Below are 41,647 nucleotides of genomic sequence, written 5' to 3'. Positions count from 1 at the left end.
TTCTCTCATTATACAAGAAAGACCCTATAGAATAGACTTTTTTTTAAGTGTCTATTCTATAGGGTACATTTTATCAGCCTCCTTCCTTTTATTTACCCATCTTATATGTAACTAATCGCCTGACTCCCCATTTGCACCCATGCCTTTTCAAAACTTTCTCTCGGTACTTTTACATCTAAACTATCACTTAGAGGATCTCGAATATATACAAATTCCTTATCATATCCAATAAGTACTACACAATGTTCATTATACGTAATAGAAACATCTCCACTATTTGTTTCCCATGTAGTAAATTCATCTTTATCTAATGGCGCAAATGTTGCATTCGTAATCATGACTACCGGTTGTCCTGATTTTACACTCTTATAAAGCTCTTCTATACTCTTCCCTGTTAAGTCCACAGCTTTGTTAGGTAAATACTTTTTCGCTAATTGAAAAAGTGGTCCATGATATACACCATATCCTGATTCAGAAAAGGTATAAATATTTCCTACAAATCCTTCATTCGGATTCCCACGTACACCATCGTTCATAAAATCAACTTTCTTTATTTCGTTTGCTAATTTCATCTTATCCACTGTAATACCTGCGTATTGTAACATCATCGCTAAGCTCGTCACTTCACAGCCTCTATCTAACTCTGGTAACTGCTGAATGAAAGGTACATTTGATAAGATGACCTTTTCACCATTATTACTAAACTCCGCTTCTTTTTCACTTTGTATATTGAAGAATGTTAACTTTTCCATATACTTTGTAATTCCATTTGTATATACATTCCATACTGCTATAGCTAGTAATGCTATACATATATACCACTTAAACCTTCGTATCACTCTCACGCCTTTCTTAGTTTGTTAAATAAGAATAAAACGCGTCAGCATCCGTGCGAATCACCGGTACAAAATTTAGTTCTTTTCCTTTTTCAGGCTGATCTTTTTTTATTTTTTCTGCTAGTTCTTGAGCATTCATATTCGTTTTATCGATATTAAGCTCATCTGCCATTTGTAACACCTTTTGTTCATTAATTTCACTTAATACTTGATATATATCTTTACCATATAAATCAATATGATATTTTTTTGCCTCTTCTTGCACTTTTTGTTCGTATACTTCTTGTGCTAACTCTTCTATCTCTTTTCCTTTTTGTGAAATACCTAACTTCCCTGCTTCCTCTCTTACTTTCGTTCCATAGATTTCTTCCGCAATGTCCTCTATTTCTTTTCCATTTGTTGAAATACCTAATTTATCCGCTTCATCGCTAATTTTAATCGTATTAATTTGAGTAATCAAATTTACAATTGATGTGTTTTCTATTGATAGGCCTAGCTTTAACGCTTCTTGCTTCACTTTTGTTTCATAGATTTCTTCTGAAAGAGTTCCAACATCTTTTCCTTCACTTGAAATTCCTAGCTGCTTCGCTTCTCTTCCTACTTCCGTCTCATGGATTTCTTTTTCTAACGTAATTTGTTCTTTCCCTGCCGTTTCAATCCCTAAATTCTCCGCCTTTTCTTCTGTATGCACAGCATGTATCTTTCCGTTGTTTAATTGTTCTTTGCTGCGCTGCTTGTAATCTGTCTTTCCCTTTGATGTTTCAGAAGGAGAGGCACCCCCTAATATACTTAAACTCATTACTCCAATAGTGAATACCATCATCATTTTCTTTTTCAAAATTACTTCCTCCCTCTTACACTTTCTTTTCCATCATTCCCTATTCATAATCGAAATAACATTATGATCGATGTAATCTACTCAAATACCTTTTTATAATCGCTTCTTTATAGGGCGAACTTTCCGTATAGAATACATGTTAAAAATAGTTTCTTAACTTTCCCTTAAAAAAAGACGACCTTGTAAAAACAAGATCGTCTTCTCACTTATATTCTTTGGTGTTTAGGGAAAATCACTTCAAAACAAGTGCCCTCTTCCCATTTGCTCTCTACTGATATTTTTCCGTAATGTTTCTCTACAATCCAATTTGCGATTGAAAGACCTAATCCAGCTCCTTCTGACGTACTTCTTGCTTTATCCCCTTGATAAAAACGATCAAATAATTTCGGAATATCTTCTTCTTTCACTCCTATCCCGTCATCTTTCACCTGTATACGAATTGAACTACTCGTTTGCGTGCAATTGATTTGAATATGACCGCCTTCGTTCGTATACTTCATCGCATTATCTAACAGTATGACCATCATTTGATGAATCCGCTCTCTATCACCCATAAAAGATACGCCACGTTCTACTTTTAATATCATTTCTTTTTCTTGATAAGAAGCAATCTCCTTATATGGAGCTACTATTTCTTCTAACAATTTATCGAGTTCAAATGTTTTCTTATCCATCTCAATTTGATTAGAATCAGAGCGTGCTAGCAATAATAAATTACTAACGAGTTTTGATAACCGCCTACATTCTTTTGAAATTGTAGAAATATCCATCGCTTTTTCTTCTATCGTAGCGGATGGTGACTGGAATAAAACATCCGTTTTTGATTGAATAACTGCAAGCGGTGTCCTTAGTTCATGTGACGCATCAGAAACGAATTGCTGCTGTTTTTCCCATGAATTTTGAATAGGTACAAGTGCCCTACCAGCTAGGAAAAAGCCGATACCGATTGCACAGAGGCTTCCTATGCTACAACCTATAGTAAGAATTAGAAATAAAGTATTTAACATTTCTTCTTCAGCTGTTATATCGCGTACGATTTGAACTATTTTTCCATCTTGTTGAAATACAAACGTCCTAAAATATAGTCCTTGCACTTCTATATCTTGCAAAATCCCTAATTTCTTTGGCGAAAACTTTTCCAAATTGCCTTCAAAGATAATACGACGTTTACCGTTTTCAACACCTATCTCCACTGTGTTTCCTATCCAAGTTAACTCCATTATCCTTGGATCCCCAATTGGAGGATATCCCCTAATTTTTTTAGGTAGTTTTTTATCATCTGCATTCTTTCTATGTTGAACGGCTTTTTCTATCGATTCATTTACTCCACTATAAATACGCTTATATGTGTAAGAATAAATGATACTACCTAATACGCCTATCAAAATGATAAATACTAATGAATTCAATATAGTCAATCGAATGCGCGTCTTCTGAAACATACTTCCCTTTTTCATTGTTCTTTTAATATATATCCAATACCTCGAACGGTTTGAATATCTTTCTGATAACCGAATGGCTCTAATTTTTTACGTAAATGATGTACATACACTTCTACAATTGCCACTGTCGTATCTGAATCAAATCCCCAAACACGATCAAAAATTTGTTCCCTCATTAAAATCTTTCCGCTATTTTGAACAAGGTACTCTAGAAGCTCATATTGTTTTAATGTTAGCTTCATACTTTGTCCATCTACTTGAACATCTTTATCTTTTCCGAACAGTTCAATCCCTTTATATCGAATAGTCTGCTTTGTTGTTAAATTACCACTTCTGCGTAGTAAAGCACGAATTCTCGCTTTTAACTCTGGAGCCTGAAATGGCTTAACGATATAGTCATCTCCACCAAAGTCCAATCCCTTCACCCGATCTTCTAAAGAATCTCTCGCTGTTAAAAACAGGATTGGTGTTTCAATCTTTTCATCACGTATTCTTTGAATTACTTCAAAACCATCCATCTCTGGCATCATCACATCAAGCAAAATTGCATCATATATATTTTGTAACGCTAGAAATAACCCCTCTTCTCCATTCAATGCTGTATCTACTTCAAATTCGTCGCGTAATATTTGGACAATAGACTCTAATAAGGAAGCATTATCTTCTACTACGAGTAAGCGCATATTCTCACCTTCCACCATATCATTCAATTCTATTTATAATCACATTCCTGCTTTTCCTAACAAAAGAATATAATCATATTTTGTAACTTCATTTTTAATTCGTTCTTTCTACACTTTTTCTTGATATAGAATTTTAAAGATTAATTATAAAAACTCTTCCTTAAATTTTGCTTAATAAAAAGTTGAAAGAAATAAGATTCTCCTTATCTCTTTCAACTTTTTATTACGTACACCTTTTTACTCGGCAATTCTAAACAATTTAGCTGGCCGCCATATACAGCACCGCCATCAATTCCAATAATTCGATTACTACCAAAATACACGCCGCAATTCTCACTACCGTGAAGCGTTTTTGTTTCCGTATGACCAAATACAACAACCTTTTCACCGCTATATCCATTATGAAACTCATTACGGATCCACATTAACGTATATGGTTCACATTCAGAAACCCGTTTCAATGGCTCAACACCAGCATGTACAAATATATACTTTTCTGTTTCAATGTAATGATCTAATTCTTGAATAAACTTTACATGTTCTTCTAAAACATGCGATTGTAAAATCGGTTTTTGGAAGTCTTCCTCATTAACTACAATATCTTCTTCTACAAATCCATAGCTGTATAAAGTCTTATCTCCACCGTTTCTTTTTACCCAATGGTTCCATGAACGTTCCTCATCAGTCGTTAACGCCTTAATCATCATATCTTCATGATTTCCCTTTAGAACGAGGGCTCCATCTTCTTTTAACTCTTTTACCCTTTCAATTACTGCACGTGCATTTGGACCACGATCTACATAATCCCCTAATAAAATTAGTTGATCCTTTTTTGCATCGTATTGAGCTTCTTCTAATAACTGTTCGAACTTTTCTATTTCGCCATGAATATCACTAATAACAAGAATTCTTTTCATATTATCACCCCTCTTTCTAATTATAATTCAAAACGACAGAAACTTCAGAATTGTATTTTAAAACCGTATTTATTACAGATACAACGATTATCCTTACAACAATGTAAGTCTCTTGTCATTCAATTCGATAGTTGCAATTGCTATATTTCCTTATACTAAAAGTAAGAAATGAAACAAAAAACAAGGAGAGATGAGAAATGAAAAAAGTGATGGAAGTTTTAGTAGCAGTGGCAGAGGTTTTCGTAAATGGTAAACAAGTTGCAATGGAGTTAAACAAATAATGAAAAGGACAAGATTCATTCTAGACCCTTTACTCATATAAAAGAGATAAGACTTCTTCATTTTTTTGATCCCTTATCTCCTAAAGAAAGCCGTATCCTTTTTCGGATACGGCTTTCTCTTATTTTTGACTCGTACGAGCTGAAATGCTAATTGCTCTATCTGTCGCTTTGGCAGCTTCATCTAACGCTTCTTTACTATTCTTTCCGTCATACATTGCTTCTAATGCTTTTACAACTGCATCTCGTGATTCTGGGAATACACTAATTAAAGCACCTTGTGTTGCTGGAGATTGTTTCGTCGCTTGCAATTGATCTACTGTTACTTTTAACTGTGGATATTTTTCATATTGCTCTTTTACTAATGGTTCATTATATGCATCTGGATTAATAGAGAAATAACCTGTTGCAGTATGCCATTTTGCTTGTACGTCTGACTTCGTTAAATATTTCATAAAGTCCCAAGCACCTTGTTGTGTTTCTTCTGAAACCATATTCGTCATCCATAATGATGCTCCTCCAATAACAACACCATTTTGTTTCGAATCCTCTGGATATGGAATATATGACACGCCTACATTAAACTTAGATGCATCAATTAAGTCGCGAACACCAGCTGAAGAATCTAAATACATAGCAACTTGTCCAGACTGGAACGCGGCACGAATATCATCCCAACTTGCTCCATACTTTCCTAGTGCACCAGCTTTATTTAACTCATCTAGCATCCCAAATACTTTCTGTCCTTCTTTACCGTTAAATACAGCTTTCTTTGCAGCATCTTTACGACCATTTTCATTATCTACATATAAAGCGCCTTGTGTCGCTAACAATTCTTCAAAGAACCAACCATAATTCAGCATTGAAAATCCATATTGTTTTACATTTCCGCCTTCTTTAATCGTTAACTTTTTCGCTGCTTCTTGCAATTCCGCATATGTTTTTGGAGCTTTCTCTGGATCTAAGCCCGCCTTTGCGAAAGCATCTTTATTATAAATTAATACTGGTGTAGATGAATTAAATGGCATAGAATACATTTTTCCATCAACTGAATAATAATTTGTAATTGCTTTTTCCAGCTTTGAAGTATCGTACTTATCTTTTTTTATCCAACTATCAATTGGCGTAATCTTTTTACTATCAATCATATATTTTGTTGTAATTTCACTCGACTGAACAAGAGCTGGCGCTTCTTTCGTAGCAGACATCGTTCTAAATTTCGTTAAAGACTCTTCATATGTCCCTTGGAACTCTGGCTTTATCTCGTATTTATTTTGTGACTTATTATAGTCCGCAACAAGTCCCTCTAATACCCCTTGTGTTTTTCCACCCATCGCGTGCCAAAAACGAATTACCGTTTTATCACCATTCTTTTCAACTGGCGCTACTTTTGCCTGTGCTTCAGGTTTCTCCTCCGTTTTACTAGTTGAACAAGCGGCACTAGATAATGCCATTGTTGCTGCCATTAATAGAGCAGCACCTTTTTTAACTAAATTCATTTTACATTCACCTTCTTTTCGTTATTTAATTGCACCTTTTGTTAACCCTTGTTGTAATTGCTTTTGCCCTACAAATAGTAAAATTAATGTTGGAATTACAATAACCGTAACACCTGCCATTACGCTTCCCCAATCAGTTGCAACTTCTTGAGACTGAAGCTGCTTCACACCAATTTGGACTGTTCTTACCTTTTCATCAGTGGTCACTAAAAGTGGCCATAAGTACATATTCCATGTTGTTAAAAAACTATATACGCCAAGCGTAATAAAACTCGTTTTACAATACGGAATTACAACGCTGAACAAAAATCTTACATTTCCAATCCCTTCAATAAAAGCAGCTTCTTTCAGTTCATTCGGAAGTGTCATAAAATGTTGGCGTAACAAGAAAATACCGAAAGCTGTTGCAAAAAACGGCACTGTCATCCCAGCGAAACTATTGATCCAGCCAAAGTTTTGAATCGTTAAAAAGTTAGGTACCATCGTCGCTTCCCACGGAATAAGCATCGTTGAAATAAACAGGAAAAAAATAAGATTTCTTCCCTTAAACTGAAGAAAGACGAAAGCATACGCCGCTAAGCTTGACACGATAAGTTGTCCAATCATAACAACTGTCGATACAACTAAGCTGTTATATAAATATGTAAAAAGTGGTACTTTCTGAAAAATATTAATGAAATTATCAAAAGTAAATTGAGTTGGAAATATCCTTCTCATTTGAATATCGTCTGGTGTCATAAAGCTTATTAAAAACGCATACAGCACAGGAAAAAATACCATTACTGCACTAATTATGAGCAGCATGTATAGCAGGAAATTTTGTTTCCACTGTTTAACGATCATTTATAATGCACCTTTCTCTCAGCAAACTTAAATTGAAGTAATGTAGCAATGAAAATGAAAACAAATAGTACCATCGCTTGTGCACTTGCTGTCCCAAATTGATGATTCACAAATGCCTCTTTATAAATCGAATATACAATTAAATTTGTTGCATCATTCGGTCCACCGTGCGTTAAAATATCAATCTGTCCAAAGCTTTGGAACGCACTAATTAACGTTACTGTCACGATAAAGAATAAAGTTGGTGATAACATCGGTAATGTAACACGACGAAGCTTATATAAATAGCTAGCACCATCTATAGATGCACTCTCATATAAAGACGTATCAATGTTTTGTAAACCACCTAATATAACTAAAAATGCAAATCCTGTATTCACCCAAACCGTTGTAACTGATACAGAGAATAGTGCCCAGTCCGGACTCGTTAACCATGCAATTGCAGGAAGATTCATAGAAGCTAATATATTATTGAATAACCCGACACTTGGATGAAATAAAAATAACCAAATCACTGCACTAGCAGCTACTGATATTCCCATTGTGGAAGAAAATAACACACGGAATACCCCAATACCTCTTACTTTTCCATTTGCAATCAATGCAAGAAATAAAGCGAGTATAATACTCGTAGGCACTGTATATACAACAAATAATAAAGTTGACTTTATGCTTTTGTAGAAAGCAGGATCAGAAAATAAGTATTGATAATTTTCTAAGCCAACGAAAAGATTAGCTTCTCCGTGTATATCTGTTAAATAAAAGCTATAGTAAATCGTCCTAAATAATGGATAAAAAAGAAAAATCGAGAACAATAAAATAGATGGCGCTAAAAATAATAATCCTATTCTTAAATCTTTCGTTCTACTCCATAAATTCTTCTTTTTTGCCACCTTTGCTTGGGCTGGTAACTTGCCTACTTCAATCATTATTTCGCCACCATTTTCAACTCTTCTTCAGCTACCACTTTTAATCGTTCATTCGTATTTTGATGAAAGAAGCATAACTTATCTTGTGAGAATAATAATTTTACTTTGTCACCTTTGTTCAGGATTAGCTGTCCAATGACTTTTGCACTCCAAGTTGTTCCATTTATTGCGAAGTTTAATATAGATTCGTTGCCTAATACTTCTACAGATTGCAATGTAACTTCTTGTCCTTCCTCAGACAGGGCAATATGCTCAGGACGCATGCCTATGCGAATTATTCCTTCTGGTAATTGCTTTAACTGTCCAATAGATAACGGAATTTGCAATTGCCCTATATGTAATACACCTTTTTCTTTGTTTACTTCTCCATCATTTATATTCATCGAAGGAGACCCTATAAAACTTGCAACAAATTCATTTGCTGGTTCGTTATAGATGTCAAGCGGTGTTCCAACTTGCTGTATGCTTCCTTTATTTAAAACCATGATGCGATCTCCCATAGTCATCGCCTCTATTTGATCATGAGTAACGTAAATCATTGTAATTCCTAAACGCTGCTGAATTTCTCTAATTTCAATTCTCATTTGCGCACGTAATTTCGCGTCTAAATTCGAAAGTGGTTCATCCATTAAACAAATCGGTGCTTGGCTCACAATCGCTCTAGCAAGCGCAACACGCTGTCTTTGTCCACCTGATAATTGACCTGGTTTCATTTTCACATACTCTTTCAGCCCTACCATTTCAATAGCTTCCATTAATCTCTTTTGCCGCTCTTCTTTTTGTACTTTCCTTACCTTAAGTCCAAATAAAATATTTTCTTCTACAGATAAGTGTGGGTATAGTGCATAATTTTGAAATACCATTGATAGATTACGATCTTTCGGCTCTAAATCATTTGCAACACGTTCATTAATAATTAAATCCCCTGAAGAAATTTCTTCTAGGCCAGCGATCATTCGTAATAATGTGCTTTTCCCACATCCTGAAGGCCCAACTAAAACAAAAAACTCACCCTTTTTAATGTGAACCGATACCCCCTTAACCGCTGTCTCTTCTGCATTTTTATATACCTTTGAAACATTTTTCAATTCAATCACAAAGTTGCACTCCTTTTTTCTTCTTGTATCCATACTTCATAATGACTCGTTGAAATTGCACTTGCGCCTGCACGAATAGCAATTTCCGCATCTTCTCGTGTTTGAATCAGTCCGCCTGCAATGATAGGAAATTCTATTTCCTCCGCTAACTGCTTAATAATGGAAGGCATAATACCAGGCATAATCTCTACTGCATTCGGTTTAGTCGTTTTACAATTTTCAATTGATTTTGTAAGAGATAAAGTATCGACAATAAAAATACGTTGGATCGTTTTTAATCCAATTTTATTGGCATTTCGAATTGTCGATCCTTTTGTTGAAATAATACCTTGTGCTCCGATAACGTCTTGAATATACAAAAGTGCTTCCTCTGTATTCGTATTTAAACCTTGTATAAAATCACAATGAAGAAAGACATCATGTCCATGTTTCTGTAATTCATATACACGCTCTGGTAACTCCAGCATTGAACCCGTCATAAGAAAAACTGTTTTCGGTAATTTTTTGTATGTGTTGTATCCTTTCCAATCCTTTATCATCGCAATATAAGGTTCTTTAAACATTCATTCCACCTAGCTTTTCTGTTTTTATCCAAACTAAAAACACCTACTTACATAGAACACCTTTCTCCTTATTTGAACTCTAGGGAATAGAGCACACCTAAGAAAGTGGCACGTTATATGTAAGCGGGTGTTCTCAAATGTTCTCTACCCTAGTTATTTTGTTACCTTTACTATAGTATGCATTTATTAAGTCAGTTTTGATAGATTGTTAATTAGCTGTTAATCGAATGTTAATATTCACCATATTTTCTTAACATTAATCTAGATATACGAATAACCCCCAACAGCAAACAACTATCTTTAAAATTTAAGTAATATGCAAATTCATTCCATAGTTAATCAATTTTAGTTTTCTCGCAACTTCTTGTGAGGCATAATTATCCCAAGAAGTACTATAAAGTGAAATGCAGTTTTCTTCTTGTATTGATATCGCCCAGGCTGTAACAACATCAGTACCATACCCATTCCCTTGAAACTCCGCTAAAGTTTCCACACTCGCCTCAGCAGCTACAGGTGTACTCCTAGCACTGCAACATATAGAAACTACCTTTTCATTTTTTACAATTGCAAAGTAAGGTTGCCTCCACTCCATCTGTTCTATTAGATTAGGAAAATTTTCTCGCAAAAGCTCTTTATTCTTCTCTGTTATCTGTATTGTTCTAGTTGGCTTATGTAAATTATTAGAGAACATGAAAGCAGGGCCCATCCAAATATTTTTTACTGTTCTTTCTTCATTTAATACATGGATAATCTTTGCTATCTCTATATGATTTGAAGGTTCTCGAATTAATTTCTCAATCTTACCTACCGTTTCATCATCCAGATCACAATGATATCTCGTTATACTCCCTTCACGAGTTCTGCCAAGAAAACAGCGTGGTGCTTTCGGATTTCCTTGTTCATTTACATATTTCATTTTTCCTACTTAATTATGAACAAATAAAACCTCTACCTGAATTGCTATTAAATCAAGTTCTGAGAGCCTCATTTATATTCTCTTTAGTTACTCCATATACCATTCATAATCTATTTTTCATGCCCAAAACAAAAATCCCATTTACATACACATTACTGAATCCATCATACTCAATGACTTCTTCATTCTGTCTATCTAAATGGGATTATTTCATACTTGTTATTCTACCGGTTGCGGTTGTGGCTGTACTACTTCATTCGCTCCAGCTACCCTCAACATATTTGCAATATCTTTAAAACCTCTTTTTTCAGCATATTGCAGTGGCGTAATATTTTCCTTATTGGCCATATTTACATCTGCCCCGTGGTCAATAAGCATTTGAATTACTTTCTTATGATTTTCACTACCATTTCCTAATACAATTGCTTCTACTAAAGCTGTTCCACCACGAGCATTTTTATAATTGACATCAATATCTGTATGCTCTAACAATTCTTTTACGACCTCTACATGGCCACGCTCAGATGCAGAAATAAGTGCTGTTCCACCTGACTTAGTCGTTTCTTTCGTATTAACTCCTGCATTAATTAATACTTTTACAATATCCGTATAGCCTTCTCTACTCGCATAAAGAAGTGGATTACTTTGTTTCTCATCTTTAATTTCAATATTAGCACCTGCACCAATTAATGCTTTCACTGTCTCTACATGATTTTGGTACGTTGCTGCAAGGACAGGTGTTTCTCCGTTGTCACCTTCTACATTTATATTCGCTCCATCTTGGATCAACTTCATAGCTGTTTCTGTATCTCCAAGAGTGGCAGAAAGTAGCAACTGTTTGTCCATTAAATTTATACTTTTTTCTTCTTTAGATTCTTCCTGTTCTTTATGCTTCTCTTTTTTCTTTTCATTTTTCACATGAACCGGTTTCGATTCTGGCTCTTCTTGCTTATCGCAAGCTACTACCGTCATTAAAAGTCCTAATAACATACATAATAAAATTTTTTGTTTTCTCACAACTACAGCTCCTATGAAAGATAATGTTTTCTTAACCATTCCTCCATCACATACAATAACTCTTCTTGAGTACATTTATCCATAAGCCCTTTATATTCCTTCTTTAATCGGATTATCTTAAACTTATACTATGTTTCTCAACCTATTGGCATGATACGCCTGCTGGCCTCATCATTAACATTATGAAGCAATTAGTTTAGCACGATTTTACCGCATTTGTATACATTTCTAAAAAGTACATAGATGATTGCTTTAGGTCACTACATTCCATTGTAACCGTTCTTCTAAAAATTTTACACCTTTTCTATATTTGCACCTGAATAATACTAGAAAAAGACAACTATGCAGTTGTCTTTTTCTAGTATTAATGATGCCCACCGTGATTTCCCTTTTTCGTGTTCCCCATCATTTCTTTATTCATTTCCCATTTATGCTCTGCTAGCTCTTTATACGAGAGAACTTTCCCCTTATAGTTAGATACAAAGCTCTCTGCATCTTTTTTGTTTTTAAATGAAATGACATTATAAGCCATTGGTGTTGTAATTGTTTTATCATATACATAAGTAGCGTCTTCTAACGAAACCCAATCTTTCGAATCATAATCTCGAACAAATTTTTCTTTCGTCTTTTCACCTGGATTAATCTCCATCCATTTATACATACAACCGATATCATCAAACTTTAATGCTTTTCCATTTTCTAAAATGATTTCTGTTGCAAATTGATTATCCATTACCCCAATTTGGCAAATATCACACTTATCATGCTTCTCATCAATTGCCACAGCCTCCGCTTGTTTCTTACCACATCCTACAATTGTAAAGACAAAGAATAAGCATATAGCAAGCATCACATACTTTGTTCTCATTGTATTTCCTCCCTAACCGTATCTTCTACAAGGAGCATATCAAAAACTTGTGTGCGATTTGTGAAAAAATGATGTGTCTTTTGTAATATATGGAACAAAAAAGATGTGTAGTCCTCTCTACACACCTCTCATCATTCACAACCTGTAATTACTAAATCATCTTCTATTTTAATTAATAATGTATCTGTATGAATTTGCTGCCCAACAACTACATTTACTAATCTTATATTTCCACTGATGCCGACTGCAACCTTTTCAAGTTCACCGTTATTTTTTCGGATCATCATTAATTTTTCCCACTCATATACGTAAGAAGATTCATTAACAAAAATCTCTTCTACTTTTCCTTCATAAGAACTACAAATCTCTTCCATTCTTGTTTTCATATAAAATCTACTCCCTATTTCACACTTCAATATTGTCATCTTATTCTACCATTCTTATGGAGAGCAGCTTACTTTTTAAAAATTCAAATTAACTCCCGTGAACAAAATGACCAAAATAAAAATTATGCTTCTAATGATGTTATTTTTCAAATTATTTACCATTCAGATAGATGCTTTTATGATAAACAAAAAACCTTTTTCTGAATTTTTATTTTATTTTGAAAGCGCAATCATTTTTGAGGGGGAGATTACATGTTAGCACTACTTGGATTTGCAATGGTATTTGTCTTTATGTTTTTAATTATGACAAAACGTATGTCAGCACTAGTAGCATTAATATTAATTCCAATTACGTTCGCATTAATTGGAGGCTTTTATGCAAACATGGGACCTATGATGTTAGAGGGCATTCAAAAACTAGCACCTACTGGTATTATGCTTATGTTTGCTATTTTATATTTTGGAATTATGATTGATAGCGGTTTATTTGATCCTGTCATTAGTAGGATTTTGAAATTTGTAAAAGGAGATCCTTTAAAAATTGTTGTTGGTACAGCGATTCTTACAATTATCGTTTCATTAGATGGGGATGGAACGACAACGTATATGATTACTGTTTCCGCAATGTACCCACTATATAAACGCCTTGGAATGAATCCACTTATATTAGCTGGGGTTGTTATGTTAGGTGCAGGCGTGACAAATCTTACACCGTGGGGTGGACCGACAGCTCGTGTTATGAGTGCACTTGGACTAGACGCATCAGAGCTCTTTACACCACTTATACCAGGAATGATTGCTGGTGCACTTTGGGTAGTTTTCGTTGCTTACTATCTTGGAAAAAAAGAAAGAAAACGTTTAGGAATTATGGATATACAATATTTAAAACAAATGCAAACAACAGATGAGCAAGCTGCAACAGTAGAAGCTGCTGTTCATAAGCGCCCTAAACTTCTATGGATTAACTTTTTATTAACTGCTACCTTACTTGTCTGTCTTATACTAGAAGTTATGCCATTACCTGTTTTATTTACAATCGCTTTCGCTATTGCTGTTATGATTAACTATCCGAACTTAGAGCAACAGAAAGAGCGTATTGCTTCTCACGCAGGAAACGTATTAGCAGTTGTTTCTCTCGTATTTGCCGCTGGGATTTTCACCGGGATTTTATCAGGAACAAAAATGGTAGATGCAATGGCTAAAAGTGTAGTAACTCTTATACCAGACGCTCTTGGACCACAACTACCAATTATTACAGCCCTTCTTAGCATGCCATTCACATTTTTCATGTCCAATGATGCATTTTATTTCGGTGTACTACCTATTTTAACGAAAGCTGCTGCTACTTATGGAATTAGTGCGGCTGAAATGGGACGTGCTTCCTTACTCGGGCAACCTGTTCACTTATTAAGTCCTCTTGTCGCATCCACTTATTTATTAGTCGGCATGGCCAAAGTTGATTTTGGTGAACATCAACGCTTCACTTTATTGTGGGCAGTTGGAACGACAATGGTAATGTTGATTACTGGAATTTTAATTGGGGTTATTCCAATATAAAATAAAAAAACAGTAGCGGACATATATCCTCTACTGTTTTTTATTATGAAGGAATAAGAAAATATCTTCTTTCTGGTCTCCCAACACTCCCATATATAAGCTCCGCATGAACTTTCTTTCCTGATATTAAATATTCTAAATAACGCCTCGCTGTCGATCTGCTTACTCCGACCATTGAGCTTAGCACTTCCGCAGTAATACCTTCTTCATTCACTGTTAACATATGCTTTTTTATTTTTGCTAAAGTTAAGGGGTCTATACCTTTCGGGGCATATTCTATTTCATTTCCCTTTACGCCTCTTTGAGACCATAAATGTTCTATTTGTTCGATAGATAATTGGTTATTTTTCTTTAACTGCACAAGCTTTTTTTGGTAATTTTCCAAACTTGTTTTAAATCGATCAAACATAAGTGGCTTTACGATATAATCTGTTACTCCACCTCGCAGGGCGTGCCTCACTACATCTGTTTCCGATGCAGCTGTAATCATAATAATATCTGTATCATGTAAATTATGTCTAATATATGTGACAAGTTCCGTTCCTTGCATATCAGGTAAGTACACGTCTAATAAAACGAGCTGTGGCTTCACAAGATCTAGCCATTCTTTCGCTTGTTCCCCAGTCGTCGCTGTTCCAATTACTTTAAATCCCTCAATCTTTTCAGTAAAACGACGATGAATGTCTGCAATTCGAATATCATCTTCTACAATCAATACTTCAATCTCCTCACCCATTACAATTCGCCTCTCTCTTTTGGTAATGCAATAATAAACAATGCACCACCTAAATCCCCTTTTTCGATTGCGATACTTCCATTTAAATCTTCTACTAACTCTTTCACCTTTGCTAATCCATATCCTCGCTTCTCGCCTTCTTTCGTCGAGAAGCCTTTATAGAATATGCTAGTAATGACCTCATCATGAATCCCTTGTCCTGAGTCTTCCACTTCAATGACTATTTCTTCTCCGATATCAGTTACAAACATTCTTACTTTCTTATCATGTTCTTCATTTCTTTCAATCGCTTCAAATGCATTCGTAATTAAATTTCCTAAAATAGAAACGACATAATTACTCTCAATATGCGGGCTTAATTTGTCTAAGCTACTCTCTCTATCTAGCATAAAATCAATCTTCAACTCTCTTGCTCTATTATAAAATCCAATTAAAATCCCACCTAACCATGGATTTTGAATTCGTTTCATAATAAATTGAACAAAATCTTGATATACCGCTGTTTCCTTATGAATAAGCTCCAAAGCATCTTCATATAATTCTAGCTGGATAAGACCTGAAAGCGTATACAACAAATTGTTATATTCATGCGTTTGCGCTCGTAATGCCTCTGTATATTGCTTCGTCTGAGATAATTCTGCTGTTAACTGATCCATTTCAGATTTCAAACGTAAGCTCGATACAACGCCAGTTACTTTATTCTTTACTTTAATGGGTAGACGGTTCGCAATAACAGCCTGCCCTTTTATATTTAATTGGCGGTCAAACTGTTCTTCACCAGTTTGAAGTACATCTAATATCGTTGAATTAGGAATTATATCTAAAATAAATTCTCCAATAATATTTCGTTGTTCATCTAGCGAAAGAATATCATAGGCTGCTTGATTAACTAAACTAATTATGCCATGTTGATCAATGACAATAATCCCCTCACGTACAGATTGAATCACTGTACTATGCTCTTCATATAAAGATGAAATTTCTTCTGGCTCCATCCCAAACATCATTCTTTTTATACTGCCAGCTAAATATATAGAGCCGATTACTCCAATTAATAGACCTATTATTGTAATCCAAAACACACGCTTTCCATACACTTCTACCGCTCCATGAATATCATCCATTGAAAATCCAACAGATACCACACCAATGATTTCATTTTCCTGATTACGGATTGGAACTTTTCCGCGTAATGAAGGGCCTAATGATCCAGTTGCTTTCGAAACGTAAGATTTCCCTTCTAATAAAACTCCTTTGTTATCTCCGCCAACCATTGCTTCTCCTATTTTATCTTTCCTAGGATGTGCATAACGAATCCCTTCTTTATTTCCAACTACAATAAAATCAGCATCTGTATCAATTCGAATTTTTTCCGCAATCGGTTGAATAATAGAAGCTGGATTTTCTGTTTGAAAAGCTTCCTTGATTTCTGGTATAGCAGCAACTGTTTTCGCAACATGCAAAGCTCTTTTGCCAATTTGCTCTTCTACCGTTTCAGATAATATGTAATAAAATAAATAACTCGTTAGCATAAGTACAACAAGAATAAGTGTACTAATAGTTAATGTGATTCTCGGTTGGAGTTTTAATTTTTTAAATTTCAAAACCATTCCCCTAACATGATTAAAGATAGAATTTAAAGAATATACAGTCTCTTTAATTATACTTAATCATAACACGGTTACTCTATATTTCTTTCTTTTTCTCTTCATAAAAAAGAAACGAAGTAAAATTATTACCTCGTTTCTTAACAATCATTATTACACTTTAAACTTACCAATCATCTCCTGTAATTCTTCTGCCATTTGTGATAAATGAACTGCTGCTGCATTGATTTCATCTACTGAAGCTAATTGTTCTTCTGAAGAACCAGCAATATTTTGAACGCTTGCTGCATTTTCTTCAATCGTAGCTGCAATTTCATTAATTGATGCACTAACTTGTTTTGCATCTACTGTCATTTGCTTCGCTACTTCTACCATGTTATCAATTTGTACAACTGTATCATCTGTAGATTTCAATATTTCAGCAAAGCTTTGCTTCGTTTCATTTGCAACTACAAGCCCTGATTGTACTTCTGTCCCAACTAGCTTCATAGAACTTACCGTTTCCTTGATATCAAATTGGATTTCTTTCACTAGTTTTCCAATTTCCGTAGAAGACTGTCCTGATTGCTCAGCTAATTTTCGTACTTCATCTGCTACAATTGCAAATCCTCTTCCTTGCTCTCCAGCTCTCGCAGCCTCAATTGCCGCATTTAACGCTAATAAATTTGTCTGCTCTGCAATATGTTGAATCACCTCAAGGATTGCTCCAATTTGTTTTGATTTATCATCTAACAAAACAATAACTTTATCTGATTGTGAAACAGACTCATGGATTAATTGCATTTGATTCACAGTTTGTTCAACTAACTTTCCACCATCTTCAGCCTTTTTCTTCGTATACATAGATGCTGTGGATACTAATGAAGAACTATCTGCAACACGCTGAATTCCTTCTGTAACTTCTTCTAATAATGTTGCACCTTCTTCAACTTCTTTCGTTTGTATTTCAGCCCCGCTCGACACTTGCTCTATTGCTTGTGTAATTTGTTCCGTCGCTTCACTTGTCTGCTTCATACTAGCTGTTAATTCTTCTGAAGATGCCGCCACGTGACTTGCTGAAGTATTTATATTAGAAATGACCTGATGTAATGATGTCGCCATCTCGTTAAAACTTTCTCCTAGCTGTCCAATTTCATCTTTAGAATGAACTGTAATTGTTTCTGTTAAATCGCCTTCACTAATCTTTTTCGATGATATAACAAGTTGTTTTAACGGACTAATGATAGAAGCAATTATGAAGTAAATTAAAATCCCACCAATTATTAATGAAATACCAATAACAGTTAGCGTTTTATAGAAAATAGGATTAGCTGCTTCAATAATTTCTTTTGAAGGCATAATTCCTGCTATTTTCCATCCAGTCTGCTTATTTGTTATAAAGGTAATATTGCGATCATCACCATCGAGTTTGAATTTAAAATCACCTGTTTCCTGTTTGTACAATTCCTTCTCCAGTTTTTCTTCTATTTTGTCACCCGGTTTCATCGTCGGATGTGCTATTACATGTTTAGATTGGTCGAAGATTGCTACATATCCTTTTTTGCCGATATTGACCATTTTTGAAGTATTTACAATATCATTAATAATTAAATCAATACCGAGAACACCGCTCTTATCCTCATTTTGTTTTGCTATTGTAATAACAATATTCCCTGTTGTACTTGACTTATATGGGGCTGTGATAACCACTTCTCCGCTTTTTTTCGCTGCTTCTTTATACCAATCTCTTTCGGTAGGATTATACCCATCTGGCATTTGAATAGACGGTGATTGAATAAATTGTCCCGTACTAGCCCCCGTATAAATTGCTTCTATTTCTGGATGTAATTTATTATATTCTTCTAATTTATTTTGCACATTTTGAAGCTGATCAGTTCCGTAACTTACTCCGTTAAATAACTTTGTAAAATATACTGCGTCTACCTTTTTACTGTCTATCTCTTTATTAATAACATTATTTAAAATCTTTACGTTATCTTCCGCTGATTGTAAAATTGTTTCGTTAAAATTTGTCTTCGCTTGTTGATAAGGCGTCCAACCAATTACAATACTTGGAAGAACTAAAATGATAACAAATGACACAAGTAACTTTGCTTTTAAACTACTTCTCCTTAATTTCCCTTGAAGCATATTTCTACCCCTCCATACCGTTTTAAATGTAATTACCTTACATTTAATTTCTTTATATAAATTATACGATTAAAATGTATCAACTCTTTATCTCTTTTTCTATTAAAGAATTAATACATACCTTTTTCATTCTATATAAATTAAATAATTAAAACAATATATTAAAATGTAAATTATTCGAACAATTCACAGAAGAACCTCTAGTATCTCACTTACTAGAGGTTCCACCCACTATACTATTCTTTATCTTTTGCTACTTCTTTTTTCTCATTTTCTGCTACTGATACAACAGGTTTATCGTTTGATAATTGTTGTACTGCTCCTTTTCCAGCAAATCCTTCTAATAACTCTTTTAAATCAATGCCAGAAGAAGCTTTTAATGTTTCTTGCATCGTTGCCATTAAATCAGTCGCATAACCTGCAACTTTTCCGGCGCCGCTATTTTTACCACCGCCGCCTGTATCGACAACTGTAATTTTATCAATGTTGCTAAGTGGACTGGCAACTTCCTTCGCATAACTTGGAAGCATTTTAAGTACCATATCCATAATTGCCGCTTGGCCATATAACTCAAATGCCTCTGCAATTTTTTGTTTCGCTTCTGCTTCTGCTAAACCTTTTAACCTAATAACATCTGCTTCCGCCGTACCTTGTGCTTTTTGTACTTCCGCTTTTGCTTGACCTTGCGCTTTTTCGATTTCCGCCTTCGCTAAACCTTCCACGCGTACTTCTTCCGCACGTGCTCTCGCTTCAGCTTCAATCTTATATTGATCCGCATCTGCCTTTTTCATTTGTTTTACTTTTTCTGCTTCCGCTGATTGCTCAACAGCATAGCGATCTGCATCTGCTTTTTTCTTTACTTCTGCATCGTATTGCTTTTCACGACGCGCAATCTCTTTTTCTTCTAATTCAATTTGTTTCTCACGCTCAATGATTTTAACGCGCATTTGCTCTTCTGTAACACCTTGTTGTGCTTTCGCCTGTTGTAATTCGTAAGAAAGATCTGCATCTGCACGAGCTTGTTCTTGCTCTCTCTTATAAGATTGTACTTTTAATTCTTTATGTTTTTCAGCTTCAGCGATTTGGGCATCACGTTGGTATTCAGCCTCTTTCGCTTCTTTCTCAGCACGAGCTTTTTCAATACGCGCTTCCTTTTCACGCTCTGCATTTGCAATTGTTGCATCACGCTTAACCGTCGCAATTTGCGGCTGACCAAGTGCATCTAAGTAACCGTTCTTATCCATAATTTCTTTAATTGTAAAGGAAACGATACGAAGACCCATTTTCTTTAAATCTGTAGAAGCTACTTCATGCACCTTTTGAGCAAATTGCTCTCTATTACTATACGCATCTTCTACTGTCATAGAAGATAAAATCGCACGTAAATGGCCTTCTAAAACTTCTTTCGCTTCTACTTTTAACTCTTCTGTTTCTTTTCCTAAATATTGCTCAGCTGCTGTCGATACTTCTTCAATTGTAGAACCTACTTTAATAATAGAAACACCATTTACTGTAACTGGAACACCTTGCTTCGTATACGTATCGCGTGTGCCCACTTCTAACTTGTAATTTAGTAAGCTTAAAGGTTCTGCTCTTTGCATGATTGGCACTACGAATGTACCGCCACCGCGAATAATCTTAATCTTCTTTCCATCATCAGTGGTAACTACATTTTTCCCACCACCAAGCCAGTTCCCTGTAACAATTAACGCTTCATCTGGTCCAACTGTTCGATACTTCGTAATGAATACTAAAATGAGTAGAATTAAAATTGCGAGTAAAACTCCACCAATAATTAATGGAATCGTCATGTGAATTCCCCCTTATAATTTTGGTTTTTTTAAAGAATAAGCGATGTTTTGTACAAGCAAAACACCATCTTGGACTCCCTCAATAATAACTTCAGTTCCTTGTGAAATATCTTTTTTCCCAATTGTTTTAGCTGGAATTGCATTACTTCCAAATTGAGAGGATATTAATACTTCACCAAATCCTTCTGTAGGAATTGTCGTAATGACTTCTCCCTTGCAACCAATGAATTCATCCATACGTTGCACAGTATTTTGTTCTGCTTCTGCAATCGGTTTTAAAATTAATATTTTCATTATGAATACACCAATAAAGGATATAGCAAATGCAGCCACGAAAATAAGAATACTATTAAAGGAAAATAAATATTCTCCTATATAACTAAGTCCACATAACATAGCGAAAAAACTAAGTAATAAAGTAACAACGGATACAGATCCGCCTCCAAAACTAAATATGGATTCAAATATATCCCCAAAAAAGATATAAATCACAGTGAGTATAGTAGCAATAATAAATCCGTATAAATAAATTGTCTCAAGTGGATAACCAAACAAAACCATTTCTTATCCCCCTCTCTTAAACAATCCCTTTTTTGTTATGTGTATGCCCCACCTCTTTCAAAGATTATTGTTCTTAATTTTCAGTTATTTAAATTTTAAAGAAAAGCCTGTAAGACAGGCCCCCTAAAAAAGAACAGGAGGAGCCTATTGTGACAGGCTCCTCCTAGTAAATAACCGATATATTATATATCTATATAATATACTATTTTCCACAAAAAGTAAAGTTAAACATACATTGGAAAAGCACTTATTTTACTGATAATTTGTAAGTTCCATCGCCATTATCATATTTATATACATACAAGTAATATTCACCTGGTTTTGCATTAAAGTTTGCCTCTATATGATTGCCATTTGCTTGACCGTAAGCAGCATAATTTTGCATATCTGATTCATGGTGAAGTACCCATGTCATCCCGATTCCATACTCATTTAAAACGGAAATATCTATATCTTTCGCTGATGCTACATTAAATGTATAAACATCAGTGTGATCCCCGCCGATAAGGCTACCTTTTATCGTACTATTTAGCCCGATACGATTTGCTTCCTCTGGACGATTATTTGGTTCTGATTCTGTTAAACTTCCACCTTTAATCGTAACAGTTGTTTCGCTTTTGCTCTCTTTCCCTTTATCATCTTTTACTATTAACGCTACTTTATATGAACCTTCTCTTTCATATACATGTACTGGATTTACTTCTGTACTTGTTCTTCCATCTCCAAAATCCCATAAATATGAAACGATTTTTCCATCTTCATCTTTTGAGCCGTCACTTTTAAATTGAATACCTTCTTTTACAAGTCCATTATAAGGGCCATTTATATTAACCGTTGGAGCTTTATTTTCTCCGTCATCTTTTGCGATACCGTGGAAGACTACATCATATTCAAATTCATTTGAGCTATTTACACGATAATTGACGAAATATGCTGTAACAGTTTTGTAGCCACTCCATTCTTTTTGCGCAAGTTGTTCCAAAACTTCATTTACTTTCTTACTCATTGCGTTCCAATCTTCTGACTCACCTTTTGTTACACTACCTGTATACGTACCTTCTAATCTAAATGTATTAAAGAATTGGGAGCTATGTTTTGTCATTTTTGCATCTTTCATCGGCAACGTTTCAGTCATTTCTTTCTCTACTGCTGTTAATGATTTTGGGGCATGTTCAGCTAAATAATCATCCGCTACTGCCGGTACATTATATTTATCTTGATTATCGATTAGCTGCTGCATATACTCTTGATACTCTTTATTTAACTTAAGATCTTTACTTAGATTTTCACGATATGCATCATAATTTTTCACGTCATTCGCACGAATCAAATCTTGAATTTTATCAAATGTTTCAAACTGATGCGTATATAAGTAAGACTGCAATGCGAACGAGTAATTATAGAAATCCCAAGAACCGTATTTAGCAAATAATGTACGCTCTGCTGTATAACGACTTGCAGGATCAGATGATAATCCACTAATGATGCTCTTTCTCGGTACTACATTATTTGTTCGAGTAGACCCTGCGAAAAACTCTGCATTTCCTTCTTGGAACCAAGTTAACCTTTCATTTTGATACATATCTCCTCTTCCAAATAAACCAGGAACTTCATATCTCCCTTGCAGATAATGAGTAAATTCATGACGGAATAACTCTTCTAAACTATAAATGCTTTGTTCTGGCGTGCGTTCATATGTAAAGAATGTTCCTGTTTCTTCAATATAAATTCCACCGTTGTTCGTTTCATATCCATACAGTTGTCTATTTAATTGGTACTCTTCTGGACTGTTATAAATTACGATCGTTAATATATCATCTGCATTTCCCGGCTCTAACGCTTTATCATTCCCAATTACACGATGATACTGCGCTTTTACTTCCTTTGCAGCCCAGTATAGTCTCTTAATTTTTTCTTCCGATACTTTATCTCCTGTTTTAAATACGATAGATCCATCATCAAATGTATACGTTTTTGGTAAGTACTGCTCTTTTCCTTCTTTACGTATTTTCTCTAAATCTACTGTATTTCCGCTATAATCTTTTCCGTTATAATTTGTTGTAATTTGTTCTACTGCGACAAAATACGGTTCCCTTAAACGTGGATACATATGCATTGCCTGTGTCACAACTTCTAATCCTTTATTTGGATTGCTATGAAACTTCCCGAAACGACTCGCAAAGTAAATTCCATTATTAACGAGCCACTTATTTTCTGGTGTTACTTCATTTAGAAGAGCAATACGATTTATTTCATTAATAAACCCATCTACTTTTCCATACCACATCGTTTCATTCGCTTCTTTACGAGCCTCAATTAAGTAAGACTGTATATCATAGTCAATCCCTTGCATAATATCGTATATTGCTTGTCCCTTCATTCGATCATTTACATACGTATTAAAATTATCATTATATTGCTTTAAAATATTCGATGCGTATTGAACTGTTTCAACATCGCTTGACGCATTACTAATTAATTTACCGTATGCAGATACGACTGTATCTTGTTCAGCTGTACCAAGCTTAAAGTTTGGATTTTTTGCGATAGATTTTAAAGCAGGTAAACATTTGTCCTGGAAACTTCTTTCATTTAATTCACTTAATTCGTTATTATAAAATGCCAGATAAAAAGCTGAACGTAGCACTTCCGTAAACGTTTGAATTCCTTTTGAATCATCTTTCGTAAATGTACTACCCCGATGAGCTAATTCATCTATAACGACTTGCATTTTCCCTTTATCTTTATAAAAGGACTTTGCATCTTCATTAAACTGGAATAAGTCTGTAATTTGGTGCCACTTAATACTACCTAACGTTTCGACTAATTCTTGATCATTCATTTTGTTTAAATCAGCCATTGAATAGCTTTCTTTAACTTGCTTTACTGCCACTTTGTTCGGAATAGATGCTGGTCGTTGTGAAAAGTCTCCTACTTTTAACCGTTCTTGAAACGATAATGTTTCCTCCGCTTTAGAAACGTGTCCAATCTCATCTACTGGCTTTTCAATTCCTACTGGTTTCGAATGCAATACATTATATGGCACCTTTTCTTCTGCTGATGCATGAGTTTGAATTGCCCCCAGCGATAGAGCCATTGTACTAATGCTAAGCATTACTTTATTAATTTTTGATTTCTTGTTCATATCCTTGCCCCCTATTCAAATATTCCATTCACGAATTTAACATAAAATCTAGATATAACAATATAAAATGCAATATTTCATATTATTTCTTCTTACATTTTGTACATATCGTGAACAATCTCCCCACTATCTAGCCGCCAATAGTTATGAATCTTTAGCGATTAAACAGTCCTTTTACACGCGTTAAAAATCGAATTTTTTGACAATTAACCCTTTAATTGTTATGATTAATATAATTGTTAACTTTATTAAACAAGGGTGGGATTCTATGATAAAAAAAGAGAACAGTGTATTTTATATCTCCATCTTGCTAACAACATTATTCATCATATGGGGAATTACCCCGGCAAGTTGGATACAAGGCTATGATTTACAAAGCGTTACATCTTCCTTAAATTCATTTATCCTCAATAAATTTGGATGGTTTTACTCTCTACTTATGACCGCAATGATTATTTTAGCCGCTTATTTAGCATTTTCTAAGTACGGTTCTATTCGTCTTGGTAAAGATGGAGAAAAACCAAAGTATAGTTATCCATCTTGGCTATCCATGTTATTTGGGGCAGGAATGGGAATTGGACTCCTCTTTTATGGAATCGCTGAACCGATTTCACACTTTACAGATCCACTAACAGGAAAAGCAGGTACAGAGGAAAGCGCCAAGCTCGCTATGCAATATTCATTTTTCCACTGGGGTCTCTTTCCATGGTCACTATACGCAATGGTTGCTTTAACAATTGCATATTTCACATTCCGCAAACAAAAAGGTAGCACAATTGGGGCTACAGTTACTCCATTATTTAATCGATCGAAAAATTCTCCTATCGGAAAAACAGTCGATATTTTAGCTGTTTTAGCCACAGTATTCGGTATTGTACCATCTGTTGGGATTGGTGCTCAACAAATCGCCGGAGGATTAAGCTATTTATTCCCTTCTATTCATAACACTTTATTTACACAGCTCATACTTATCGCCATCTTCGCTGTTTTATATTTAACAAGTGCACAAACTGGCTTAGATCGTGGGATTAAATATTTGAGTAACTTAAATTTCTCTCTTGCAGGTATTTTACTCATTTCCTTTTTACTTTTAGGACCAACTGTATTTATTATGAAATATTTCACATCTACACTCGGTTCTTATATTGGAGCTTTACCTAGTATGGGATTAAATTTAGGAGCATTTAATGAAAAATCTTCTTCTTGGATTGAAAACTGGACTATTTTCTATTGGGGATGGTGGATCTCTTGGTCTCCATTCGTCGGTACATTCATCGCCCGTATTTCTAAAGGACGCACAATAAAAGAATTTATTTTTGGAGTTGTATTAGTCCCAACTCTCATCTGCACATTTTGGTTTGCAGTATTTGGCGGTACCGCTATCCATATGGAAATGTTCCAATCGCTTGGTATAGCTGATGAAATCGCAAAAAATGGTACAGAGATTGGATTATTTGCTGTTATTTCACATCTACCGTTCTCTACATTTTTAACAATTATCGGGTTAATTTTAGTAGCCACATTTTTCGTTACTTCTGCTGACTCGGCAACATTTGTCGTTTCTATGCAAACGAGTAACGGAAGCTTATCACCAAAAAATAGTTTAAAACTTATATGGGGATTAACAATCGCGATCATCGCAGCTATTTTATTACAAGCTGGAGGATTAAATGCACTGCAAATTGCAGCGATCATCGCAGCACTACCATTTTCTATCGTAGTCGTCCTTATGGTTACTTCACTCTTTAAAGAGCTACGAAAAGAAGATATTAATTCGCAAACGAAAGAAGTTCCGAAAAAAATAAAAAAAGTTATGTAACAATTAGCGCCTCAAATTACTTCTAAATCTGTGATGAATGCGGAAAAAAGTAAATGAATAAAACCCATTCATATGAAATATCATTTTCATATGAATGGGTTTTTACTCTATTATATAGTGTTGTAAACATGCCTTCTCTTCAAAACCTACTTTCTTGTACAACTTCATCGCACGATCATTATTCGTATTCAAACATAGTTCTATCTCTCTCATCCCTTGGAACGAGAAAATATATTGAATTGCAGCTTGTAATAACCGCTCTCCGACACCTTTTCCATTTATCTCCTTCTAAAAAAGACATCACCATAAGCATATTTCAAAATGAAATCGCCATGATAATGTCTTCTCAAAAACTCATATAATCATCTTACGTTATAATAAGATAAAACGTTTTTTTATTTCTTAAATAATCTCTTTCTAAATACAAACATACTCATCGCTGAAAGAACTAACGCTATGCCTGAAAGTAATGTTGATGTATTCTCTTGTCCACCTGTTGCTCCTAATGATTTCTTACTTTCTTCTTGCTTATTAACAACTGGTTTATTTTCTTTCACAACTTGATTATTCACGTTTTGTTCTTGGACTACTGTGGATTGATTTACTGCGTCTTTTGAACCTTCAATTTCTTTTCCTGTTCCTTTTATCTCAGCTTTCGCCTCTTCAACTCCTGTTGTTGGCTCGTCCACTTCTTCTTTTACCTCTTCAACTTCTTTTATTGGCTCTTTTACTTCCTCTTGCTCTTCTTCAACTTCTTTTATCGTTTCTTTCACTTCTTCTTTTGTTTCTTCAACTTCTTTTTCCGGCTCTTTTACTTCTTCTTTCGGTATTAATTTTTCTACTATATTCTGCATGACGATGCCACTATATAATATGCCCGTCTCATAATGATCTGCATCCAAGTCAAATTCATATATTTTTTCTCCTAGAGTACTCCAAATGATTCCCTCATCAGTAAGCATTCCACCTGCACTCTTTAACGTAATCTTTTCAATTCGTTCCCCTTCTAAATCATATACAGGTATCTTCACTTCTTTATTTATTTCTGCATCATCCAAAATGACCTTTTGCCTTCTAACATCAATTGTTCCCCACTGGCCTAATTGTATTAACGGCCTTACATCACGAATCTCATTCCCAGCTAGATTTAAGCTAAATAGGTTTAGCATGGAACCAATAACCGTTACATCTTTAATATGATTGTCTTCAAGATTTAACCACTGTAAATTTTCCAATGAAGATAGTGGTGTTATATCTTCAATTTGATTATGAGATACATTCACATTATTCAATTGTTTCAAGTTTGAGATGAACTCAATATTTTTCAGGCCTACTCCTTCTAAAGTGAGATTTTCTAAGTTCGTCATGTACTCTAAACCTGTTATATCTTTTATCTCATTTCCTTTTTCTTTAAGGATCTCTAATTTTTTAATCTGTAATAAATCTTCTTTGGTGATGGGAGTGTTTAAATTCTCTCTACCTAAATTCTCTTTATTAATATGTTGTTGTAAAGTTTTATCGAGAATTACATTTTCCTTTTGTTCATTATCCTCTTTTATTTCATCTAACCTTTCAACAACATTTTGAATTACTATTCCATTAAACTTAATACGATTTTCTTCTGGCTTTATATCTAATATAAATTCGTATGTTTTTTCACCGGTAGTACTCCATTTAACAGAACCATTATTAACTATTCCATCTCCATTCTTTAATTGAATAGTATCGAGTGGCTCTCCTTGTAAATTATAGATAGGTATTTTAACTTCCTTATCTTTTTCTACATCATCTAAAAAGATTTTTTGTCTTTGAACGTCAATGTACATTCTTTTTCCTAACTCTTGAACCGGTCTAACATCACGAATTTCATTTGACGCTAGCTTTAAATCATATAAACCTGTTAATTGACTAAGTGGTGTTATATCTGAAATATAGTTTTCTTCTAAATTAAGTGATTGTACAGTAGACATTCTTGATAAAGGTTCGATGTTTTCTAATTCATTTTTAGAAAGGTCTAACTCTACTAATTTTTTCATTGGTGTAATATGTTCAATATTAGTAAGTCCATTGTTACTTAAAGATAAACTCTTCACATTCTTCAGTTGCTCAATCCCAGCAAGATTAGCATTACTAATTTGATTATTTGCTACAGTCAAAGTCCTTAAAGATTTCGCTGTAAATAATGGTTTAATATCTTTTATATAATTACTATTTAAATCTAGCAATTTAATCTTCTTCATTTGACTTAGTGGGCTTAAATCTGAAATTTTATTATTTCTCAAGCTTAAACTCTCAATATGTTCTAACTCAGCCAAAGGTCCAATATCTTCAAGTTCGCCATAGGTTATACTTAATGATTTCAATTGCCTCAAATTCGAGATAAATTTTATATTTTCTAACTTAACTTCTTCCAACGTTAAGTTTTCTAAGTTCTTCATATATTCTAGACCGCTTACGTCTTTTATTCCTTTACTTTTGGCTTCAACGACTATTAAAGATTTAACTTTTAATAAATCTTCCTTAGTTATTGGGGTATCTAAATTTTCTCTATTCAAGTTATATTTATTAATATGCTTTTGTAATTGCTTATCTAATACTACATTTCCGTTTTTATCTTGTTGATCCAATTTATCCTCTTCATTTTCCTTTTGTTCTTCTGGAACATTATTTTCTAAATTTAATGTGTTTACTTCAAACTGTACTTGATACTTATTGTCATAAGCCATTGTCGGAATATAAATATGCATCTGCATATTATATCTCTTCCCTAATTCCCCTACTTCAAACTGAATCACTTTCGTTCCATTTTTCTTTTTATCTTCTGATATTACTTTCACATCATGAAACACACCTGGAGTATGTATATCCTCTGTTTTCAAGTATTGAAAGAAATCACTATCACTTAACGTTGCTGTTACAATTTTCTTTCCGTTCTCAACTGTTAATTTCGGATTTTTTATATAAACAGCTGCCATAGACTCTTCATTTGTTTTATCTTTATACGCTTTAATAACAGCGTCATATGTACCATCTTCTAAACCTTGTCCCGTTTTATTCGCCTCAATTGCTACTGCCGCTAAAGCAGGTGTTGAATAAACAGCAAACGGAAGTGATAACGTCGCCTCTATAATCATTGCATTTATATGTTTTCTTTTATTTCTTTTCAACTTGACATCTCCTCCAAAATATATAAATTAAAATGTAATCATTTCTCGAATAAATGATAATGATTTTCATTATCATTATCAACTAAAAAAATAAAAAGTTTACAAAAAATAACCCCTCAAAAAGGGGTTATGCCATTTTCTCTCCTGATTCTTCTTTAAAGAAGCTCTTCATCGCATGAAATACGTCTGCTTTTTGCTTTAAAATATAATATCTGAAGTTTTCATCTTTAATATTTTTATAGGCTGACATGAGGGTACTGTGGCGGTTGTACTGATTCACTTCCCCATATCCAAACATATTACACTTCTTCATTAATTCTTCAACAAGTTTTACACATCTAGCATTATCTGATGTTAAATTATCACCGTCTGAAAAATGGAATGGATAAATATTATAGCGGTCTGGTGAGTATTTATTATCAATTAGCTCGAGTGCTTTTTTGTATACAGAAGAACAAATTGTTCCACCACTTTCTCCTTTTGAGAAAAACTCTTCTTCTGGAACTACTTTTGCCTCTGTATGATGGGCAATAAATTCAATATCTACTGTTTCATACTTTGTACGTAGAAATCTCGTCATCCAGAAAAAGAAGCTCCGTGCCATATATTTCTCCCATATTCCCATCGATCCACTCGTATCCATCATCGCTAATACAACAGCTTTTGAATCTGGCTTTAATACTTCATTCCAAGTACGGAACTTTAAATCTTCTTGATGAATTGGATGAAAAGATGCTTTACCACGCATCGCATTTCGTTTATATGCGGATATCATCGTTCTTTTCTTATCGATGTTGCCCAATAATCCCGTTTTTCTAATATCATTAAATTCAACATGTTCAATCTTGTTTTCATCCATTTCTTTTCTCTTTAAATTAGGTAATTCTAATTCTTTGAAAAATGCTTGCTCTAATTCCAAAATAGAGACTTCAGCTTCATAATAATCTTCTCCAGCCGCATCCCCTGCTCCTTGCCCTTTTCCTGGTCCTTTTTGCTTTTGACCACCTGATCCATCTCTCGCAACGACATCACCAACTTTGCTGTCACCATTTCCTTGCCCAACGTGTTTGTTTTTATCATAATTGTACCTAATCTTATATTCATCTAAAGAACGAATCGGTATTTTTACAACGTCCTTACCATTAGACATAACAATGCTTTCTTCTGTTACAAGATCGGGTAAATTATTCTTAATTGCCTCTTGTACTTTCTCTTGATGGCGTTGTTGGTCGTCATATCCTTTGCGATGGAGGGACCAGTTTTCCTGTGAAATCGTATAATTTGGTTGGTTTTCTTCACCCATTTCTTTCCCTCCTTACTGTAATTGTATTCCTATATGAACAGCAAGCTAGAAATTTTGTTTTATACTGTACCAGCTAGAATGAAAGGTAACTGCCCATCGAAAATCATCCCATAAACATATATAACGTTTTTCATATAATACTCCGAGCATCCTAAACAAAATTTTGCCACTCACATACTAGAAAAGAATCATTCAGCCTTTGATAAGAAAGAAACACAATGCATAGTTGCACACATTTACACTTTGCAACATATTGTATTGTGTTGGCTTTTTTCGTATGAATGGTTGGTTACTCTATCATATGCATATTGTAAAAATAATTGACAATAAATTCATAAAATTGCATCTTAATTTATTACATTTGGACAAGGTATGACACTTTACACATATGACTGGATAATAAAACGCTGTCCCGCAAAATACAAGAGACAGCGTTTTGTTATCAAACTATCGGTTTAGCAGACTACCTACATAGCGTAATAATTCATTTGCTGAAGAAGAATTATAGCCGTGCTCATCAATTAAACGTGCAACAACATCATTAATTTTCTTCAGCTGATTTTCGTCTGGTGTTTTCGTTGATGTTGTAATTTTCACTATATCTTTTAAATCAGCAAATAGCTTCTTCTGAATCGCTTCACGAAGACGTTCGTGCGAATTATAGTCGAAGCGTTTTCCTTTACGTGCATAAGCAGAGATGCGAATTAATATTTCTTCCCGGAATGCTTTTTTAGCATTTTCTGAAATTCCAATTTGCTCCTCAATCGAGCGCATTAACTTTTCATCTGGGCTCATTTCTTCACCTGTTAACGGATCACGTAATTTCGACTTATTGCAGTACGCCTCAACGTTGTCTAAGTAATTATCCATAAGTGTCTTAGCGGATTCTTCATACGAATAAACAAACGCTTTTTGTACTTCTTTTTTAGCAATTTCATCATATTCTTTTCTTGCTAATGAAATGAAGTTCATATAGCGCTCTCGGTCTTCATTACTAATCGATGGATGCTGATCCAATCCATCTTTTAAAGATCTAAGCACATCTAGAGCATTAATAGATGGTACCTCTTTTCGAATAATTGTAGAAGAAATGCGGTTAATAACGTAACGAGGATCAATACCTTTCATACCTTCATCTTGATATTCGCGTTGCAACTCCTCTACATCAATCGCATTATAACCTTCTACCGTTTCTCCATCATACAAACGCATCTTTTTAATTAAATCAATATCTGGACGCTTCGGATCTTTTAAACGAGTTAAAATCGTAAACATTGCTGCAACCCGAAGTGTATGCGGTGCAATGTGCACATCGGACACGTCACTTTCACGAATCATTTTTTCATAAATATGTTCTTCTTCACTCACTCGTAAATTATATGGAACTGGCATTACAATAATTCTTGAGTGTAAGGCTTCATTTTTCTTATTTGCTATGAAAGAGCGATACTCTGTTTCATTCGTATGCGCTACAATTAATTCATCTGCTGAAATAAGTGCAAATCTTCCCGCTTTAAAATTCCCTTCTTGCGTAAGCGATAATAAATGCCATAAAAACTTCTCGTCGCATTTTAACATCTCTTGGAATTCCATCATCCCACGGTTTGCCTTATTCAATTCTCCATCGAAGCGATACGCTCGTGGATCTGATTCTGAACCATATTCTGCAATTGTAGAAAAGTCCAAGCTACCTGTTAAATCTGCAATATCTTGTGATTTAGGATCAGAAGGGCTAAATGTACCAATACCAGTTCGGCGATCTTCAGAGAAGAAAATACGCTCCACAACTACATCTTCAATTCTCCCACCATATTCTTGCTCTAGGCGCATAACGTTGAGTGGTGATAAATTCCCTTCAATTCTTACTCCATACTCATCAAAGAAATCATCTCGTAAATGATGCGGAATTAAATGAAGTGGATCTTCATGCATTGGGCACCCTTTAATTGCAAAAATTGCTCCTCGATCTGTTCTTGAATATGTTTCTAATCCTCGTTTCAACATCGTAACTAATGTTGATTTACCTCCACTAACAGGACCCATTAATAATAAAATACGTTTTCTAACATCTAATCGTTTTGCAGACGGATGAAAATATTCCTCTACAAGACGTTCTAAAGCATCCTCTAACCCAAATAGCTGATTACTAAAGAAGTTATACTTTCTTCTACCATCAACTTCTTCAATTCCAGCATCTTTTATCATATTGTAAATGCGAGAGTGTGCTGTTTGAGCCACCCATGGTCTTTCCTTCACAAGCTCCAAATACTCCGCAAACGTACCTTCCCATTGTAAGCGTTCTTCTGCTTCTCGATGCTGTTCAATTTTTTTTAGAATATCCATTATAGCTCCTCCCCCATCTCCTTGTTCAATCAGATTATTATAAAAGGTATGCTAGGATGTCCTTAAACATTCTTTAAATCAAAATGAAATATACAGTAGTGTTATAAAATTCTCTCCAAAATTCAAAGAAAATTCTGTATAATATAGGTATTAAAGTTTTTACACCTCTATTCATTTTAAATAAATTCTTTTCTTCCAAGAACATTACATACATTTCGATTCATATTTCAGATTCGTAAACTGAAAAAATAGGAGGGATATTAGTATGAAATTATTATTAATTTTAGGTGTATCACTCACATTTCTTACAGCTATTTTTACATCTGGTTACAATGATAAACCCGGTACACATAAAAAGTGATGTGCTTCTTAGCACATCACTTTTTTTATCGATTATTTATAATACACATTTTCCACATCATATTTTGATAAAGGGCGGCTATAATAATAACCTTGTACAAACTTCACATTCTTTTCCTTCAAAAATTGTATTTGTTCCGCTTTTTCTACCCCTTCTGCAATTACATTCAATTCCAACGTATGAGCTAGATGAATAATTGCAGCCGTAATATTCGTATCGCGTTCATCTACATGTATACCTTCCATAAAAGAACGATCAATTTTCAAAGTATCAATTGGATACGTTTTTAAATAACTCAAAGATGAATACCCTGTACCAAAATCATCTAAATGAATCTTTAAATTTTGTTCTTTTAATTGTAGCAATACTCTTTTCGATATATCTTTATGTATAAGGGCTCCTTCTGTAACCTCTATCGCTAATAAATGAGCTGGTACATTGTACTTATGTAAAGCTCGTGTAATCATCTCTATTAATGTAATAGAGCGAAAATGCCTGGCTGAAATATTAACTGCAATTGGGACAACTTCATATCCTTTATTTAACCATTCGCGTATTTGTCGACATACTTCATTTACTACCCATTCATCAAGCTTAATAATAAATCCTGTTCTTTCTGCTAGCGGAATAAATTGATTGGGAGAGACAAATCCTAATTCTTTATTCTCCCACCTTATTAAAGCCTCCATACTAGCTATTTTTTTCGTTTCAATATTAATTTGCGGCTGATAATATAAGAAGAATTCATTTTTTTCTATAGCACGATGTAATTGGTTTTCTATTATAAATCTTTGTTCACGCTCACAATCTAACCCACTGCAATAAAAATGATAATGCCCTTTTCCTTTTTCTTTTGCTTTTTCCAAAGCAGCATCAACTCTTTGGAATAATATCTTTTCATCTTCTCCATCTGTTGGAGCCATTACAATTCCGATTGAAGCACTTAAATACACGTCCTCTTCTTCGATTACAAAATGTTCACTAATCCTTTTCAGTATGTTTTTGGAAACTCCCTCTACACGTTCTTTCGTTATATTTTCTATTAACATAACAAATTGATCATCGTGTTCTCTAAATAAGTGTATACCGGGTATTTGAAAACTGCTTAAACATTCTGTAACTTTTTGTAACACTTTATCTCCTTCTTTATGACCAAACGTATCATTAATAAGGTGAAATTCATCTAAATCTATAAAGATAAACGCAAAAGCTACCTTCTCATTTAAAAAATCATTTAACTTATTTGTACATGAAATTCTATTCATTAATCCTGTTAGCTGATCATAATAAGCTAAATATTCCGTTCTCATTTCATTTAATATTTGCTTTGTAACATCCCTTGTAACAATATATACTCCAACAATTTCACCATTTACAATAATCGGGATAGTTCTCAAGGAAATATAGAGCTCGTACCCTTCTTTATGAACATATTTCTTTGAAACAATTTGCTTTGCCCTTCCTTGCATGGCTTCTTTAAATATAATTTGAAAATCTTTTTCATATTCTTTATTAATAAATTCAAAAATAAACTTATTATTTAATTCTTCAAATCGGTATCCAAATATTTCATACGTTGCTGGATTTGCATATGTAATTCTTCCTATAGAATCTATAGATATGATGGAGTCATTATTATATTCTAGTAATGACTTAAACAGCATTTGTTTTTCCTCTATCTCCATCTTCTCCTCTATTTGAGCTGTGATATCCCTTGTAATACAAATAATAAACTGACATACTCCTTCTTCATCAAATACAGGATTAAGTGAAGATTCATAATGTAAATTACCAGTTGGTAAACTAACTACATCACAAAAGGTATGTGCTTTCGCTTCGCTCGCTACTTTTGCATATTGCACTTGCAATATTTCCGCCGTATCTTCCGGTAATACTTCTGCAAAAGTTTTTCCATAACATTCTTCACTTAGCTTCGCATAATCCATACCTAACTTATTTACATAAATATATGTAAATGTTTCATCATCAATAACTTTCACAATAAATACTAAATCTTGAATAGCATGTAATAATCCTCTTCTTATTAAATCCATATCTATCATACTTAAAAAGGTATTTTGATTACTATATTGTTCCTTCATATTTATCTCAACCCGTCTGATCTATTTTTATTCATATATCCCATTTTATATGAATATGTATCCTTTTTTAAATGTATGATTACATATTATTTTTATTTTTAGAAAAAAAGTCGCCATATGGCGACTTTTAATAAACAATTTCTAAATCTAATCCTGGATAATTTTGTTGACGGAATGCTTCATAAATTAAAATAGCTGCTGTATTAGATAAATTTAATGAACGCACTTTATCAGTCATTGGAATACGTAAACAATGATCGAAATTTTCTTCGATTACATTAGCTGGTAAGCCGTTCGTTTCTCTTCCAAATACAAAATAGTAATCCTTCTCACGTTTGCTATAATCAAACGCTGTATGAGCTTTCTCGCCATACTTTGTTAAATAGAAGAATTCACCGTCTTTATTTTTCTCATAAAACTCTTCAATTGAATCATAATACGTAATTTTCACGTGCTGCCAATAATCTAATCCTGCACGCTTTAACATTTTATCATCCGTTGAAAATCCAAGCGGTCTAATCAAATGTAATTCTGTTCCAGTTGCTGCACAAGTACGAGCAATATTCCCTGTATTTGCTGGAATTTCTGGTTGATATAAAACAACATGTACTCCCACGCGATATTCACCTCTGTTTTTTGTCTACTACGTATTATACCACTTGAGCGAAAAATCTCTACCCATTAATAATATGAAAGAATTTATATTTCATTTGTGGTGTATATTTACTAGAATCTTCATAGTTCCAATAACGCCGACGGCTATTCGCTGAATGTGCATTTACAAGTGGCATACCATCTGCGTCTTTTGCTACTACAATCGTCGTATGGTTCCACCTACCATCATCCTCGAAATCATAAGCGATGACATCACCAAGAATAAGGTCCTCTGGCCTTTCTACAGCTTCAGCTCGAAGTCCTGATGTAGCACCTGACAAATACCAATAAAAAGAGTGTGCAACAGCCCAGCTCCAACTCCACTGATTCTCCCTTTGCCACCATCCTTTACGAATATTAGGATATCCATTCATTGGTACTTCTCCAGTATGAAGACATTGAGAAATAAAATTCGTACAATTATCAGGGAAATTACGATATGCAGGGTTTCGATCATCCCACCAACGCTCTGCATATTTAACTGCCTCTAAACGGTTGTACTGATAGGAACCGTACTTCTCTTTTGTAACTTCCCTTTCTAATGTCTCACTCATTCCAACTGCTTCTGGCACTTCAATAGCATAATCACCTATTATCCGGCTATTATTTAAACAAACTCTTCGTTTTAATTGTTCCTCTTCAATATAAAATAATTCTTTATGCTTAATTAAATATTTAAAATGTATTTGATAATCAATTTCTTGATGATTGCTATTATTTAATTGCCTCATAAAAGAAACATCCGCAGTTGCTTTTACTATCTCTGCATTACGCTTTTGAAATAATTGTTTCTTTCTCTTTGCTATTTGCAATAAATCTTCAGCAATACCATCTACATTTGTTCGTTTCTCTGTTATATATGCTAAAAAGTGTTGGACTTGCTTTTCAATATTTATTTTTACAACCATTTCGTCTCCCTCCCATATTACAATATGAAAAAGGGAGATATTATCTACTCTTTTTTCTGCGCTAACAGTTCAAGTCCGCGATTCATTTCATGAAGAACCTCTTCGTCTTTCTCACGTTGCATCGCTTTTTCAATAGCTTCGCCCACGCCGTCTCCACCAATTTTTCCAAGCGCCCACGCTGCCGTCCCGCGAAGCACTGGTCTTGGATCATCTTTCATAACACCTATTAAATCTGGAATTGCTGATGCTTCTTTAAAATGTGCAAGTGCCAAAATTGCATTTCGTTGCAACGGTTTTTTACCTCTCCATGAACCAGACATAATTCCATATTTCTCTTTAAAATCACGATTGCTAATTGTTAAAAGCGGTGTTAATAACGGTTTAACTAACTCAGGATCTGGTTCCATCTCAGGGTGATTATGAAAATCCATTCCTTTATTTTTCGGACAAACTGTCTGACACGTATCACATCCATAAATACGATTACCTATTTTGTCGCGATACTCTTCTGGTAGGAATCCTTTCGTCTGTGTTAAAAATGCTATACACTTCTTCGAATCTAACTGTCCTCCTTGTATTAAAGCACCTGTAGGACAAATATCAATACACTTTGTACAGCTCCCGCATTGATCTTCTATCGGCTGATCTGGTGGGAATGGAACGTTTGTAATCATTTCTCCTAAATATACATACGAACCAAATTCAGGTGTAATAATAGAGCAGTTCTTACCGCTCCATCCAATACCAGCACGCTCTGAAACAGCTCGATCACTTAATTCACCCGTATCAACCATTGACTTAACTTCTATATCGGGAAGTTTTTCGATTAAATATGCTTCTAATTTCTGCAAACGATCTCGTAAAACGAGATGATAATCTTGTCCCCAAGAAGCACGACAAAAAATCCCGCGGCGTTCTCCACGCTTACTTAATGGTGCATTTTTTAATTTTGAAGGATACGCTAATGCAATCGCAATAATTGATTTTGCACCAGGTAATAGAAGCTGTGGGTTCGTTCTCTTTTCTATATCAGGCTCTTCAAATCCAGATTGATAATTTAATTGTTGCTGCTGGATTAACCGCTGCTTTAATTCTTCAAATGGTGAAGCACTAGCAAAGCCTATTTTATCTATACCAATCGTTTTACTATACGCAATAACATCTTGCTTTAATTGTTCAAAATCCATTCCTAATCGCCTCCTCAGATGAATCCATCCTTTATGTAACGATCTATTAGTTAGCAATTCACTTTCGGAATACTATTCTTTACTTCTATTTTCGCATACAATTACGTTTTCCAAACATTAAAAAACGCAATGCCTCGTTTATCTCGGAAACGAAACACTGCGTTGATCACAATTTATAGAAAAACATTTAATAAAATTTGGAGCGGGTGAAGAGAATCGAACTCTCGACCAGAGCTTGGAAGGCTCTTGTTTTACCACTAAACTACACCCGCAAATATGAAATACATATAAGATATTAGAATAACTTATGTAAAGTATTATAGCATGTACAAAAAGCGGAAGCAAGAATTTTATCGAAAAAAGTCGAAAAAGTGATGAGTAGCTCATCACTTTTTCAATTCTTTATCAATCGCCTTCTTCATACTATCGAAATCAGGGTTTGCAAGATTTCCGTTTATATATACTGAAGGAGCACCTTGAACTTTTAATTTTTGAGCACGATCTGAATCTTTACGTACTTTTTCTTTTATTTCTTTACTGTGTAAATCTTTCTTAAATTGATCTACATCAACTTTCGGAAGCTTCTCTTTCACAATGTTAAGAAGTAATTCTTCTGTAATCCATTCTTCCGTATCTTTCTTTTGACTTTGATAAATCTCATCATAGAAAGTCCAGAATGAATCTTTATCTTGTTTATAAATTGCTTCACCAGCTGCTGCACCTAAATCAGAGTCTTTCCCAATAAACGGAAAATTAATAAAGTATAACTGCACTTTACCTTTATCAATATACTCTTCTTTTAATCGTGGCAATACTGTTACATCCCAAGTACGACAAGCGGGACATTTGAAGTCTCCAAATTCAACTACCTTAACCGGAGCATCATCTTTCCCTAAAGATTGTTGTGTGGAATAAGCAAACATCTCATTCCCTTTATCTTTTTTGTCATTTATGATGCTATACGCAATCGTTCCGATCACAATCAATACTGCAATGGAAAAAACTATACCAAGAGCCATGAGTTTGTTCGATGATTTCATATACATTCCTCTTTAATTTCATATTCTGTATACAGCATTGTACACAATACACATAATATCAACACTTATATACGTCACGCAATGAACACGCTCACATAAATTACAAAAACACAATAATTGTGACGATATTGTGTCACGATTTGTCACGATTTGTCACAATTTATTCAAAAAAAGAAGCTCCTATGTAGGAACTTCCATTAGCTTACTGCTTTTTCACGAGCACTATTTAACATCGACTGCTCTGTTTTTATATCATGACGAATGACTAACTTCTCACTAACTGCTTGCACATACTCATCATGATTGATATAGCCTTCTTTCTCCATCAATCTCAAAACGACATTTCGTCTCTCTACGGCCTTATCATAATTTTGTGCCGGTGAGTAATAAGCAGGTGCCTTTACTACAGCAGCCATCATTGCACTTTCAGCCAATGTTAATTGGCTCACCTTTTTACCGAAGTATAGGTTTGCTGCTTTTTCAATTCCCCATGCTCCTTCTCCGTAATAAATATTGCTTACATACAATTTTAAAATTTCATCCTTCGTAAATGTACGTTCAATTTTTTTCGTATAGAAAATCTCTTTCCACTTACGAGAAAATGTACGTTCATTCGTTAAAAAAGCATTTTTAGATAACTGCTGTGTAATTGTGCTTCCGCCTTGCACAACACCACCAGCTTTTATATTTTCAACAGACGCTCTGACAATCGCTATATAATCTAAACCGTTATGATGATAAAACCTTTTATCTTCTGTCGCAATAAATGCATGTGTCAATGATTCTGGTACCTCTAACTTAGCCGGTACATGTAATTTACTAATATCACTTTTCTCAATCATTACATTTCCAATGAATAATAACGTAAAACTTAACAATAATAATAAAATAATGGCTTTATAAAAAAACTTAGTCATTGGATTTAATGCAACTTTTTGATGATAATTCACCCTAGATAATACTCGTTCTTTCATCTTAAACACCTCTTTTCCACATAGCGTATAACTCTTACTTTAAGAATACCTTGTTGTAAAAAAATATCCCATCGATTTCTCTTACACGTACCTTACATCATTGTAAGGTATAAATTGAAACTTTCATCAGACCCCCACCAATCTGGCTGCCCGGCAAATAGCGGGATAAAAAAGTATTGTATCACAGTCCTTTTTTATCTACTATTCATCTGAAATATTGAATATAGATTATGCTAAATCAATAGCAGATTAGATCTTAAGGCTATTATACTTTCTCTATTAAAGCGCCCTATTTTCATTATATCATCTACCAATATATATACTTTTGAGTATCTAGTAATCTAAATGTACATAATATATCATATATTATACAGAACAAACGTTCTTTAAATCAATACTAACACTATTATTATTTTGACCTTTTTCTTAAACAGTATACAAAAAAGAGTAGTGATTTGACTGTATCTCAAATCGGCTACTCTTTTCTTTACAATCTTCCTATTAAGTTATACGGCTGCACTTCCCACGTTTCATACGGAATGAAATGGATTGCTCTCATCGCATCAAGCGTTCTGGATTTCATATGAGGACGCGTTATATACTCATTTATGTTCTCTTCGTTTAAAGCTACAAATTTAGCCTCTTGTATTTCTTCATGTTGAATTTTTATTTCACCGCTTACATATACTACTTTAAAAACGACAGCTAAAATGTTCATGGAAGCATTATAATAAACTCCTGTAACTCCAAGCGGCTTCACAGTTAAACCCGTCTCCTCAAGCATTTCCCTACAAACAGCTTGATCGAGTGCTTCCCCTTCTTCTACCTGTCCTCCTGGTAACTCCCACGTATCAGCTCGCCAGTGTACCTTTGCTAATAACACTTCATCTTTTTCATTTGTTAAATAGCCTGCTACAGCAACGATATGTTTTGGTGTTTTTTGTTCCATGTTAAGCCTCCTAGCAATAATGAATATTTCATATATCCCTATAAGCATATTCCCTGTTTACAATAAAATACCTTTATTAAAAAAGCCCCTATTCGTTAAACGAACTGATATTATCCCCTTTAGGTAGACAGTGTGAAAAAGACCATGTATACACATGGATGTTACACTATTACGTGGAGGG

Annotated in this window: 32 protein-coding genes, 1 tRNA gene and 2 pseudogenes; 2 read left to right on the top strand and 33 right to left on the bottom strand. The window is 34.3% G+C overall.

The window, feature by feature from the left end; genetic code table 11:
* Positions 1-101: 101 nt before the first annotated feature.
* The 14 genes from PDQ33_RS17025 to PDQ33_RS16960 all read right to left on the bottom strand — a co-directional run bounded on the left by PDQ33_RS17025 (position 102) and on the right by PDQ33_RS16960 (position 13,112).
* Positions 102-839 carry a C39 family peptidase gene (locus PDQ33_RS17025; RefSeq protein ID WP_000621157.1) on the bottom strand — a complete coding sequence of 246 codons (738 nt, stop codon included), beginning with the start codon at positions 837-839 and terminating at the stop codon, positions 102-104.
* A gap of 13 nt (positions 840-852) precedes the next feature.
* Positions 853-1,674, bottom strand: coding sequence for a transporter (locus tag PDQ33_RS17020; RefSeq protein WP_076872790.1), 822 nt, complete (start codon positions 1,672-1,674; stop codon positions 853-855).
* A gap of 206 nt (positions 1,675-1,880) precedes the next feature.
* Complete coding sequence (locus PDQ33_RS17015; protein ID WP_416241338.1) at positions 1,881-3,116, bottom strand: sensor histidine kinase; 1,236 nt, start codon at positions 3,114-3,116, stop codon at positions 1,881-1,883.
* Positions 3,117-3,127: 11 nt separating this feature from the next.
* On the bottom strand, positions 3,128-3,799 hold the full coding sequence (locus PDQ33_RS17010) for a response regulator transcription factor (RefSeq protein WP_001238631.1): 672 nt from the start codon (positions 3,797-3,799) through the stop codon (positions 3,128-3,130).
* Positions 3,800-4,011: 212 nt separating this feature from the next.
* Positions 4,012-4,716, bottom strand: a complete 705-nt coding sequence (locus PDQ33_RS17005; RefSeq protein WP_000821958.1) for a metallophosphoesterase family protein — start codon at positions 4,714-4,716, stop codon at positions 4,012-4,014.
* Between the two features lie 400 nt (positions 4,717-5,116).
* Positions 5,117-6,493 (bottom strand): ABC transporter substrate-binding protein, encoded by a 1,377-nt coding sequence (locus tag PDQ33_RS17000; protein ID WP_001055008.1) that lies wholly within the window; start codon positions 6,491-6,493, stop codon positions 5,117-5,119.
* A 21-nt stretch (positions 6,494-6,514) separates the two neighbouring features.
* A complete protein-coding gene (locus PDQ33_RS16995) occupies positions 6,515-7,336 on the bottom strand; it encodes a carbohydrate ABC transporter permease (RefSeq protein WP_000635932.1) in 822 nt (273 codons plus the stop codon).
* Positions 7,333-8,265, bottom strand: coding sequence for a carbohydrate ABC transporter permease (locus PDQ33_RS16990; RefSeq protein ID WP_000573565.1), 933 nt, complete (start codon positions 8,263-8,265; stop codon positions 7,333-7,335). Before PDQ33_RS16990 ends, PDQ33_RS16995 begins: the two co-directional genes overlap by 4 nt.
* Positions 8,265-9,362, bottom strand: a complete 1,098-nt coding sequence (locus PDQ33_RS16985) for an ABC transporter ATP-binding protein (RefSeq protein WP_270756307.1) — start codon at positions 9,360-9,362, stop codon at positions 8,265-8,267. The genes PDQ33_RS16990 and PDQ33_RS16985 overlap by 1 nt, the downstream gene beginning before the upstream one ends.
* Positions 9,359-9,925: a glycerol-3-phosphate responsive antiterminator gene (locus tag PDQ33_RS16980; protein ID WP_000472009.1), complete on the bottom strand. Its 567-nt coding sequence runs from the start codon at positions 9,923-9,925 to the stop codon at positions 9,359-9,361. Before PDQ33_RS16980 ends, PDQ33_RS16985 begins: the two co-directional genes overlap by 4 nt.
* 307 nt (positions 9,926-10,232) lie before the next feature.
* On the bottom strand, positions 10,233-10,841 hold the full coding sequence (locus PDQ33_RS16975; RefSeq protein ID WP_000878391.1) for a GNAT family N-acetyltransferase: 609 nt from the start codon (positions 10,839-10,841) through the stop codon (positions 10,233-10,235).
* Positions 10,842-11,060: 219 nt separating this feature from the next.
* A complete protein-coding gene (locus PDQ33_RS16970; RefSeq protein ID WP_000287348.1) occupies positions 11,061-11,933 on the bottom strand; it encodes an ankyrin repeat domain-containing protein in 873 nt (290 codons plus the stop codon).
* 289 nt (positions 11,934-12,222) lie between these two features.
* Positions 12,223-12,726, bottom strand: coding sequence for a nitrous oxide reductase accessory protein NosL (locus PDQ33_RS16965; protein ID WP_001259404.1), 504 nt, complete (start codon positions 12,724-12,726; stop codon positions 12,223-12,225).
* 131 nt (positions 12,727-12,857) lie between these two features.
* Complete coding sequence (locus PDQ33_RS16960) at positions 12,858-13,112, bottom strand: hypothetical protein (protein ID WP_000857644.1); 255 nt, start codon at positions 13,110-13,112, stop codon at positions 12,858-12,860.
* Positions 13,113-13,364: 252 nt separating this feature from the next.
* Here PDQ33_RS16960 and PDQ33_RS16955 point away from each other — a divergent pair, with 252 nt between their 5' ends.
* The gene (locus PDQ33_RS16955) at positions 13,365-14,669 is read left to right on the top strand and encodes a CitMHS family transporter (protein WP_000880454.1); all 1,305 of its coding nucleotides are present in this window, start codon (positions 13,365-13,367) and stop codon (positions 14,667-14,669) included.
* 43 nt (positions 14,670-14,712) lie between these two features.
* Here PDQ33_RS16955 and PDQ33_RS16950 read toward each other — a convergent pair whose 3' ends face one another.
* The 7 genes and pseudogenes from PDQ33_RS16950 to colA all read right to left on the bottom strand — a co-directional run bounded on the left by PDQ33_RS16950 (position 14,713) and on the right by colA (position 24,659).
* A complete protein-coding gene (locus PDQ33_RS16950) occupies positions 14,713-15,405 on the bottom strand; it encodes a response regulator (RefSeq protein WP_000503455.1) in 693 nt (230 codons plus the stop codon).
* Positions 15,405-17,015, bottom strand: a complete 1,611-nt coding sequence (locus PDQ33_RS16945) for an ATP-binding protein (RefSeq protein WP_076872788.1) — start codon at positions 17,013-17,015, stop codon at positions 15,405-15,407. Before PDQ33_RS16945 ends, PDQ33_RS16950 begins: the two co-directional genes overlap by 1 nt.
* Before the next feature lie 150 nt (positions 17,016-17,165).
* On the bottom strand, positions 17,166-18,026 hold the full coding sequence (locus tag PDQ33_RS29205) for a methyl-accepting chemotaxis protein (RefSeq protein WP_372465204.1): 861 nt from the start codon (positions 18,024-18,026) through the stop codon (positions 17,166-17,168).
* A 78-nt stretch (positions 18,027-18,104) separates the two neighbouring features.
* Positions 18,105-19,142, bottom strand: a pseudogene (locus PDQ33_RS29200) (HAMP domain-containing protein); the annotation flags it as partial.
* 236 nt (positions 19,143-19,378) lie between these two features.
* A complete protein-coding gene (locus PDQ33_RS16935; RefSeq protein WP_000155026.1) occupies positions 19,379-20,953 on the bottom strand; it encodes a flotillin family protein in 1,575 nt (524 codons plus the stop codon).
* A gap of 12 nt (positions 20,954-20,965) precedes the next feature.
* Positions 20,966-21,514 carry an NfeD family protein gene (locus PDQ33_RS16930; RefSeq protein ID WP_000242441.1) on the bottom strand — a complete coding sequence of 183 codons (549 nt, stop codon included), beginning with the start codon at positions 21,512-21,514 and terminating at the stop codon, positions 20,966-20,968.
* Between the two features lie 247 nt (positions 21,515-21,761).
* Positions 21,762-24,659, bottom strand: a complete 2,898-nt coding sequence (colA, locus tag PDQ33_RS16925) for a collagenase ColA (RefSeq protein ID WP_270756304.1) — start codon at positions 24,657-24,659, stop codon at positions 21,762-21,764.
* 268 nt (positions 24,660-24,927) lie between these two features.
* Here colA and opuD point away from each other — a divergent pair, with 268 nt between their 5' ends.
* A complete protein-coding gene (gene opuD / locus PDQ33_RS16920; RefSeq protein WP_000591583.1) occupies positions 24,928-26,478 on the top strand; it encodes a glycine betaine transporter OpuD in 1,551 nt (516 codons plus the stop codon).
* A 102-nt stretch (positions 26,479-26,580) separates the two neighbouring features.
* Here the strand turns inward: opuD and PDQ33_RS16915 are convergent.
* From PDQ33_RS16915 to PDQ33_RS16860, 12 genes and pseudogenes are all read right to left on the bottom strand, one after another.
* Positions 26,581-26,766 (bottom strand): annotated as a pseudogene (locus tag PDQ33_RS16915) (GNAT family N-acetyltransferase); the annotation flags it as partial.
* Between the two features lie 107 nt (positions 26,767-26,873).
* Positions 26,874-29,645 carry an NEAT domain-containing protein gene (locus PDQ33_RS16910; RefSeq protein WP_270756303.1) on the bottom strand — a complete coding sequence of 924 codons (2,772 nt, stop codon included), beginning with the start codon at positions 29,643-29,645 and terminating at the stop codon, positions 26,874-26,876.
* A gap of 127 nt (positions 29,646-29,772) precedes the next feature.
* The gene (gene yhbH, locus PDQ33_RS16905) at positions 29,773-30,948 is read right to left on the bottom strand and encodes a sporulation protein YhbH (protein ID WP_270756302.1); all 1,176 of its coding nucleotides are present in this window, start codon (positions 30,946-30,948) and stop codon (positions 29,773-29,775) included.
* Positions 30,949-31,395: 447 nt separating this feature from the next.
* Entirely contained in the window at positions 31,396-33,291 is a 1,896-nt protein-coding gene (locus tag PDQ33_RS16900) for a PrkA family serine protein kinase (RefSeq protein WP_000353279.1), read from the bottom strand.
* A 393-nt stretch (positions 33,292-33,684) separates the two neighbouring features.
* Positions 33,685-35,754, bottom strand: coding sequence for a sensor domain-containing protein (locus PDQ33_RS16895; protein WP_000664307.1), 2,070 nt, complete (start codon positions 35,752-35,754; stop codon positions 33,685-33,687).
* Positions 35,755-35,881: 127 nt separating this feature from the next.
* Positions 35,882-36,370, bottom strand: coding sequence for a tRNA (uridine(34)/cytosine(34)/5-carboxymethylaminomethyluridine(34)-2'-O)-methyltransferase TrmL (trmL, locus tag PDQ33_RS16890; RefSeq protein WP_000538147.1), 489 nt, complete (start codon positions 36,368-36,370; stop codon positions 35,882-35,884).
* Between the two features lie 58 nt (positions 36,371-36,428).
* Complete coding sequence (locus tag PDQ33_RS16885; RefSeq protein ID WP_000260539.1) at positions 36,429-37,316, bottom strand: amidase domain-containing protein; 888 nt, start codon at positions 37,314-37,316, stop codon at positions 36,429-36,431.
* A 44-nt stretch (positions 37,317-37,360) separates the two neighbouring features.
* Positions 37,361-38,503 carry a tRNA epoxyqueuosine(34) reductase QueG gene (gene queG, locus PDQ33_RS16880; protein ID WP_000345218.1) on the bottom strand — a complete coding sequence of 381 codons (1,143 nt, stop codon included), beginning with the start codon at positions 38,501-38,503 and terminating at the stop codon, positions 37,361-37,363.
* Between the two features lie 198 nt (positions 38,504-38,701).
* Positions 38,702-38,775: transfer RNA gene (locus PDQ33_RS16875), tRNA-Gly, on the bottom strand.
* A 114-nt stretch (positions 38,776-38,889) separates the two neighbouring features.
* A complete protein-coding gene (locus PDQ33_RS16870; RefSeq protein WP_000842720.1) occupies positions 38,890-39,543 on the bottom strand; it encodes a DsbA family protein in 654 nt (217 codons plus the stop codon).
* Between the two features lie 197 nt (positions 39,544-39,740).
* A complete protein-coding gene (locus PDQ33_RS16865) occupies positions 39,741-40,517 on the bottom strand; it encodes a transglycosylase domain-containing protein (RefSeq protein ID WP_000664704.1) in 777 nt (258 codons plus the stop codon).
* Between the two features lie 487 nt (positions 40,518-41,004).
* Positions 41,005-41,466, bottom strand: coding sequence for an NUDIX hydrolase (locus PDQ33_RS16860; protein WP_061131278.1), 462 nt, complete (start codon positions 41,464-41,466; stop codon positions 41,005-41,007).
* Between the last annotated feature and the right edge of the window lie 181 nt (positions 41,467-41,647).

The sequence above is a fragment of the Bacillus cereus group sp. Bc031 genome (genome assembly GCF_027716265.1).
Taxonomy (GTDB): domain Bacteria; phylum Bacillota; class Bacilli; order Bacillales; family Bacillaceae_G; genus Bacillus_A; species Bacillus_A paranthracis.
The sequence above is the reverse complement of the archived record's forward strand: the minus strand, read 5'-3'. Positions and strand labels throughout refer to the sequence as shown.

Excerpts from the sequence above, each read along its gene's own strand:
- PDQ33_RS16945 (WP_076872788.1), bottom strand. The coding sequence starts at position 17,015 with ATGGTTTTGAAATTTAAAAAATTAAAACTCCAACCGAGAATCACATTA.
- colA (WP_270756304.1), bottom strand. The coding sequence starts at position 24,659 with ATGAACAAGAAATCAAAAATTAATAAAGTAATGCTTAGCATTAGTACA.
- PDQ33_RS16970 (WP_000287348.1), bottom strand. The coding sequence starts at position 11,933 with ATGTACTCAAGAAGAGTTATTGTATGTGATGGAGGAATGGTTAAGAAA.
- queG (WP_000345218.1), bottom strand. The coding sequence starts at position 38,503 with ATGGATTTTGAACAATTAAAGCAAGATGTTATTGCGTATAGTAAAACG.
- PDQ33_RS16930 (WP_000242441.1), bottom strand. The coding sequence starts at position 21,514 with ATGGTTTTGTTTGGTTATCCACTTGAGACAATTTATTTATACGGATTT.
- PDQ33_RS16965 (WP_001259404.1), bottom strand. The coding sequence starts at position 12,726 with ATGAGAACAAAGTATGTGATGCTTGCTATATGCTTATTCTTTGTCTTT.
- PDQ33_RS16885 (WP_000260539.1), bottom strand. The coding sequence starts at position 37,316 with ATGGTTGTAAAAATAAATATTGAAAAGCAAGTCCAACACTTTTTAGCA.
- PDQ33_RS17010 (WP_001238631.1), bottom strand. The coding sequence starts at position 3,799 with ATGCGCTTACTCGTAGTAGAAGATAATGCTTCCTTATTAGAGTCTATT.
- opuD (WP_000591583.1), top strand. The coding sequence starts at position 24,928 with ATGATAAAAAAAGAGAACAGTGTATTTTATATCTCCATCTTGCTAACA.
- PDQ33_RS16960 (WP_000857644.1), bottom strand. The coding sequence starts at position 13,112 with ATGAAAACAAGAATGGAAGAGATTTGTAGTTCTTATGAAGGAAAAGTA.
- PDQ33_RS16870 (WP_000842720.1), bottom strand. The coding sequence starts at position 39,543 with ATGAAATCATCGAACAAACTCATGGCTCTTGGTATAGTTTTTTCCATT.
- PDQ33_RS16860 (WP_061131278.1), bottom strand. The coding sequence starts at position 41,466 with ATGGAACAAAAAACACCAAAACATATCGTTGCTGTAGCAGGCTATTTA.
- PDQ33_RS16865 (WP_000664704.1), bottom strand. The coding sequence starts at position 40,517 with ATGAAAGAACGAGTATTATCTAGGGTGAATTATCATCAAAAAGTTGCA.
- PDQ33_RS29205 (WP_372465204.1), bottom strand. The coding sequence starts at position 18,026 with ATGAAGCAGACAAGTGAAGCGACGGAACAAATTACACAAGCAATAGAG.
- PDQ33_RS16900 (WP_000353279.1), bottom strand. The coding sequence starts at position 33,291 with ATGGATATTCTAAAAAAAATTGAACAGCATCGAGAAGCAGAAGAACGC.
- PDQ33_RS16980 (WP_000472009.1), bottom strand. The coding sequence starts at position 9,925 with ATGTTTAAAGAACCTTATATTGCGATGATAAAGGATTGGAAAGGATAC.
- yhbH (WP_270756302.1), bottom strand. The coding sequence starts at position 30,948 with ATGGGTGAAGAAAACCAACCAAATTATACGATTTCACAGGAAAACTGG.
- PDQ33_RS16895 (WP_000664307.1), bottom strand. The coding sequence starts at position 35,754 with ATGAAGGAACAATATAGTAATCAAAATACCTTTTTAAGTATGATAGAT.
- PDQ33_RS16995 (WP_000635932.1), bottom strand. The coding sequence starts at position 7,336 with ATGATCGTTAAACAGTGGAAACAAAATTTCCTGCTATACATGCTGCTC.
- PDQ33_RS16950 (WP_000503455.1), bottom strand. The coding sequence starts at position 15,405 with ATGGGTGAGGAGATTGAAGTATTGATTGTAGAAGATGATATTCGAATT.
- PDQ33_RS16975 (WP_000878391.1), bottom strand. The coding sequence starts at position 10,841 with ATGAAATATGTAAATGAACAAGGAAATCCGAAAGCACCACGCTGTTTT.
- PDQ33_RS16935 (WP_000155026.1), bottom strand. The coding sequence starts at position 20,953 with ATGACGATTCCATTAATTATTGGTGGAGTTTTACTCGCAATTTTAATT.
- PDQ33_RS17005 (WP_000821958.1), bottom strand. The coding sequence starts at position 4,716 with ATGAAAAGAATTCTTGTTATTAGTGATATTCATGGCGAAATAGAAAAG.
- PDQ33_RS16990 (WP_000573565.1), bottom strand. The coding sequence starts at position 8,265 with ATGATTGAAGTAGGCAAGTTACCAGCCCAAGCAAAGGTGGCAAAAAAG.
- PDQ33_RS17015 (WP_416241338.1), bottom strand. The coding sequence starts at position 3,116 with ATGTTTCAGAAGACGCGCATTCGATTGACTATATTGAATTCATTAGTA.
- PDQ33_RS17000 (WP_001055008.1), bottom strand. The coding sequence starts at position 6,493 with ATGAATTTAGTTAAAAAAGGTGCTGCTCTATTAATGGCAGCAACAATG.
- PDQ33_RS16955 (WP_000880454.1), top strand. The coding sequence starts at position 13,365 with ATGTTAGCACTACTTGGATTTGCAATGGTATTTGTCTTTATGTTTTTA.